The sequence below is a fragment of the Botrimarina colliarenosi genome, from assembly GCF_007859955.1.
Lineage (GTDB): Bacteria > Planctomycetota > Planctomycetia > Pirellulales > Lacipirellulaceae > Botrimarina > Botrimarina colliarenosi.
Genome location: NZ_SJPR01000001.1, coordinates 57672 through 115342 on the forward strand (window position 1 = coordinate 57672; position 57671 = coordinate 115342).

General features: G+C 65.9%; 38 protein-coding genes, 1 tRNA gene and 1 pseudogene (2 of these 40 cut by a window edge). 22 read left to right on the plus strand and 18 right to left on the minus strand.

All coding sequences use genetic code 11. The features are described 5' to 3' along the window. Together Pla108_RS00240 and Pla108_RS00245 are read left to right on the plus strand one after the other, a co-directional pair. Nucleotides 1-514: the 3' portion of a hypothetical protein gene (locus Pla108_RS00240; RefSeq protein WP_146441320.1), read on the plus strand. 449 nt of this gene lie to the left of the window's left edge; the window shows 514 of its 963 coding nt (coding positions 450-963); its start codon lies off the left edge, out of view; its stop codon occupies nt 512-514. A 268-nt stretch (nt 515-782) separates the two neighbouring features. After that, nucleotides 783-1372, plus strand: a pseudogene (locus Pla108_RS00245) (AIM24 family protein). A gap of 71 nt (nt 1373-1443) precedes the next feature. On the opposite strand, the gene Pla108_RS00250 reads toward Pla108_RS00245, so the two are convergent. Beyond that, nucleotides 1444-2643: a hypothetical protein gene (locus Pla108_RS00250; protein WP_146441323.1), complete on the minus strand. Its 1200-nt coding sequence runs from the start codon at nt 2641-2643 to the stop codon at nt 1444-1446. 389 nt (nt 2644-3032) lie between these two features. On the opposite strand from Pla108_RS00250, the gene nusA reads away from it, so the two are divergent. From nusA to Pla108_RS00275, 5 genes are all read left to right on the plus strand, one after another. Continuing rightward, entirely contained in the window at nt 3033-4529 is a 1497-nt protein-coding gene (nusA, locus tag Pla108_RS00255; protein ID WP_146441325.1) for a transcription termination factor NusA, read from the plus strand. A 504-nt stretch (nt 4530-5033) separates the two neighbouring features. Further along, on the plus strand, nt 5034-7889 hold the full coding sequence (infB, locus tag Pla108_RS00260) for a translation initiation factor IF-2 (RefSeq protein WP_146441327.1): 2856 nt from the start codon (nt 5034-5036) through the stop codon (nt 7887-7889). A gap of 148 nt (nt 7890-8037) precedes the next feature. Continuing rightward, the gene (gene rbfA, locus Pla108_RS00265; protein ID WP_146441330.1) at nt 8038-8490 is read left to right on the plus strand and encodes a 30S ribosome-binding factor RbfA; all 453 of its coding nucleotides are present in this window, start codon (nt 8038-8040) and stop codon (nt 8488-8490) included. A gap of 93 nt (nt 8491-8583) precedes the next feature. Then, entirely contained in the window at nt 8584-9678 is a 1095-nt protein-coding gene (locus Pla108_RS00270; RefSeq protein WP_146441333.1) for a hypothetical protein, read from the plus strand. Next, nucleotides 9675-11984: a tetratricopeptide repeat protein gene (locus Pla108_RS00275; protein WP_146441336.1), complete on the plus strand. Its 2310-nt coding sequence runs from the start codon at nt 9675-9677 to the stop codon at nt 11982-11984. The genes Pla108_RS00270 and Pla108_RS00275 overlap by 4 nt, the downstream gene beginning before the upstream one ends. A gap of 52 nt (nt 11985-12036) precedes the next feature. Here the strand turns inward: Pla108_RS00275 and Pla108_RS00280 are convergent, their stop codons facing one another. Then, a complete protein-coding gene (locus tag Pla108_RS00280) occupies nt 12037-13422 on the minus strand; it encodes a serine hydrolase domain-containing protein (RefSeq protein ID WP_197526101.1) in 1386 nt (461 codons plus the stop codon). Between the two features lie 229 nt (nt 13423-13651). On the opposite strand from Pla108_RS00280, the gene Pla108_RS00285 reads away from it, so the two are divergent. The 5 genes from Pla108_RS00285 (at nt 13652) to Pla108_RS00305 (ending at nt 20587) form a co-directional block, all read left to right on the plus strand. Beyond that, nucleotides 13652-14788, plus strand: coding sequence for a hypothetical protein (locus Pla108_RS00285; protein WP_146441341.1), 1137 nt, complete (start codon nt 13652-13654; stop codon nt 14786-14788). Nucleotides 14789-15021: 233 nt separating this feature from the next. After that, entirely contained in the window at nt 15022-15774 is a 753-nt protein-coding gene (locus Pla108_RS00290) for a YebC/PmpR family DNA-binding transcriptional regulator (RefSeq protein ID WP_146441343.1), read from the plus strand. Nucleotides 15775-15908: 134 nt separating this feature from the next. Continuing rightward, nucleotides 15909-16391 (plus strand): hypothetical protein, encoded by a 483-nt coding sequence (locus Pla108_RS00295; protein ID WP_146441346.1) that lies wholly within the window; start codon nt 15909-15911, stop codon nt 16389-16391. Nucleotides 16392-16521: 130 nt separating this feature from the next. Next, nucleotides 16522-18336, plus strand: a complete 1815-nt coding sequence (locus tag Pla108_RS00300) for a hypothetical protein (RefSeq protein WP_146441348.1) — start codon at nt 16522-16524, stop codon at nt 18334-18336. Between the two features lie 268 nt (nt 18337-18604). Continuing rightward, complete coding sequence (locus Pla108_RS00305) at nt 18605-20587, plus strand: hypothetical protein (RefSeq protein ID WP_146441351.1); 1983 nt, start codon at nt 18605-18607, stop codon at nt 20585-20587. 189 nt (nt 20588-20776) lie between these two features. Here the strand turns inward: Pla108_RS00305 and Pla108_RS00310 are convergent, their stop codons facing one another. Then, a complete protein-coding gene (locus tag Pla108_RS00310; RefSeq protein ID WP_146441354.1) occupies nt 20777-23158 on the minus strand; it encodes a peptidase in 2382 nt (793 codons plus the stop codon). A gap of 338 nt (nt 23159-23496) precedes the next feature. Here Pla108_RS00310 and Pla108_RS00315 point away from each other — a divergent pair, with 338 nt between their 5' ends. The 3 genes from Pla108_RS00315 to purB all read left to right on the plus strand — a co-directional run bounded on the left by Pla108_RS00315 (nt 23497) and on the right by purB (nt 27400). Next, nucleotides 23497-24015, plus strand: a complete 519-nt coding sequence (locus tag Pla108_RS00315) for a hypothetical protein (protein ID WP_146441356.1) — start codon at nt 23497-23499, stop codon at nt 24013-24015. A gap of 282 nt (nt 24016-24297) precedes the next feature. Next, nucleotides 24298-25707, plus strand: coding sequence for an HD domain-containing protein (locus Pla108_RS00320; RefSeq protein ID WP_146441358.1), 1410 nt, complete (start codon nt 24298-24300; stop codon nt 25705-25707). A 265-nt stretch (nt 25708-25972) separates the two neighbouring features. Then, on the plus strand, nt 25973-27400 hold the full coding sequence (gene purB / locus Pla108_RS00325) for an adenylosuccinate lyase (RefSeq protein ID WP_146441361.1): 1428 nt from the start codon (nt 25973-25975) through the stop codon (nt 27398-27400). A 29-nt stretch (nt 27401-27429) separates the two neighbouring features. Here purB and Pla108_RS00330 read toward each other — a convergent pair whose 3' ends face one another. The 4 genes from Pla108_RS00330 to Pla108_RS00345 all read right to left on the minus strand — a co-directional run bounded on the left by Pla108_RS00330 (nt 27430) and on the right by Pla108_RS00345 (nt 30464). After that, entirely contained in the window at nt 27430-27885 is a 456-nt protein-coding gene (locus tag Pla108_RS00330; protein ID WP_146441363.1) for a TadE/TadG family type IV pilus assembly protein, read from the minus strand. A gap of 48 nt (nt 27886-27933) precedes the next feature. Beyond that, on the minus strand, nt 27934-29097 hold the full coding sequence (locus tag Pla108_RS00335; protein ID WP_146441365.1) for a pilus assembly protein TadG-related protein: 1164 nt from the start codon (nt 29095-29097) through the stop codon (nt 27934-27936). Nucleotides 29098-29182: 85 nt separating this feature from the next. Next, nucleotides 29183-29827, minus strand: a complete 645-nt coding sequence (locus Pla108_RS00340) for a hypothetical protein (RefSeq protein WP_146441367.1) — start codon at nt 29825-29827, stop codon at nt 29183-29185. Between the two features lie 175 nt (nt 29828-30002). Beyond that, nucleotides 30003-30464: a methyl-accepting chemotaxis protein gene (locus Pla108_RS00345; protein WP_146441369.1), complete on the minus strand. Its 462-nt coding sequence runs from the start codon at nt 30462-30464 to the stop codon at nt 30003-30005. Between the two features lie 435 nt (nt 30465-30899). On the opposite strand from Pla108_RS00345, the gene Pla108_RS20690 reads away from it, so the two are divergent. The 3 genes from Pla108_RS20690 (at nt 30900) to Pla108_RS00355 (ending at nt 32145) form a co-directional block, all read left to right on the plus strand. Then, the gene (locus tag Pla108_RS20690; protein WP_197526381.1) at nt 30900-31073 is read left to right on the plus strand and encodes a hypothetical protein; all 174 of its coding nucleotides are present in this window, start codon (nt 30900-30902) and stop codon (nt 31071-31073) included. Further along, nucleotides 31070-31828 carry a phosphatase PAP2 family protein gene (locus Pla108_RS00350; RefSeq protein WP_146441372.1) on the plus strand — a complete coding sequence of 253 codons (759 nt, stop codon included), beginning with the start codon at nt 31070-31072 and terminating at the stop codon, nt 31826-31828. Before Pla108_RS20690 ends, Pla108_RS00350 begins: the two co-directional genes overlap by 4 nt. Nucleotides 31829-32071: 243 nt before the next feature. Further along, nucleotides 32072-32145, plus strand: a tRNA-Arg gene (locus Pla108_RS00355). Nucleotides 32146-32286: 141 nt separating this feature from the next. Here the strand turns inward: Pla108_RS00355 and Pla108_RS00360 are convergent. From Pla108_RS00360 to Pla108_RS00370, 3 genes are all read right to left on the minus strand, one after another. Beyond that, nucleotides 32287-32919, minus strand: coding sequence for a response regulator transcription factor (locus tag Pla108_RS00360; RefSeq protein WP_197526102.1), 633 nt, complete (start codon nt 32917-32919; stop codon nt 32287-32289). A 431-nt stretch (nt 32920-33350) separates the two neighbouring features. Next, nucleotides 33351-33929 carry an ANTAR domain-containing response regulator gene (locus tag Pla108_RS00365; protein ID WP_197526103.1) on the minus strand — a complete coding sequence of 193 codons (579 nt, stop codon included), beginning with the start codon at nt 33927-33929 and terminating at the stop codon, nt 33351-33353. A gap of 469 nt (nt 33930-34398) precedes the next feature. Continuing rightward, nucleotides 34399-38532 (minus strand): PAS domain S-box protein, encoded by a 4134-nt coding sequence (locus tag Pla108_RS00370; protein WP_146441377.1) that lies wholly within the window; start codon nt 38530-38532, stop codon nt 34399-34401. Between the two features lie 745 nt (nt 38533-39277). Here Pla108_RS00370 and Pla108_RS00375 point away from each other — a divergent pair. Continuing rightward, nucleotides 39278-39928, plus strand: a complete 651-nt coding sequence (locus Pla108_RS00375; protein ID WP_197526104.1) for a response regulator transcription factor — start codon at nt 39278-39280, stop codon at nt 39926-39928. Between the two features lie 66 nt (nt 39929-39994). On the opposite strand, the gene Pla108_RS21540 is transcribed toward Pla108_RS00375, so the two are convergent. Further along, nucleotides 39995-40249 (minus strand): carbon storage regulator, encoded by a 255-nt coding sequence (locus Pla108_RS21540; RefSeq protein WP_449240198.1) that lies wholly within the window; start codon nt 40247-40249, stop codon nt 39995-39997. Nucleotides 40250-40745: 496 nt separating this feature from the next. Between Pla108_RS21540 and Pla108_RS00385 the strand changes: the two genes are divergently transcribed. Further along, a complete protein-coding gene (locus Pla108_RS00385; protein ID WP_231934216.1) occupies nt 40746-42728 on the plus strand; it encodes an amylosucrase in 1983 nt (660 codons plus the stop codon). A 25-nt stretch (nt 42729-42753) separates the two neighbouring features. On the opposite strand, the gene Pla108_RS00390 is transcribed toward Pla108_RS00385, so the two are convergent. After that, nucleotides 42754-44865: an HAD-IIB family hydrolase gene (locus Pla108_RS00390; RefSeq protein WP_231934218.1), complete on the minus strand. Its 2112-nt coding sequence runs from the start codon at nt 44863-44865 to the stop codon at nt 42754-42756. Between the two features lie 201 nt (nt 44866-45066). Between Pla108_RS00390 and Pla108_RS00395 the strand changes: the two genes are divergently transcribed. Beyond that, nucleotides 45067-46017: a PfkB family carbohydrate kinase gene (locus Pla108_RS00395; protein ID WP_197526106.1), complete on the plus strand. Its 951-nt coding sequence runs from the start codon at nt 45067-45069 to the stop codon at nt 46015-46017. 126 nt (nt 46018-46143) lie between these two features. Here Pla108_RS00395 and Pla108_RS00400 read toward each other — a convergent pair whose 3' ends face one another. Further along, nucleotides 46144-49857, minus strand: coding sequence for a bifunctional proline dehydrogenase/L-glutamate gamma-semialdehyde dehydrogenase (locus Pla108_RS00400; protein ID WP_231934220.1), 3714 nt, complete (start codon nt 49855-49857; stop codon nt 46144-46146). A gap of 391 nt (nt 49858-50248) precedes the next feature. Here Pla108_RS00400 and Pla108_RS00405 point away from each other — a divergent pair, with 391 nt between their 5' ends. Next, nucleotides 50249-51712, plus strand: coding sequence for a hypothetical protein (locus Pla108_RS00405; RefSeq protein ID WP_146441385.1), 1464 nt, complete (start codon nt 50249-50251; stop codon nt 51710-51712). A gap of 100 nt (nt 51713-51812) precedes the next feature. On the opposite strand, the gene Pla108_RS00410 is transcribed toward Pla108_RS00405, so the two are convergent. The 5 genes from Pla108_RS00410 to Pla108_RS00430 form a co-directional block, all read right to left on the minus strand. Next, nucleotides 51813-53135, minus strand: a complete 1323-nt coding sequence (locus Pla108_RS00410) for an NAD(P)/FAD-dependent oxidoreductase (RefSeq protein WP_231934222.1) — start codon at nt 53133-53135, stop codon at nt 51813-51815. Nucleotides 53136-53241: 106 nt separating this feature from the next. Further along, the gene (locus Pla108_RS00415; RefSeq protein WP_146441389.1) at nt 53242-54156 is read right to left on the minus strand and encodes a diacylglycerol/lipid kinase family protein; all 915 of its coding nucleotides are present in this window, start codon (nt 54154-54156) and stop codon (nt 53242-53244) included. Nucleotides 54157-54311: 155 nt separating this feature from the next. Further along, a complete protein-coding gene (locus Pla108_RS00420; protein ID WP_146441391.1) occupies nt 54312-55679 on the minus strand; it encodes a hypothetical protein in 1368 nt (455 codons plus the stop codon). Nucleotides 55680-55969: 290 nt separating this feature from the next. Beyond that, a complete protein-coding gene (locus Pla108_RS00425) occupies nt 55970-57100 on the minus strand; it encodes a PEP-CTERM sorting domain-containing protein (protein ID WP_146441393.1) in 1131 nt (376 codons plus the stop codon). Between the two features lie 57 nt (nt 57101-57157). Next, nucleotides 57158-57671, minus strand: the end of a protein-coding gene (locus tag Pla108_RS00430; protein ID WP_146441395.1) for a hypothetical protein. Its footprint extends 1361 nt past the window's final position; only the last 514 of its 1875 coding nucleotides appear in the window; the start codon falls outside the window, past its right edge — the gene reads right to left on this strand; its stop codon occupies nt 57158-57160.

Sequence of the window (57671 nt, forward strand, 5' to 3'; positions counted from 1 at the left end):
TAACTTCAACAACCTGTCGGCGAGCGTCGGTGTCGGCAGTAGCACGCCGCAACTGCCGACGATTCAGTTCGTCGACAACGGCGACGGCACCGTGACGCTGCAGATCGTCGCCTACGAGAGCGGTTCGACCGGCTCGGAGTTGGCGTTCTCCGTCGATGTCGGTGATGGGCTCCTCATCACCAGCGCGGTCATTGCCGACTCGGCGACCTTCGACATGGCGAACCCGGGTGACAATCCGTTCACCGGCACGGTGACGAACGGTCTCTACACCGACTTTGTGGCCAATCAGGTTTTCGCGTCCTACGGAAGCGGAATTCTCTCCCCCGGAACTTACGACTTCTTGACGCTCGGCGTTTCGGGCAACGGGACCCTGAACGCGACGGGAGTCGTCTCGCAACAAGGCATGCTCAACAGCGGGCTTTCGGCCAGCATCGATCTGGTCCCCGAGCCGACCTCGGCGTTGCTGCTGACCGTGGGCGTCGTCGCCTGCGGTTGCCGGTATCGGGCCGCCTGAGCGGATTGTATTTTTTTACGGCAGATTGCGCCCTGGTCGCTCTATGCGGCCGGGGCGTTTTTTTTCTCTTGGCGCCAAGCTTGGCCGCCTCGTGGCCAATACTTCCCTGTCTAGATCTATCGGGTTTCCTTTCGTCTGGAACTGAGCCGTCATGTCCCGCTATACGCTTGATGAGTTTCTTGAAGCCACTCGCCAAACCGATCGAAAAGAAGGGTTCTTTGAGCTCGAGAATCCCCGGATGCTCGAGTTGAACCTCGGCTCCGAAGGCATGCCCTCCGAAGCGTGGATCAAGACGGGTTCGATGGTTGGCTACGTCGGCCAAGTCCGCTTCACTCGTGAAGGGTTGTTGCAGCAAGGGGTCGGCAACCTACTCAAGAAGGCGGTTAGCGGCGAAGGCGCCCGTCTCACCAAGGCCGAGGGGATTGGTCGGGTCTATCTCGCCGACACGGCGAAGAAAGTGACGGTCCTGCAACTCCAGGGGAGGCGGTCTACGTCAACGGCAACGACGTGCTCGCCTTCGAGACCCCGATCCGTAACGAAATCAAAATGATGAAGCGGATCTCGGGCTTGCTGGCGGGCGGGCTGTTCAACGTTCGTCTGCAAGGGAGCGGACTGCTAGCGATCACCACTCACTACGACCCCGTGACGCTACGCGTATCGCCGGGGCATCCGGTCTGCACCGACCCGAACGCCACCGTCGCATGGTCGGGATCGCTCGAGCCGACACTGCGGACTGACGTGTCACTCAAAACCTTCTTCGGCCGCGGCAGTGGCGAATCGATCCAGATGCAGTTCGATGGCGACGGGTTCGTCGTCATCCAGCCGATGGAAGAGGTGTACGTTCAGGCGGGCGCCTAAAATCGATCTCGAAATGCAAAAAGCGGGGGCCGCACCGTAGCGCAGCCCCCGCTCGACTAAAAGGGGGCGGCTCAGAGGAGTGGCGCTGGATCGTACGTCCCCGTCCATTTCAGTAGGACGGCGTCGATCGCCATCGGAGTGAGCGCCATTTTGCCGACGACAGGACTGGCGTCGTCGCCCGGGTTGGTCACCAAGCCGCCGTTGTTGCGTCCCAGATCGCTTGTCGCAACGGTCGGACCGTCGGTCTCGTCCGAGTCGTTGCCCGGATCACCGACCAATCCGCCGCGGCCGAGGCCGCTCGGAATTGCAACTCCGCCGCCGCTCGATCCCCAGCGGTTGGTTCCGCCCGGTTCGCCGCCATCTCCTCCGTCGCTGTCGGGCTTGGGCATGCCAGCTTCGCCGGTTCCGCCGTTGCTAGAACCTTCGTCGGTTGAACCGCCGTCTTCCTCCTCTTCGCCCTCATCGTCGCCTGCGGCCTCGCTCCCGGTGTCGGTTCCGGCGTCACCTTCGGTCCCTTCTTCCGCGTCGCCACTGCTCGCACTGCCGTGCGCGCTGTTGGCGGCGTTCGCAGCGTGGGCCCCTTGCTGCTCGGCATCCTGATTGGCGTCTCCGGCAATTTCGGCGTCGATTTCGTTGCTACTGGCGCCCCTCACCGCGTTTTCGGAGTCGATTTCGGCTTGAGTATCGTCGTCGTTCGTTGAGATCTGCCCATCGATGTCTCCTTCGAACGAATCCTTAGCGACGGCGTCCCCGGTCTGCTCGTCGATCATCCTGGCCCCTGGCAGCTGGACGTCGTACGCTCCGTTGGGGTGGAAGACCGCGTAACCGCTGCTTTCGGTGTCGAAGAACTCGACGCCGCCGCTCTCCGAATCGTTAACGAGGATGTGGTCCCCGCCGGGGATGCTCACCCATTTCCCGCCGCCGACGCGGATCATGCGGTCGCCGTCGGCGTCTTGGCCGACGTTATTCTCGCGGAGCTTGTCGAAGTCCGTATCAATACCGACTGCGGGGCCTTTTCCGGTGACCGGCGGATCGACTTTGCCGGCGTCTAAAAAGCCCTTGAGGTCGATGAAGTCACTCGAGTCGAGTTGCTTCGCCAAACCTTCTTCCAGCGACTGTGCCTGGGCGACATACGCCGGCTTCTCGTTGGCTGCCACCTTCGCGGAATCGAGGTCAACAGCGAAGTCGATGGCAAGGTCGGCGGCCATTAGTCGCCGCCCTTCGAGGGCTTCGTTCTGCAGAGAAGGGGTCGATCGGTTGTTGTGACGCATTTGCAGGCCTCGTGGTGAAGAGAGGGTTTGGGGGCGAGACGACACCCCCGCCAAAGAGCTCAGCGAGAGGCCCTCGGAGTTGTTACAGGGCCAGCCCATTTTTTTCTCAGGGCCGCTCTGTGGTCCGCCTAGACGGATTGGCGTGGTTGTCACGGCTCGTTAAGCGGTCCTGGTTGACACCATGGCGGCGTGGACCTAGGTTGCGAGATTGGGTGCGAGCTCGACGCTCGCCGAGGGTGAAGCCGGCCACGGGGCCGGCTTTTTCTGTCGGTGATCGCGGCGCCGGCTGGGAGGAGAGTCCTCCGGCTGTCGATCGGCGGCTTGCATAGCGAAAAATACCGACAATTTGACAACCCGAAGGCCGCTCGGCACCGCCGAGGAAATTTGCCATGAACGCCGCCGAAATCCTCCGGATCGTTGACGCGATCCACCGCGACAAGAACATCAACCCCGAGATCGTCTTCGAGGGGATCGAGGCGGCGCTCACGTCGGCCCTCGCCAAGTACTACGGCGAAGAGGCGGAGATCTCCTGCGTCATCGACCGTAAGACGGGCGAAGTCGACGCCGTCTGCGATGGCGAGAAGCTCGACAGCGAAGAGGTCGTCGGCCGCATCGGCGCCCAGACCGCCAAGCAGGTGATGATCCAGAAGATCCGCGAGGCGGAGCGGGACGCCCTGTACGACGAGTACAACGACCTGGTTGGCCAGATGGTCAGCGGCGTGGTCCATCGCAACGAGGGCGCCGCCGCGACGGTCGCCCTACACAACGTCGAGGCGTTGCTCCCCCGCAGCGAGCAGATCCCAGGCGAGTCGCACCACGTCAACGAGCGCGTCCGCTGCACCGTTTACGAGGCCCGTAAGGCCGGCAGCCGCGTCAAGGTGATCCTCAGCCGCAAGATGCCCGCCCTCGTCCAGCGGCTCTTCGAGCAGGAAATCCCCGAGATCGCCGACGGAATCATCGAAATCCGCGCCATGGCCCGCGAGCCGGGTTACCGCTCGAAGGTGGCCGTCATCAGCAGCGACGCCCGCGTCGATTGCGTCGGCGCCTGCGTCGGAGTCCGCGGCAACCGCATCAAGAACATCGTCGACGAGCTCTCTGGCGAGCGGATCGATATCGTCCGCTGGGACGACGACCTGGAGGTCTTGATCCCCAACGCTCTGCAACCGGCGGAGGTCGATCAGGTGATCCTCTGCAAGATGCTCGGCCGGGCGATCGCCCTGGTGCAGGAGGACAACCTGTCGCTGGCGATCGGACGCCGCGGCCAGAACGTCCGGCTGGCGAGCAAGCTCTCTGGCTGGGACATCGAGATCATGACCCAGGAAGAGCTGGCCGAGAATATCGACCGGGCGATCGAGGGCTTCAGCACGATCGAGGGCCTCGAGATGGAGGTCGCCGAGAAGCTGGTCGAAGAGGGATTCCTCAGCTACGACGACCTTTCGATCATCGAGCCGACCGACCTGATGGCGATGGGCGGCCTCACCGAGGAGCAGGTCGACGCGATCGTCGAGCAATCGGAGACCCGCGCCGAGGAGGCCGAGATCGCCGCCGCCGAAGCCCGCCGGGCCAAACGCGAGCAGGACAAACTGGCGGACCAGCATCCGGAGCCCGCCGCCGAAGCTGCTGCCGATGAGCCCGCTGCCGATGAGCCCGCTGCCGATGGGTCCGGCGAGTCCGATGCGGACGGGACCGAGGAGCCCGCTGAGGCAGACGAGTCGACCGCCGAAATCGCGGCTGAGGAAGCCGGGGTGGCGACGGTCGGCGACGCCGAACCGATGGCCGCCGAGCCCGTAGCAGAGGGAGCAGAGACCGACGCGGACGAAAAAGCCGTCGAGGGAGCTCCCGAGGGCGACGAATCGACGGAAGACGAGCCCAGGGATCCGGCCTAATCGCCGCGGGCGAGAAGGGCGGTGAGGGTCAACTTTGCGCTGTCGGGCCGCACGGCCGGGCGGGTTTCTGAGGGAAGTGGGGGGCCGTTTAGCCGGAATTCACCGGTTTTCTCGCCTCCCCCCTCCCCACGCGGCTCGACAGGATGGCATACTGTTGGGTCTGCGAAACAACTTTGGGCCGGCACAGGGCGACCTGTGCAGGTGGAACCTTCGACCGGAGGCGTGCGGAATGGTCTCGTGATCCTCGTTCGGAAAACGCTCCTCATAGCGTCCCTCGTAGCAAAGGGCGTCCCTCGTAAAGAAGGGCGTCCTTAGTAGAAGAGAGGGTGGCTGTGACCGAGCGGCGCGAACCGTCCCGCTAGCGCCCCGCCTTGTCGAAGGCCCGCTGGCCCGAATTCTGCCGACTATCGGGCCCGCAAGGCGACCCCTGGCCTCACGCCAGGACGCCATCGGGCACGCTATAGAGACGGTTTTGAACGACGGATTTAACGAGGTAAAGAGACTTTGGCGGTCCGCATTTACGCACTCGCGAAGGAACTGGACGTCGACAGCAAAGAGCTGGTCGATGTCTGCACGCGCGCCGGCGTCACCGGTAAGGGCTCGGCCCTGGCCAGCTTGAGCGACGACGAGGTCGCTAGAGTCAAGGAGTACCTCACCGGCGGCTCGGGTGGCGGCGCCACGACGGCGACCGCTCCGGCGGCTCCGGCGGCCCCGGTCATGAAGCGACCGACAGGCGACGGCCGTGACGGGAAGATCCGCAACATCCAGGCCCCCAAGGCGGGGCGTTCGGCCTTGCGGCGCGACGGAAGCGAAGCCGCCGAGTCGCGGCCGCTCGATGTCGTGACGCCCGCGGACGACGCCCCCGAAGCGGAGGACGATGCCTCGCAGGTCGAGGCTCCCGCGGAGACCCCGATCGCCGCGACCTCCGACGCCCCGGTCGCCGACGACAGCGCCGCCGCTGAAGCGGCCGAAGCGGCCGAAGCAACCGCTGACACGGCGAAAGCGGAAGCCAAGGCCGAGGCGCAGGCCGAAGCCGAAGAGCGGAAAGCCGAGTTGGCGCAGCCCGGTCCGCTCGCACGGATGATGGGCGGCGGCCGCGGCGGCAGCGGCAAGATGCCGGTGATTGGCGCCGGGCAAGACAGCGGGCAGGGCGCCGCGAAGAAGCGCCCGGGTGACGGCTCCAGGCCGCGGCCGGTGGTCAAGCTCGCGGCGATCCCCGCCCAGACCCAGCGGCGCGAGGCGCCCAAGGCGAAGGCCAAGGACGAGACGCCCACGCAGAAGCCGGACATGAAGCTGCCTTCCGACGTGCTCGGCGGCGGCTCGAAGCCCCTGGCTCACCAGCTCAAACGGGCCGAACGGACCCTCGAGGCCGCCAAGCTCAAAGAGAAGGAAGAGGCCGAGAGCAAGACGCGTGGCCGACGCGGCGGCGCCGCCGCCGATTCCAGCGTCCCGATGCTGGGCGGCCGCGAGCAGCGTCAGCTGACGCGGAACCGTGGCGGCGGCCGTGCGAACTTCCGCCCCCGGCGGATGCTCGGCCGACGACGCAAGTCCGGCGTCAACACCGCCGCGCCGCGTAAGGATCGGATCTCGATTCAGCTCCCCTGCACGGTCAAGGACCTCTCGGAAGCCGCCGGCGTGCCCGCGGTCGCGATCCTCCGCATCCTCATGGAGGAGGGGGTCATGACCAACATCAACGCGGTCATGGACCCCGAGCTGACGGAGCTGGTCGCCGGCGACCTGGGCGTCGATATCGACTTCGTCCAGGCCGAGACGCTCGAGGACAAACTCCTCACGGCGATGGACGAGTTGGAGGACGACGAGGCCTCGCTGAAGCCCCGCGCCCCGGTCGTCACGTTCCTCGGCCACGTCGACCACGGTAAGACGTCGCTCATCGACAAGCTGATCGGCATCGACGTCGCCAGCGGCGAGGACGGCGGCATCACGCAGCACATCCGCGCCTACCAGATCGAGAACGACGGCCGGCCGATCTCGTTCGTCGATACACCGGGCCACGAAGCGTTCACCGAGATGCGGGCCCGCGGCGCCGGCGTGACAGACATCGTCGTGCTGGTCGTCGCGGCCGACGACGGCGTCATGCCGCAGACCGAGGAAGCGATCAGCCACGCGAAGGCGGCCGACGTGCCGATCATCGTCGCGCTCAACAAGATCGACCTCCCCGGCGTCGATCCGACCCGCGCCCTGCAGGACTTGGCCGCCAACGACTTGCTTCCCAGCGAGTGGGGCGGTGAGGTCGAGGTCGTGAAGACGAGCGCCACGACGGGCGAAGGCCTTGAAGAACTGCTCGAAACGATCCTCACCGTCGCCGAGCTGAACGAGTTCAAGGCGAACCCCGATCGGCCGGCGATCGGCTCGTGTCTCGAGAGCCAGCAAGACGCCGACAAGGGTGTCGTCACCAAGGTCCTCGTGCAGAAGGGGACCCTGCGAGTCGGCGACACCGTGGTTTGTGGCGAGGCGTACGGCAAGGTCAAGGCGATGACCGACCCGCTCCGCCCGAGCCGCCGTTTGCTCGAAGCGGGCCCCAGCGTGCCGGTCAACCTGACCGGTCTGAACCGCGCCCCGTCGGCCGGCGAGCCGCTGTACGTCATCGACGACATCGCCGCGGCCCGCGAGATCGCGGACACCCGCGCCCATGCCGAGCGGGCCGAGTTCCTCGGTTCGACCGGCTTCCAGGCCGCGACGCTCGAGAATCTGTTCGACCGTCTCGACGGCGTGGGCGATATCCAGACGCTCAACTTGATCCTGCGGGCGGACGTCCGTGGCTCGATCGAGGCGCTCGAGAAAGAGCTCACCAAGCTCGAGCACCCCGAGGTCCGGCTCCGCATCTTGCAGAAGAGCGTCGGCGGCGTGACCGAAGGCGACGTCTTGTTGGCCGACGCCTCGGAGGCGGTGATCATCGCGTTCAATGTCGTCCCCGACGACAAGGCCCGCGCGAAGGCCGACCAGCTCGGCGTCGAGATCCGTCGCTACGGCATCATCTACAAGGTGGCGGATGACCTGAAGCTCGCCTTGGAAGGCATGCTTCGGCCCGAGCAGCGTGAGGTCGATCTCGGCCGCGTCCTGGTGCAGATGGTCTTCAAGATCAGCCGTATCGGCGCGATCGCCGGTTGCCGCGTGCTGCAGGGGGTCGTCGAGCGAAACGCCCGCGCCCGTGTCATCCGCGAAAACACCGTCATCGGCGACTACGCCATCGACACACTCCGCCGCGAGAAGGACGACGTGAAGGAGGTCCGGGAGGGCTACGAGTGCGGTGTCAAGCTGGCCGGCTTCAACGACATCAAGGAAGCCGACCTGCTCGAAGTCTACAAGGTGATCGAGGTCACCCGCAGCTTCGAAGATTGAGCCCCAGCTTCGAAGATTGAGCCCACAGCTTCGAAGAATGAGAGAGTTAAGGCGTAGGCGTGCGACCCGAGAGACGACGCCGCGTACAGTTCTCAATGGTCGCCCGCACCTCCCAACCTGACACTCCAAGCCTCTCCACCCCCGTTCCATGTCTTCCCGACGCGTCCTCAAAGCCGCCGAAGCGATCCGCGAAGTGGTTGGGATGTCAATCCTGACCGACCTCCGCGACCCCCGCATCGAGAATGTCACCGTCACCCGCGTCGAGGTGTCGCCCGACATGCGGAACGCCCGGGTGCACGTCTCGATCATGGGCAACGAGGTAAAGCAGAATCTGGCGCTCAAGGGGCTCGAGAGCTCCGCCGGGTTCCTGCAGAGTAAGATCGCCGACCGCATCGACTCTCGCTACACGCCGAAGCTGGTGTTCAAGCTGGACGACGGCGTGAAGAAGTCGATCGCCGTCGCCAAGATGCTGGCCGACGTGCTTCCCCCCAGCGAACCCGAACTTGCCAGCGACCCCGAACAAGCCAGCGACCCCGAACGAACCAGCCCGGACGGGCGTGACGGGGAAGCCGATGCTTCCCCCGACGCCGACCGTGATTAGGCTGTGACCCAGCCGCCCGCCAGCGCCGCCGCGGCGCCGACCGACAACGCGGCCCCCTGAACTGCCCCGCTGAACGCCTACTTACGACTGCAAATGGCCGCTTCGAACCGCGCCTCCCGATTGACGAAGCTCGTCTCGGACCTAAAGAAACGTTACAAGCCAGCCCCGCCCGTCCAGCGTCCGCTGTTTGAGACGATCCTGTTCGCTACGCTGCTGGAGAACTCGCCGCCCGATATCGCGAACAAGGCGTTCGACGAGCTCGAAAGCGCCTACTTCGATTGGAACGAGGTCCGGGTCAGCTCGCGGACCGAACTCGCCGAACGGATGAAGACGCTTCCCGACGCGTCCCCCGCGGCCGACCGCCTGAAGCGGACGCTTCAGAGCATCTTCGAGACGGTCTACAAGTTCGACCTGGAAGAGTTCAAGAAGCAGAACCTTGGTCAGGCGGTGAAGACGATCACCGAGTTCGACGGGGTGACGCCGTTCGTGGTGAACTACGCCACACAGCACGGCTTGGCGGGCCACGCGATCGCGGTCAATTCGGGCGCGCTGATCGCCCTGCAGGTGATGGACATCATCACCGAAGCCGAGGCCAAAAAGTCCCTGGTGCCCGGGCTCGAGCGGGCGATCCCCAAGAGCAAAGGCGTCGAGGCGCAGCAGCTGCTGCACGAGATGGGGCTTGAAGTCGGCCGCAACCCCTACGGAGCGACGGCGAAGAAGGTGCTGACCGAGCTCGACCCTTCGTGCAAGGACCGCCTGCCGAAACGACCCAAGGTCGAAGAGGCCCCGGCTCCGAAGAAGGCGCCGGCGGAAAAGACCGAATCGCCCAAGGCGCCGCCCGCTGAGAAGAAGGGGGCGACGACGGCGAAGGCCGAGCCAACCAAGAACTCCGCCCCAAAGAAGAGCGAGCCCAAGGGCAAGCCAGCCGCCGAATCGGCCGCCAAGAAACCCGCTCCGGCGAAGACCGACGCAGCGACCAAGAAGAAGGCCGATCCCCCCAAGAAACCTGCGACAAAGAAGGCGGCAACGAAGAAGGCGCCGACCAAGAAGCCCGCGACCTCAACGGGCAAGAAAAAGACGGCGACCAAGAAGGTGGCGGCAACGAAGAAGACCGCCAAGACCGCCAAGTCCAAGACCAGCGCGAAGAAGGTCGCCGGCAAGAAGGCCGCCAAGCGCAAGCCGAAGTGACCGGTTGGCGCCGTTGGTCGGCCCTCGGCCTCGCCGGGAGTCTGATCCTCTGCGCGGCGGGGCTCTGCGCTGGAGAGCTCAACGCGGGAGAGCTCAACGCGGATGAGGGACGCCGCGCCGAGCCGGTCCCGCAAGCCGACGCCGAGGTCGCCGCCGAACTTTCACGGTCCGCCCAGCAGGCCCTCACTGCGGGGGACGAGGCCGAGGCGGCCCATCGGCTGCTGAGCGCCCTCCGGTGGGACCCGGGCCGGTTGGCCGATTATCGGCAGGCGGTCGCCTTACTCGCCGACCTCGACATCGACGCGGCCGTTCGCCATGCCGCGGTCTTGCTCCGTGAGGACCCCGATTTCGGCGCCGATGACGTCGCGTTGTTGTCACGCCTGGCGGCTGCGGCGGACAAGCAAGACACCGTCGAGTCGGCGGCGTACGGGGCTCAGTTTTTTCAGCGACTCGCCGAGACAGCCGGCAAGAGCCGCCAAGTCGCCCCCTGGCTCCTGGCGGGCTACTGGCGGGATGCGGGCGAGTTGTACGCGTCGGCCGATGAGGTCGAGGCGGCGTCGGCCGCGTTTGAGAAGATGCAGAAATTGGTCCTCGCGACGCCGGCGTCGGTCGACTCACGAGGCATGCGGTGGGAAGTCGTCGCCGGATGGCACCTCAAAGCGGAAGAGCCGGACCGCGCCGCTGTCGCGATCGAGGCGCTCGCCCGCCGTGGCGGCGAGACGCCCGAGTTGTTGACGCTCCGGGCGCGGCTGGCGAGGCAACTCGGCGAGGCGCTTGCCGCCGCCGACCACGCTTGGCGGGCGATCGAAGCACGGGACCGTGGCGCCGAGGGCGACCTGAGCCCGTACGGCATTTACCTCGACGCCATGCGCGACGTGAACCAGGCCGACCACGCCCGCCAGCGGCTAGAAGAACGCGCAAAGAGTCGGCCCGACGATTGGCGGCTCGCCATCGCGGTGGTTGACGCCTGTCGCGCAGCGGACCAATCCGAGCAGGCGTGGCGGTTCTCGGGCCGAGTGACGCAGCGACTGCTGGAGAGGCTCCCGGCACGCGACGCCTTGCTGGGCGTCGAGAGCGACGACGACCAGGGGGCAGGTTACGAGGCGCTCGCCGACCTCACCGAACGCCGCCTCGACCTCGCGCTACAACTCGATCGGCCGGGGGATTGGCTGGCCGAGGCGCCGGCGGTCGCGGATCGCCTCGACGGCCTGTTCGGCGTTTACGACTCGATTCTCAAGGCCGCGCAGGACCCGCTTTTCCGCCGGGCGGCGAGCGAATGGATCGCGCAGTCGAAATCCGCCGTAGAGTCCACCGTCGAGACCGACGCCAATCTGAAATTGGCCGCTGGACTCGACCGGGCGGCGTCGCTGATCGCGGTGGACGTCGGCCTCCCGGGCGACGCGGTCTTCTTCATCCGCTCGACCCTCCAGAGGGCTCTCGACGCGGGCGCCGATCCGCTCGAAATCGTCGAGGAGTTCAACTACTGGTTGTTTGACCTCAAGGACCGCGACGCCGATCACGCCGCGAACGAACTCGCTCAATGGGGGACCGAGAACCTCCTGCCACGGATCGATAAGGGGGGCGCCGCGCCGATAGCCGCCGCCCGGCTGCGAGCCGAGCTGGCGTGGGAGACGAGCCGACAGGATTTCAAAGACGAAGCCCTTCAAGAAGCCGCCTACGACCGGGCCGAGCGTTGGTTCGACGAGGCGGTCGCCCTCGCACCGGACGATGGGGGCGTCGCCACAGGATCGCTGTTCCAGGCCCTCTACGCCGGTCGGTTCGACAAAGCCGTGACCGAGGGGGAGCGGACGCTGCAGAAGTGGACCAAGCCCGACCCCGAGGCCGGCATCGATGACGAGCGGTTCGAGCTGGCGTCGGTCTGGACCGCCGCTGCGTTGCTTGCCCGCGACGGGGCAGGGGATAGCGGGGCAGGGGATCACGACCGGGCGGTTGAACTGCTCGAGCGGGTCCTCGACCGATCGCCCGAAGACCCCTCGGCGTTGGTGACACTCGGCGAGTCCGACCTCACCAACCCCGACCACCACGCCCGAGCGGCCCGTTTGGCGCGACAGGTCGCTCGACTCCGGCCCGAGTGGGCCGACCCGCCCGCCTTGCTCGGCGCGCTCGCCGACGCCGAGGGCCGCCATGCCGAGGCCGCCGAGCACTTCGCCGACGCGATCCGGGCGATCGACGCCGGCGCCCCGCTCTGCCCCTGGCAGGTCGAGGCGATCCGCGCCGCCCATACCGCGGCCCTCCAGGCCGCCGGCCGCGCCGAAGAGGCGGCGGCCGGGGCGCCGGCGCCATAGTCGCCATGCTTCATTCGCCATGCTTCATTCGCCATGCTTCATTCGCCATGCTTCAGTCGTCTAGCTTCTCAGCCAGGTCGGCTTCGGCCGGATCGGCGAGACCGAGCACCTCGCGCATCACGCGCTCGCCCAGCTCCTCGATCAGGGCGTCGTCCCAGGTCAAGGGCCCTTCGGGACCGGGCGGGACGCTGTTCATCAGCACAACGACGGCGCGCCGGCTCTCGGGCATCCACTGGATCGTCTGCCGAAAGCCTTTCGTGGCGCCGCGGTGCGAGTAGCGGGGCTCACCGAGTCGTTCGTCAACCATCCAGCCACAGGTGAACTGCCGCCCGCGTTGGCTGTCGCCAAACCCGTCATTGTTGGGCGCCGGCGCCCCGCACGGCTTGAGCCAATCGTCGTACGCCTCGTCGGAGAGCGGCAACCGTCGGTCATCAATCGCCGCGAACAACGCCTGCAAATCGTTGAGCGACGTGTAGAGGGCGCCGTCGCCGCCGAGCCGGGTGTACGCGCCTTGGTCCTCCTCGTGCCACGCGAGAGGCCCATCGACGGTCCCAACTTGCGCCTGCAGCAAGACGATCTGTCGCTCCAACGCCTCGTTCGGTTGCTGCTGTTGCAGGGCGAGTCGGTCGCGCAAGTCGATCAACTGCTGGAGACGCATCCGCGACTGGGCGACGTTGGCCGTCGCTCCCGGTTGATGGCCGAAGGCGCGGTGGGGGATTTGGTTCAGCCCTTCGACGAACAGGACGCTCTCGGTCATCCCGGCGGGCACGAGCACCTCGTCCTGTAAGTAATCGGCGAAGGGGCGGCCGCTCGCCTGTTGCACGACCAGGCCGAGCAGCACGTAGGCGGTGTTGGAGTAGATCGTCTGCCCCTGACTCGGTAGCGGGGATCGCCGCGAGCGGGCGACGGCCCGCAGCACGTTGAGGTCGGACGCGTCAGGGTTCTGGTTTTGGTTGATGAGAGAGTGGTAGGCCGGGAGGCCCGACGTGTGGTCGAGCATCGAGCGCACCGTGACCGGCCGGTAGGCTTCGGGAAGGCCCGGGAGCCATTCGAGGACCGAGTCGGTCAGGTTGAGGGCGCCCTGGTCGGCGAGCTTCAACACTGCCGCAGCGGTGACCACCTTGGTGAAACTCGAGACGCGGAAGTTGGTGGCCGGCGTCATAGGGAGGGGGTCCGATTCGCCACGCTCCGCCAGCTGGCGGACTCCGAAGCCTTGCTTGAACGCGACTTCTTTACCGTCCGCGTCACGGCCGAGGACCATCACCGCGCAGCCTACGTGCGGCGGCAGCAATTGCTTGACCCGCTGGTAGGCCGTTCCACCGGGCGGCTCGGGGGGAATCGTGACCGTGATGTCATCCGACTCGGCGCGAGCGACTGACACGATCAGCAGGTTGGCTGCAGTCAGCAGCCACGCGGCAATACAGCAGCGCGTTGGCATGGCGACTCCGTGAGGCTCTGGATGCAGGGGTGAGGCTCTGGATGCGGGACGGCTTCCCGACATGCTACCAGACCCGGGGCATGGCGCACGGTTTGCTTCTGTGGGGGGGCTCACGGCGCCGACGACGCAGGACCACGTCGGCCCGCCCGAATACCAACCAGGCTGCCAGCCGTCCGAACGGATTGGAACCGTTCCGGCCAGCCGTCCCCGACCGAAGGAGACTTCAGAGATGAGAATGACCATTGGCCTCAGTATGGCGTTGGCGATGATGCTCGCCTCACCGACGCTCGCCCAGCTAACCTCTAGCCCGAAACCAGCCGGTGAGATTAACCAGGCGAACGACGCTCTCAACCGTTCAACCGACGCCGCGCAGCAGTCGGCGGACAACGCCAGCAACGCCGCTAGTGACGCTGCTGATAGGGCGACGGAAGCGTCTTCGGACCTAAAGTCGAACGCCGAGGAGCAGTCGGCAGACGTGGCGGAGGCCGCGGATAGGAACGTCCAAGAGGCGTCCGACAACGCTCAAAACGAGGCGCAGGGCGCCTCGGATTCCGTCGAGTCGCAGGCTCAAGAGGCGTCGACGAAGAGCAACTCCGATAACGAAGACGCATCGAACAACACGGACCGTGACGAGGATTCTCGCAACGCAGAGGACAATCGCGTCACCAGCGACGCGGGCGACCAATCGTTCGGGAACGTGTCGCAAGATCAACTGAACGCCTCGTGGCGCTTCGTCGAGCGGGATGGCGCTTGGTGGTACCGGACGCCGACCAATGCTTGGATGGTTCGTCAAAACGGCGAGTGGCGTCCCTACCGCTACACCACCGGATACCGCGGCGCGACGCCGGCGGTTTACGACGGCGGGTACGACACATCGGGTTCGCAGTCGGGCGCCAACCAGTCCTACAACGGACAGCAGCAAGCGGCGTGGCAGGAACAGGGCACGGCGAACAGCCAATACGGCGCTCAGCCCGTGCAATACCAGCAGCCCCGCTACGGCCAAACGAGCCAGCAGGGCGCGGTTGGCACGAAGGAGTGGATGTGCATCGACGGCCGGATGCGTCTGGTGACGGTTGTCGCCGTGAGTTCGTCGAACTCGTCGGATTCGCAGCCGAGTTACGAGCCGGCGCCCGCGGCGCCCGAGTCGGCGGCTTCGCGCGAGGGGAGCGACCAGTCGGCTAATGAGCAGGACCGGGTCGCGAACCGGTCGCAGCAGTTGACCCCGCCGCCGATCCCCCAGCCGAGCGATTCGCAGGATCAGCGGGCGAGTGACCGCCCCGAGGCCCCCTCGAAAGAGCAGATGCGCCAGGGCGCCTACGGCGACAATTCTGGCGAAGCGAGCAGCAAGTCGAACGACGAGGAGTGAGTCCCCAGCCGTGATGCTTCGCAACTAGATTGACGACACTTCGATAGCCGACGACGAGCCGCTGGCCCCGGCATGCCCCCTCCCGGGCGTGCCGGGGCCTCTTTCGTTGGCGCCGTGATGCCTTGCGGGGGGCGGTCTGGCCAGAGAAACTAACCGATTCGCCGGAGCACAGGGCGCCAACGCCCGCCGGCTTGCCCCCGACTCGCTAGCAACCTAACCCCCTACCCCTCGTCATGGCCGGACACTCCCACTGGGCTAACATCGCGCACAAGAAAGCCGCCATCGACGCCAAACGCGGGAAGGTGTGGAGCAAGCTGAGCCGGGCGATCATCGTGGCCGCCAAGATGGGGGGCTCCGACCCCGACACCAACATCAAGCTCCGCTACGCGATCAACGACGCCAAAGCGATCTCGATGCCCAAGGACAACATCGAGCGCGCCATCGCCAAGGGGGCCGGCGAGGCGGGAGGCGACAACTACGAAGAGATCGTCTACGAAGGGCAAGGCCCCTCGGGCGTTATGGTGATGGTTGAGATCCTCACCGATAACCGCAACCGCACCGCCCCCGAGATCCGCAAGATCTTCGAGAAGGGGGGCGGCAAGCTCGGCGCCACCGGCTGCGCAGCGTGGATGTTCTCCCGCAAGGGGATCCTCACGATTCCCGCCGACCAGACCGACGAGGAGTCGCTCATGGAAATCGTCCTCGAGGCGGGCGCCGACGACGTGTCGCTGCAGGGCGACGTGTTCCAGGTCACCTGCCCGGTCGAGGCGTTCAACGACCTGTGCGCGACGGTTGAAGCGGCCGAGGGCCTGACCGCCGAAAGCCAGTCGCTGGGGTACCTCCCGAACGACACCGTGACGCTCTCGGGCGACGACGCCCAAAAGGCGATCCGCCTGATGGAAGCCCTCGACGACCACGACGACGTCCAGAAGGCGGCCGCCAATTTTGAGGTCGACGAGGCGACGCTGGCGGCGATGGGCGGGTGAGTGATCCATCATAGAATTCCTCCGGTGCGCGTTGATTTCTCCGAGCCAATAGGTCAAAACACCTAGGCACAGGCGGCCACGTTTCCCTCCCACCTCCGCCACCCCGACCTTCCCCAGGTCGGGACCCCGCCGATATGCCCGCCTCTCCCGTTTGGACCGCCACAATGGCGGTTGTCTGCTCGTTGATTGTCGCTACGCCGACGCTAGCAAAGTCCCCGCGCCAGCTTCTGCCTGCGGGGGAAGCTCGTCCGCTGAACGGCCCGCTGACTAGGGTGTCGCTCGCGGACTTCGTCATCGCCGAGCCCGTATCGGGCGCGGCGTTACGCAGGGCGCCCTGGTGGAGCGAGGTGATCGGCAAGCCGCGGGTCAGCTCCCCGAGTCCCCTCGGCGCCTGGCTCGCCTTCCGGCTCGAGGAGGAAGAATCCCTGGCCAGCCCCGGCGACGCCGCTCTGCCGTCCGGCGGCTTCTCGTTGCGGGTCGGAAGGTCCGACGACCCGCTGCTGATCGACTTGATGGTCGAGCAAGACCCCCCTTCGACGCGGCTTTCGTCGCGGATCACGCTGACCCAATTCGGGCCGACTCCCCGCTTGCTGACGAGCCTCGGCGACAGCTGGTAACCGCCTCGAGACGTTATGGCAGGGGGCGACTCCCCGCGGACAATCCCCGCGGGGGATGGCTTTCGCGCGGGCAGCGCCTACTGTTCAGGTAGTAGAAGTCGGCTCCCTGCCTGTCACTTCCCGGAACGGTATGGCCAATCGCGACACGCTCGGCGGCGTCATCCATACGTACCAAAAGTACGACCCGGTGAAGTTCCCCTCGGCGCGGGACGCCGGCGAGGGGCCCGACATGGTGTCGGCCGCGTTTGAGCACGCCCTGATGTTCGGCGAGCGGCGCGAGCTCACCGAGGAAGAACTGGCGCGGGCGATCCGGCTCGACCCGTCGCAGATCGCCGGGCTGGGGCCCTCGATCGACGCGTTGCGGGCGATGCTCGAGGAACGCAAGCGCAAGATCCTCGAACGATACGAGACCCGCAAAGCCCGCAAGCGCGCCCACAAGGCGCTGCACGGCGCCGCGAGCGAGGTGAAGCCGCCCAAGCAGTTCGCCGACCGCTTCCGCCAAGCGATCAAGACCGAGCAGCTCCGCGACCTCGAGCGGCTGTGGTACGCCACGGGGGACGACAGCTCGCCCTTCGCGCGGCAGCTGGTGCAGCTGCTCGATCGGATGAGCGACAAGTACGAGGTCGAGGAGCTGATCGCCAAGTACGCGTTCACCGGCGCCGAAGCGATGACCGTGCCGCAGGCGCTGGAGGTTAAGGAGGAGCTCGAGAAAATCGACGAGTTGCTCAAGCAGCTCGAGGAAGCGGCGAAGACGGCCCAGATTGGCCTCATCGACATGGAGATGCTGAGCGAGTTCGCCGAGCCGGGCGACGTCGACCAGCTGTCGGCAATGCAGCAGCAGGTACAGGACTACCTGCGCGAGGTCGCCGAGCGGCAAGGCCTCGAACAGTCGAAGCAGGGGGGCGCTTTCAAGTTGACGCCCAAGGCGCACCGCGTCTTCCAAGGGAAACTTCTGCAGCGCCTGTTCAGCGATCTCGAGGCGAGCCGCACCGGCCGTCACCAGGCGGACCTGACCGGGGAAGGCGCCGTCGAGACGCAGCGCACCCGGCCGTACGAGTTCGGCGACTCGGTCGCCAACATGGACGTCGTGAGCACGTTCACCAACGCGCTGCTGCGCGAAGCGGCCGAGTCACAGCGCAGCAACGCCCACGCAGGCGCCGGTGAGCCCCCGGCGTCAGTCGGGGGAGGGAACGACCACGCCGTTCCGACGACTCGCGTCGCCGGCTCGCCGAGAGGCTTCCGCCTCCGCAGCGACGACATCGTCATCCACGAGACCCGCAACACGCCGAAGGCGGCCACGTCGGTGGTCATGGATATGTCGGGCTCGATGCGCTACGACGGGCAGTACATCAATGTCAAACGGATGGCGTTGACGCTGCAGGGGCTGTTGCGGAGCGAGTATCCAGGGGACTTCTTGTCGTTTGTCGAGTGCTACTCGTTCGGCAAACCGGTCGAGGCGGGCAAGCTGCTGAACCTGATGCCCAAGCCGGTGACGATCACCAATCCGGTGGTGCAGTTGCGGGCCGACATGAGCCGCGACGACATCTCCGAGTCGATGGTGCCGCCCCACTTCACGAACCTGCAGCACGGGCTCTCGATCGCCCGGCGGCAGTTGTCGGTCCAGGACACGCCCAACCGGCAGATCGTGCTAATCACGGACGGCCTGCCGACCGCCCACTTCGAGGGGGAGGTCCTCTATCTCTTGTACCCGCCCGACCCGCGGACCGAGGCGGCGACCCTCCGCGAGGGGATGCTCTGCGCCCGCGAAGGGATCACCATCAACCTCTTTCTGCTGCCCAGTTGGTCACAGACCGAGGAGGATGTCCGCTTCGCCTACCGGCTGGCGGAATCGACACGGGGGCGGGTCTTTTTCACCGCCGGGCGTGATTTAGACCGGTATGTCGTGTGGGACTATGTCTCCCGCCGCCGCGAAGTGCTTGGCTAAGTGGGGCGACGCGGTCGGCTTGCCCCTTCGCCAGGGGGCCGGCGGGGCGGTAAACTTTGCCTAGCCGTCGGGGGCGACGCGGTCGTATCCCACGGCAAAGCCGGCCGAAGCGGTCGCCGAAATGCCGACAGGCGGCGAAGACCGCGCTTTGCCACCGCACGACGCTAGCGGACCTGTCCGATACAGAGGGAGCCCCTTGGCTTTCATTCAGCGATTAGACACGTCCTTCCTAGGCCCCGACGCCTCTCCCCCCGGAGTTGCCGCTCACATGCCAGTTGTTTTGCTCCGCCGAGTTACTTCTGTTGTCTTCGCCGGCCTGCTCCTGGCGTTTGCGCCGGCTGCCGACGCCGCCCCCAATGCGTCCCAGGCGTTCCCGGCGGAGACCGTTGGCTTCGTCGCCGCCGACAACGCCGTTGACCTCGCCGACCGCTGGTCGCGGACCCAGGTCGGTCGGCTCGCCGACGACCCGACGATGCGGCCGTTCGTCGATCAGGTCCAGCGACGCCTGAACAACCAGTTCGGCGCGCTGGAACAGCGGCTCGGCGTGACCATCGAAGACTTCCGCGCCGCCGCCACCGGCGAAGCGGCGATCGGCGTCGTGAAATCGACGAGCAAGAAGCAGCCCGGCCGGGTGGTCGCGCTCATCGACGTCACCGGGCGTGAAGCCGAGGCCAAGGCGTTGCTCTCCAAGATCGACAAGCGGCTCGTCGAGCGGGGCGCCGCCAAGAGTCAGTCGGGCGACGTGACGATCTATCAGCTACCCGAGGACAAGAAGGCGAAACTGCCGACCCGGACCGCCGCGGTCTTCCATCAAGCGGGCCGCCTCGGCGCCGCCGAGGGCGAGCAACTCGCCGTCGACCTGCTCGCGCGGGTCCGCGGCGAAAAGGTCGGTCGAGTGCTCGCCGACGTTGACTCGTTCCAGCAGACCCAGGCCCGGGCGCGCAAGGCGGCCGGCCGCACGACGACCAGCATCGCTTGGTACGTCTCGCCCTTCGAGTACGAAGCGGCGACGCGCGAGCCCCCCGCGCCGGGTGACCTCCCCGACAAGAAGGGGACGCTGACGATCCTGGCCGAGCAAGGCTTCGACGCCATTACCGGCGTAGGCGGCTTGGTGAGTGTCGCGACGACGCCCGAGCGGGACTTCGTCCACCACACGTTCATCTACGCCCCGCCCAAGCACGGCTCCGCTAACAAGCCGGCGGCCCAGAAGTACGACCTCGGCATGCGGATGCTCGAGCTCCCTAACGGCGTCGAGCGGTTGTCGGCTGAGAACCCGCCGGTCGAGATGTGGGCGCCGCGCCAGGTCGCGACTTACAAGACGGTCCACATCGACGTGGCGAACGTCTTCGAGCACCTCCCCACGACCTTCGACGCCCTCAACGGCTACGAGGGGGCGTTCCACAACATCCTGGCCGGCCTCGAGAAGGACCCGTACGGGCCGAAGATTGACGTCAAGAAGGACGTCATCCCGCACCTCGGCACGCGCGCCGTGGTGATGACCGACTACACGCTGCCGATCACGCCGGAGTGCGAGCGTTACTTGTTCGTGATCGACGTCGACAACGAGGCCGCCCTCCGCGAGCCGATCGACCGCTGGCTGAAGAGCGATGGCGCGGAGCGGAAAGAACTCGACGGCGTTCCCTACTGGGAGATGGTCCCCGAGGACGAGGCGCTCGCGCACGACGACCTCGACCCGCTCGTGCCGCTTGGCGAGCCGGTCGGGACGGCCCGTGGCGAACGCGAAGAGCGGGTCCTGCGCCGCGCTGCGGTCTGCCTGCACAAGGGCCGGCTAGCGATCGGGTCGGACGCCGACTTCCTCCGCCAGGCGCTGTTTGGCGTCTCGACGGGCGAAACGCTCTCGGCGAGCCCCGACATGCGGGCCACGATCGGCGCCCTGGCCGACATCGCCCCCGGCGAGCGCTGCGTCTGGACGTTCACCCGCAACGACGAGGCCTTCCGTCCGACCTACGAGTTGGTCCGTGAAGGGAAGATGCCGAGCGCCCAGACTTTCTTCGGCCGGCTGCTGAACCGAATGATGACGACCGAAGAGGAGCGGGAAGTGGGCGAACTGCGTGAGCAGAAGATCAACGGCCAGCGGCTCCCGTCGTTCGAGTTGGCCCGGCGCTACTTCGGCCCCTCGGCACGCAGCGTCCGCAGCGAAGGCGACGGCTGGGTCGTGAGCGGCGTCCTGCTGAGCAAGGCGCCCGGCACCGATAGCGCCGCGGTCTCGGTGGCGCGGAACTCGCGCTGACGCCGAGCCCTCCATCTTATCCCCTTCCCTTCTAGGGAGGGGCTAGGGGAGGGTCAGCGACGTCGATCGGAGTTGTGTTCGGCGAAGTCGATTCGTCCCGATGCCAGGCACCGCTCTAGAAAGTTCTGTCGTAACGGAGAACGCTCACCCTCCCCCGGCCCCTCCCTGAAAGGGAGGGGGGTAGAGCGCTTACGGCGTCGCGACTTTGGCCCAGTAGGGCCGCTTGCGGTCGGCGCGGGTACGGGCGTCTTCGAGCAACGTCCGCACGTCGGGATCGATCCGGTCGCCACGGGGGACGAGGCGTTTGCCGTTGTGTTCGATCTCGATCGGTTCGTCGAAGTTGACGAGCTCCGGCGAGAGCCAGACCGTGATCCGTTCGGCGGCGGCGAAGACGCCGAGTTTGTTGCCGCTGAACTTACGGCCGCGGATCGAGGTGGCGCGGACGCCCCGCTCGGGGGGCCATTGTGCGGGGGCGACCATCGACTTCTCGGGGAGGCCTTCCGCCTCGACCCACCAGAAGTAGTTGTCCCACGGCCGCATCGTGGAGCATTCGAACTCTTCGGGCGCCGCGCCGCGGCGTTTACGGCCCATCCAGTCGAAGGCCATCTGGATGTCGTCCGACAGCGGGTCGTAGCCGCGGCCGCGGTACTCGACAACGGTTGTGTCGAAGCGCGGGCGGAGGTAACGGTCGAGCTCGCGCTCGCTGCGGGCGATCTTATTGTTGTCGAGTTCGCCCATCACGATCCGCCACGGAACGAACTGGGCGTTCTTCCAGTACCAGCCAAAGTAGCTGTCGACATCCGCGACGCCGAGGAACGGCAGGACGCCCGCCCAGACGTCGGGGTGCGCCAGCGCCAGGTCCCATGCCAAGTCGGCGCCGGCGCCGTGGCCGGTGACATAGACCCGGTCGGAGTCGATCGCGACGCGCCGCATCGCGTCGCGGAGGGCGACCAACACCGCGGCGTGTTCTTCGGCCGTGTAGCCATAACGGAGTTGGTCGCGCTGGAACCAATCGACGGCCACCACGACGTAGCCGTGGCGCGTCGCTTGGCCGACACGGCCGACGCCCGGGCGGACGCCGCCGGCCCAGAAGTCGACCTGGGCTTCGGCCGCGACACCGAGGTCAGCGAGGGTCAGGATCGTGGGATAGCTCCGCAGCGGGTCGTACTCGGGCGGCAGCTGCACAACCCAACGCACGCTCCGTTCGCCGACCTGGACATTCCGCTCGAAGAAGCCGGGCGTCGTACCGGGTTCGCCGTCGGCAGGGGGCGCGGGGGCCTCGTTCTGTAGGCTCGTCTCGGCGACCGGTGGCGGCGGATCGACGAGCGGCAGTGGCGGCTCCATGCGGGCGATGAGCTCGGCGAGCTTGGGGACCTCGGCGCCATCGGCGTCGCGGATCGCCAGATAGGCCGACTCACGCTGTTTGGGATCGCTCTCAGCAAGATAGCGCCGGACGTTATCGCGGATCCGCACCAGCGACAGCGCCGTCGGCAGCGAATCGACCGAATTATTCGAGCCGAGCAGCCAGCCGCTGATCGCGACGGCGGCCAATTCTTCGGCGCCCAGCGCGTCGCCCGTCGCGAGCTGACGGAACGCGGTGAGGCGGTCGTCGGTGGCGGGGCTGAGCCGCGCCCGGATCTCGGTTGCGATCCGCTCGGCGACCTTTTGGGCGGCCGGCTCGGCGAGACGGCCGGCGGTGGCGTCGAGTCGGTCGAGCAGGTCGGCCCGTTGGTCGGTCGCGAGCTGGTCCTCGTCGAGCAACTCACGGACGCGCTGCAGCGTGTCGCCGGCGACGCCGTCGGCCGGGAATCGTTCGAGCAGGGTCCGCGCCAGGTGATGCTGTCCGGACGTCTGGCGGAGCTCGATCTCGTCCAGCAACGTACGCGACGCGAGCTCACGGAGGCGGCGGAGGTTGTCGTCGATGTCGGCGTCGACAACGCCGGCCCGGCCTTTGAAGTCGTTGCGGATCGCTTCGAGCTCGTGGGCCGCGTCGCGGTAGCGCTCCGCCTGCAGGTAGAGCCGCACCACCTGCATCCGTTTGTCGAAATCCTCGCGGGGGATGGCGTGGGCGAGGATGTGGTCGAGGGTTTCGCGCGGCAGGCTGCTGGTCGCCAGCCGCATGTCCCAAAGAAAGCTCCGCGGGTCGGCGCGGAGGCCTTGGACGCGGGTATAGACGGGGGTCACCTCGGTGACGCCCTGGATGACGGTGATCGCGCCCTTGTCGCTGGGCAGCTCGATGATGCGGCGGCCGTAATCGTCGAAGGGGGTGATCCGCGACGCCGCGCCGATGACCCCGAGCGACGCTCCCCGTTTGGCGTCGTTCTGCCAAACGCGGATCCGGACGCCGTCGGTGTCGCCCTCGTCGAGCACCTCGCGGACAGCGGTCTTGTGCACATAGGTGCGACGGAGGCCGTCCTCGATAACGAGGAGGGGCGTCGTGCGGATCTGCCCGGCCGACGAACCGGGGACGAGCGGGTCCTCGGCGACGCCGGCGGTCTCGCCGAGCTTGCCGGTGAGGATCCGGCCATCGTTCAGCTGCAGGGTGGCGGCGGAAGCGAGGGACGCCGTCATCGCTACGACGACTCCCAGCAGGGGCGCCTCCAGCAGGGGGACGCTGCACCGATTCAGCCGCCTTACGATTTTTTGAGAGTCGATCGGCCTCGGGCCCGAACGCGCAGTACGTTTTAGATAGGCCATAGCTTTGAGGGTTAAGGGGCCGTGGGGCCCTGCGATCCCGGCGCGAAGGCCTTTAACGGGAGGAGCAACAAGACATTCTCGGCCGCTGGGGGCGGGGGTCAAACCTCGTCGCGCCGCCGGCCCGCATTCCGTTGGCGATTGTGTCGACGCGGCCGCTGTGATCGACGTAACCGTCACGACTATCCGCTCTCTGTGCTACCGAGGACTCGATGATGTCCAAACCGTCGCCGCTCGCCGCCTCCCGAAAAACCACCCACCAAAAGCACTCGCGAAAGACGCACCGATCCAAGTCGTCGTTGGCCGCCCCCCCGCTCGTGCGGGCGACGGCGGCGCTCGCTTGGTTCGTCGCGGCGCTCTGCTGTCTGCACGCCACGACGTTGTGGCACAGCAAGACCGGCGAGTTTAGCGACGTGGTGTACTTCCTCGGCCTGGGCGGCGGCGCCGCCTATCTCGGTATGACGCTGCCGCGACGGGTCGTGTCGGCCTGGCGCAGCTGTCGGCAGCTCGCCGCCGCGACCGGAACCATCAACATGGTGATCCTGCCGAGCCTCGTCGTGGCGGGGATGATCGGGATCGGCTACCGCCTCTGGTTGGGGGTCGATCCGGCGGTGGCAGACTGGGTGACGAAGCTCAGCGCCGCCGCCGCCGCGACCGCCATTCCGTGGGCTTTCTACCACGTGCTGGGCGACGTCCGCGTCCGCACCTGGTTCTGCGCGGTCGACTGCCGCTAGGGAGACCTCGTCCGTTGTTGTTTTACCGCGGAGTTCGCCGAGGACGCGGAGGGATTCACTTCGTCGGCGTCTTAACGCCACTACCAAGGGGACACCGCCTTTATTAAGAGCTCCGCTGATCCTAGGGCGGTTTTCTCAGCGTCCTCCGCGAACTCCGCGGTGTATCGCTTTCCCCGCGGCTTCGCTCTCAGCTGCCAGCGGCGTGGTTCCCTGCTGCCGGCGGCTTGGCTCACTGCTGCCGGCGGCTTGGCCTCCCGCTGAAAGTCGGTGAAAATCGCGGGGATGAAGGACTTCACCCGCGAGAGCCTCGTCCACGACCCGGTGCACGGCTACGTGCCGTTCGTCTCGGTCGTCCCGGACGGGGAGACGAGCGAACGGACGCTGCTCGACCACCCCTGGCTGCAGCGCCTTCGGCAGATCCACCAGCTTCAGACCGCTTGGTGGGTCTATCCGTCGGCCGAACACACCCGGTTCCAGCACGTGGTGGGCGCCATGCACATGGCGAGCCGCGTCACCGACGTGCTCTACGAGAGCCTGCACGAGGTTTGCGGGGGCGACGTCCCCAGCCGCCACGCGGTCGATTGCCTCTGCCGGATGGCGGCCCTGCTGCACGACGTGGGGCACGGCCCCTTCGGACACTTCTTTGACGCCCACTTTCTCAAGCCGCACTACGGCCTGACGCACGAGACGCTCGGCGCCCACATCGTGCGCGAGGAACTGGCCGACCTGCTGCGGGGCGTCCGCGAGTGCCCCGCCGGGCGGATGGCCGACGGCGAGGCGATCGACCCCGAGCACGTCGCGATGCTCATCCAGCGGCCGACCGCCAACGACGCGAACAACTGGCCGCGATGGCTCGTTCTGCTGCGGAGCCTCTTCTGCGGGCTCTACACGGTCGACAACCTCGATTTCGTGCTGCGTGACGCCTACATGACCGGCTACAGCACGCACGCGTACGACTTGGAGCGACTGCTCCGGTACAGCTTTTTCAGCGAACGCGGCCTGACGATCCATCAGAAGGGGGTCGCCGCCCTGGTGAAGTTTATCCAGACCAAGAGTGAGCTCTTCCGGGCCGTCTACTTCCACCGCACCGTGCGAGCGATCGACAAGACGCTCGAGGGCCTGTTCCGCGACAGCCGCGAGTTGCTCTTCCCCGGCGACCCGCGCGACAATCTCGCCGCCTACCGGCAGTTCACCGAGTGGTCGCTGTTGATCGACGTGTCGCGGTGGAGTTCGGCCGACGACCAACGCCAGCGCGAGCTCGGCATGCGGTGGGATCGTTTGCTCGAGCGACAGGTCGACTGGATCGCGGTCGAAGACCGCAACGTCACCTACAAGCCGGGCGAGTCGGAACAGTCGAGCCTGTTCAGCGACGCCTCGCTGCTGGAGCACGCCATCCGCAACCGGCTGCCCGGCGGGATGGAGGACCTGCCGATGCAGATCGACTTGCCGCGACACATCTACCGGCCCGACGCCCTCGCGGCGACGGCGGGTCAGAACTTCCAGTTCAAGCCCTCGACCGGCAAGATCTATCCGCTGACCGACGACCAGCTGTTCCAACAGCTGCCGGTCGCCCATCGGGCGTGCCGCGTCTACCTGCAGAAGAACCACCCGAAAGAGCACGCCGCGGCGGTTGGCGAGGCGCTCGACGCGTTGGTCGGCAGTCGCAGCGAGGACGACCTCACGAACATGTAGGAGATGAGTGGATGTCGAGCCAATGACGCAAGCCGTCGGGGTGCTTCGATCGGCGAGAGGTTTGTAAATCGCATTGAAGGAGATGGGGGGATGGCGTCTTGTCGTTGAATACCACGCGGCAACGCGCCCGCTACCCAACTTTGAACGTTACGAACTCGCATTTACACCCGACGCGAAAGTAACAACCCGCTTGGGCCCGGCGCAACCAACCGCCATCCCCTGATCCCCCTTCATCCCCAACATCCCCCTTCCACAACTCACCTGCATGCCCAACGACGTCTACGAAAACCCGCTAATCAGCCGCTACGCCTCGCGTACGATGGCGACGCTCTGGGGCGCCCAGAAAAAGTTCTCCACCTGGCGACGGCTCTGGGTGGCGCTCGCCGAGGCGGAGGCCGAGCTCGGCCTGCCGATCACCGACGCCCAAATCAAAGAACTCCGCGCGAAGGTCGACGACATCGACCACGACGCGGCAGCGGCGTACGAAAAGAAGCTCCGCCACGACGTGATGGCCCACGTCCACACGTACGGCGACGCCTGCCCCGGCGCGAAGGGGATCATCCACCTCGGCGCCACCAGCAACTTCGTAGTCGATAACGCCGACCTGATCATCGTCCGCGAGTCGCTCGAGCTCATCGCCAGCCGCTTGGCGACCGTGATCGACGCCCTCGGTGACTTCGCCGAGAAATACCGCGACCTGCCGACGCTCGGCTTCACCCACCTCCAGCCGGCCCAGCCGACCACCGTCGGCAAGCGCGCGACACTCTGGTGCTACGACCTGGCGCTCGATCTGGCGGAAGTTGAGCACCGCATCGCGTCGCTCAAGGCGCGTAGCACGAAGGGGACGACCGGCACGCAGGCGAGCTTCCTCGAACTGTTCGAGGGCGACCAAGCCAAGTGCCGCGAGCTCGAGAAACGCGTCGCGGCCAAGATGGGCTTCGACGCCTCGTACGCCGTCACCGGCCAGACCTACCCCCGGAAGATCGACGCCCAAGTGCTCGACTGCCTGTCGGGCGTCGCGGCAAGCGCGCACAAGGCGACCACCGACCTGCGGATCCTCGCGATGCGGAAAGAGATTGAGGAGCCGTTCGAGCAGCACCAGATCGGCTCGTCGGCGATGCCCTACAAGCGGAACCCGATGCGCAGCGAGCGGATCGGCGGCATCGCCCGCTTCGTCATGAGCCTCGCCCAGAACGGCGCCGCGACCCACGCCACCCAGTGGATGGAACGGACGCTCGACGACTCGGCCAACCGCCGGCTATCGCTCCCGCAGGCGTTTTTGGGCGTCGACGCGATCCTCGTCATCTACGAGAACGTCGCCCGGGGGCTGGTCGTCTACCCCGAGGTGGTCGGCAAGAACCTGCGCGAGGAACTGCCGTTCATGATCACCGAGAACGTGCTGATGGAGGCGGTCAAAGCGGGCGGCGACCGCCAGGACCTCCACGAGAAGATCCGGCAGCACAGCCAGGAGGCCGGCGCCGTGGTGAAAGGGCAGGGGGGCGCCAACGACTTGCTGGAGCGCCTACGGGGCGACGCCGACTTCGCCGCGGTCGACCTCAACGAGATCGCCGACCCGTCGCAGCTAGTCGGCCGGGCGCCGCAACAAGTCGACGAGTTCCTCGCCGAGGTTGTCACGCCGATCCGCCAGCGCTACGCCGATAGGCAGCCACCGGCCGAAGAGCTGCGCGTTTAGCTAATTCGGACAGGGTGGTCCAAGCGACGTTAATCGAACCCTTCCTTTCGCATCACCGAGGTCGCGGTCAGCGTTTGCCCGCCTAAGAACCACGGAGTCGGGCTCCAGCTGACGGACAAGAAGTCGACAGAGAGCGTCATGGTGATGAGTTCACCGGCTTTTGCGGACCCAGGATCGGGGGAGACCGTCGCGGTGACGCCCGGCACCGACGCGCCCGAAGCATAGCTAACTGCCGCGGAAGTCGCGTCGCTGCTTGTGCCATTGAGCGTCGTCGCCTCGCGCGCCCCGACACGGGAGGCGCTGATCAAAACCTGTTGGACCATCAAAGCTCGGCCGATCTCGATGCAGCCAAGCACCATCAGAAAGAATAGGGGCGCAACAATCGCAAACTCAACCGCCGCGACGCCGCGTCGCTCGTCGCGCCGTCGCTCGTCGCACTGTCGCTCGTCGCACTGTCGCTTTCTGCGGGTCGGGTAAAGTGCCATCGGTTGGCGTCCAAAGGGCGGGGGGGCTCGGGTCGTTCTCGCAGGTGTTTACTGCAGCAGCACTGCCGGCGAGTAGACTTGGTAGCTTGTCCCCGTGACGGTGGTCGGCACGACGCCGCTTGTGAGGACGGGAGCCATCTGGATGGTGAGGTGCTTCTTGTTCATCGGGCCAGTGAGCTTGACGTCCATGATGCGGATTCCCTGCCACGCGACGATCGTGTAGATCGCGTTGTTGCCCGGTCCATTCACTTCGCGGAAGATCGGGATCGTCCGCGGTTCACCCTTAATCGCAGCGAGCTCATCCTTTACGCCGGCGCTAATGCCGGTGTCGCCGTTGAGCGTCAGCTTGCCACAAGCGTCAAACACAAGCGGCTTGCCGAGCGCGACGAAGTCGGCTGGGCTAATCCCGTAAAGGATTTGGCGGGCGATGTCGTTCGTGCTGTTGTTCGAGCCGCCGATGTCCACCGTGCCGCGATTGCCGGGTGACCCGGTCCCCTGCGGATAGAGATTCACCTCGACCTTGCCGTCCGAGCCGGGCGAAACGGCGCCGGCTTCTTCGTTCCATTGGAAGGCGTCGTCGCCGCAGCCCGCGAGCCAGTTTTGGTGCGTAACTTCGTCGAGGGCGAAGGGCAAGAGGTCAATGTTCCCGCCGCCCGACGGCGACTGGAAACCGCCCACGTTCCGCACGAGGCCGGCAGTCGCCTCGGCTTCGAGTGACTGGGTCTTCAAGCCGAAGATGCTGGCGAAGAACAGCGGCGCCGCGCCATTGAGCGTCGCGTCGCGTCGCACCTTGACTCGGGCCGCGTTAAAGAGCGACGGGTTGGAGGTGTCCAGCGTGCCGGGGCTTCCGAGGCTCGCTAGGTACCCGAACACCAAGTCGCCGCTCGGTTCGTTCGCGTAATTAGCGGCGATCTGTGGGGAGACGCGGCCGACCACGTTGTTACTGGCGACAGTCGCGGCGCCCGCCCGTCCAGCGAGCTCGCAATCCGCCGCTGTCGCCTCATCCGCGAGCCCCGACGCGTAATTCCAAGCCGCCGCCATCGCCGCGGCGTCGGCTGTCCGTTGCAACTCCTCCTTGACCGAGAGCACATAACCGACGTCGACGCTGAACGCCACCATACCGAGCATCACGATCGAGAAGATCGCTGCTAGGACGGTGATCGCACCGCGGCGATCTCCCTGGCGAAGGTTTCGGTTTCTTAGGGCGTACATCGGATCACTCCTCACAGCAGAGATTGGCGGACGATATTGAATCGACTTGCATCGCGCCCAAAGGCTCCGGCCGAGCTGGCCACGCTTAAGGATCCAGGTCGGCGTCGATGTCGATGGGCGCGATCATCTCTTGCCAATCATCCTCGCCGTCGAAACGCCAGCGAAGTTTCTGCAGCACCAAGGAAGAAACGCGGTTGCCGGCGTAGCCGATCCCTGATTCGGTCAGTGACGTCGCCGGCTTGTAGTCATTGAGGCGTGACAGTTCCGTGGGGCTGCTGACGCGAAGAGATCCGTCTCCACCGAACGCGCCCCAGGAGGCCGATTCGCCGTTGACAACCTCAAACACTAGCTGCCCGTCGCTGAGGGAGAGACGTTGGGTCCAACCGACCGTCTCCTCGTCGGTGTCGAGCGCTTGATGGCTGGGCGAGTTCGCTACCGAACGGCAAGTATCGCCGTGCCAGTGCTGCGTCTGGACACCCCCTGCGGCAAAGTCGGGGTAGCTCCAGTGATTGAGCGACACGAGGAAGAAGTGATCGTCGGTCCCACCCGCGGGAGACATCACCATGCTCACTTGCGGGGCGCTCCGCAACGCGTCGGGGCCGCCGACGCTGAGCGTCCAATGCTCCTCGATCTCGACAACGTCCTGCGCGAACGCCGGCGTCGCAAAGAGCACGATGGCTTGGGATACTTGCCAAACGCGCAGCACGCCACGCAGTACGGGACTAGCCATCAGAGTCGGCTCCAGGCGGGGGTGGATCCGCTTCCACCGTGCATCGAAGAATCGTTTGAAGAGATTCGAGTCGTCACCGACTCGGGGGGCGTGCGGAGTGTCCTTCACCCAATCTTAAACGTAGGCCATTTTTCGCGGTGGATTCCGAACTGCAGTTCGGATTGCGGTAGCCCGTCTACGCCGATGGGGCGCCCCCCTCTCTGCGACCAACCGCAGGGGGCCTCTCGATTCGGGCCTGCATTGCGTTGAAGGCGTCGGCAAACTCCTGCCAGTAATCGCCGTCGCGAAAGCGGATGGGATCGACATGTTCGCCCGCCGCGGCTGCACGCATCGCTTCTCGCAATCGAACCATCGGGCCGACGAAGCGGTTTGTAAACCGCATCAGGTCGAGCAGAACGACGGGCATGATAAGCGTCGCAACCACCGACGCGACCGCCATGCAGGCCAGCAGCGCCCGCAGCCTGTCGGGAGACTCCACGAGCGCCGCGACGCCGGGGGTGACGAAGACCCATCCGATCACCGTCAGCATCCCAAACACGGCCACACTGAACGCCCAGTAACGGGCGGCCCGCAGGGCGATCCCGCCCTGCACGTGACGATCGACGAAGTAGTGTTTGCGCAGGTGCTTCTTTGACATGCGTGCCCCTGAGAGGATGTGGCCAACTCACCCCGCACGCAGCGGCGTCAAGCGTCGTGCGGGCGGTGAGCGGCCAACAAAAAGCCTAGCTCACAATCCGCCCGCAGGCCGGTCGCGGTTGTCCGCCATTCGAAGAACACCAGGACGGCTGAACGTCGTACCGAAAGATCACCGACCGAAGCCACATCCGTGTTGCAGCGGAGAGTTGGGGGTGCGACTGGCACGTCGAATGCAACGATACGAGCAACAAGCGGCCGTCGTCTTTCGATGGACGCCTGGAATCCAGTCTGTCCGTTCAACAACCACCCCAAGGATTCTTGGCGGTCAGGCGCCCACCCGGCCCGTTTGCATGGACGCAACGCAAGGGGTCATGACGACCCAGGGCGGGGCGCCTCGCCGCGAACAGCCCCTCTACCCTCTCTCCAAGGAACTATGATGTCGCGCGCTTTCAAGTCCTGCTTCGCTCTCAGCCTGCTCGGTTTCGTCGGTCTCTTCGCGGGCTGTTCGAACAAGGAGAAAGTTGTTGATGTCGAGACTCCCAACCGCGACGTCGAGGTGACGCGTGACACCGAGACCGGTGAGGTCGATATCGACGTGGAACGAGAGTGATCCCGACTCCGCCATCGACATCTAGCAAGCCGCTGTCCGAATCGTGGCGGTGGAAGCTCGCGGCGCTTGCCGCGGCTGCCGCCGTCGCCATCTTCGGATTTGTGCGCTTGGCCGAGGTCGTCGCACGCGGCGAACTGCGCGACTTCGACCAGGCGTTGCTCCTTTCCCTCCGTGAACCAGCGGACCCCTCGGACCCTATCGGCCCGCGGTGGGTCGAGGAGTCGATGCGCGACATGACGGCGTTGGGTGGCCTCGCGGTCTCGTCGCTCGTCACCGCTGGCTCAGTCGCGTGGCTAGTGATCTCTCAAAGGCGAGTCTTGGCGTTGTACGTCGCCTGCGCCGTGGTGAGCGGGATCGCGGTCTGTCTTGTTCTCAAGTCGACCTACGACCGACCCCGTCCCCAGCTCGCGCCGCACGGTTCGCACGTCTATACCAAGAGTTTTCCGAGCGGTCACACGATGACCGCGGCGACGGTGTATCTCACCCTCGCCGCCTTACTCGCGCGGAGCGAGCCGAGGCGGGTCGCCCGTGTCTTTCTGTGGACCGTCGCGATCGGCGTCACCGCGATGGTGGGGATCAGCCGGGTCTACTTAGCGGTCCACTGGCCAACCGATGTGGCGGCTGGGGCGGCGTTGGGCGTCGGTTGGGCGATTCTCAGCGGGTGTGTCGCGCTGCTCCTGGCCCGCCTCCTCCGGCGGACGCCTTCCACCAAAGCGATCGCTGAGGGCCTTGAGGACGCCAACTCGCCTTCATGATCCCCGGCCGACGGCGGCGTCAACCGCTCTTTCGGCCAGACGCGGCGTCCGAATAGTTGGAAGGATCTCGGGCGCCCTCCCCGGGCCCGACGCCAACAAATCGGTTTAAATCGATCGCTGAACGCGCAAGGGGCCAATAAATCGCCACCCCGGTTAGAACGAGCCCGATTGAGCGAACCCCGGGCGTGCGTCAGAATGGCCCCGTCGCCGAGCGGACCGACGTCCCCCCCGGCCCAACCCTTCGCGCCCGTAGCTCAGCTGGATAGAGCAGCGGACTTCTAATCCGCAGGTCGCTGGTTCGAGTCCAGCCGGGCGTGCTTTGCTTTGCGGCGGCTTTGGGGGCGATTGGGGCCGCCCTGAGTGGCGGCTGTCGGCGCGTCAGGACTGTTATGTCGCGAACCGCTCTCGTATGTCGCGAACCGTTTTCGAGGGCGGTCGGAGGAGAGGGTGGGGGCTTCTCATGACATCGAAGGCCGCTCTCGCACCGAATTCGCTTGCCGCAGCAGTTTCAGCTCGGTCGCCTTGACGGCTAGTTCCGCCGGCGTCGCGACGCCGTACTTGTGGTAAATCCGCGCGCGGAAGTTCTCGACGCTCCGGATCGAGACATCGAGCGACTTGGCGATCGCCTTGTTGGGGAGCCCGTTCAGGAGCTGACCGAGGATCTTCGTCTCCCGTTCCGTCAGCGCGTCGTGAGCCACTTGCAACTGGCGGATCCGTAGGGCCCGTTCGTGCTTGACATCGTCGGCGGCGACCGCGTTGGCGACCTCCAAGAGCAAGTGCTCACAAGAAGTCGGCTTCTTGATGACCGAGAACGCGCCCGCCTTCATCGCGGTTACCGCGGTGGCGACGTCTACCGAGTCACTGCAGAAGAGGAGCGTGTAGGGATCGTCGCTGGCCGCTAATTGGCATAGCAGTTCCAAGCCGCTAGGTCCTTCGTCAAACGACAACTCGCTGAGCACACAGCAGGGGCGTTGAACGACAGCGCGATTCTGTAGAAACTCTTTAGCGGTCGTGAAGCCTTGTGTCGCGTAGCCTTCTCGACGAAGAACGGTGACCAAGGCGTCGCGACTCTCTGCGACCGAGTCGAGCACGTAGACGTGTCGAAGACGAGAGCGGCCAGGCTGAGCTGAAACCTCGCTTCTGCTGTGATGACGCATTCGGCATTCCTTAGGCGCGACGCCTGCCTGCTGCCATCGCCTGGGGGCTCGGCGGCAAATTGCAGCGGCACGCAGCGACCACGGGTCGCCGCTAGCACTATTGCGCAGGGCAGATGTCAAAGGTTGTTGAAAAGCGCGAGTGAGAGTCACTCACGCGCTTGCGGGCGTCATCACCCGCAATTCATGGCGCCCGCCGTAGGCGCCGAGACCGCTCACCGTTCATCGGGAGCGTTACGGTAGACTACTATCTATTCGAGGGTAGTCAACTGCTTTAGTCATCGTCTTGTTTCTCTGAAAACGACAGACGATCTGTCATTGTGCCTCTCAACGGAGTGCTATCGTGGCGCCTGGGGGGGGTGGGCGGATTACGGCTGATCGAATGCGTCGCCGACTTCAATAATCGACTGTGCGATTGCAACGATTTTCCTGTTCTTAATGCTCGCCAGATCCTGCAGACGTCGGTGGGCTTCGTGCTCGGTCAAACCGGTCCGTTGCATCAGCACGCCCTTCGCCCGTTCGATCAACTTTCTTTCGGCGAGGCTCCGTTGCAGCTCGTCCGTCTGAAGCAGCAGCGCATTGAGCTCACGAAAACGTTGCGAGGAGATCTCGATATTGGCCCTGAGGTTGGTCGCGTTGATCGGCTTGACGAGGTACGACATGACGTTGCCGTCCTTCGCGCGTTCAATGAACGTCGGATCGTGGTGACCGGAGACCACAATGATGGGCGTGAGGCTCACCGCCTGGATTCGTTTCGCCGCCTCAAGACCGTCCATGTCGGGCATGGAGATGTCGGTGATCACCAGGTCGGGAAGATGCTCCGCGCAGAGAGAGATGAGCTCTTGACCCGTTTGCGCCGTCGCCACGACCCGATGCCCCATCTCCGTCAGGTAGACGACGATCTCTTCGACCAGCAGCGGCTCGTCATCGGCGACGACAATTCGCAACGAATTCGGCATCGGGACCGATGGGAGGTGGAACGAACGATGTTAGGAAAAGCAACCGGAGAACGTCGTCGGACCAACGCGGATTATACCCCGACTCACCATCGCAACCCCAGGTTAGAAAGACGCCGGTTGGGAATGCTGACTCGAACAACCTGACGAGCAATGCCGTCGTGGGCGACTAGCCACCCAAACCGATATCGCCGGTCTGTTCTTGCCAGCCCCGCCAGGGTCCTTGTGTACGAGAAGGTCGGATTCACGGTGAGGGGACCTCGTCGGCTCATCGAGTGGCCGACGTACGCCGCCTCAAGACTGCCTTATCGGCTTCCGGGACGGGCTGATCAACTGGGATATTCCTAGGGGGACGCGGATGATCGATCCGCTCAGTGATGTGGCGGGCCTATATTGTTAAGTTCCTTGTCAGAGTCTCGGTGTTCGGGTCGCCTCCATCGGTCTGTCGGCCTGCGATTCTCTAATTCGAGGTGTCGGGATTCGGTCTTGGCAACTTGAAACGGCCATGCAAGAAGTCGATTAGCTCTTCTTGAAGCCGGTGGGTTTCTTTGCGGAGTTTTTCGACCTCAAGGCCAATGTTCAAGTCGCCATCCCGGATCGTGTTCTCGATGTGGAACGCAACATGGTCGGCCACCGCAGCGTCAAACAGACGGTAGTGGTTCTTCAGTCCCTGCGCGCATTTCAGCAGCGAGTCGGCATGGCCGCGCTCCATCGCTTCGAGCAGGCTTTCGAGAAGGTCGTCGGTTTCGTGGACGCTGATTTCAGCCAACTTCTTGAGGAGCGCGACATCGCCATTGGCGGACTCAAGGGCGACGGACCAATCGACGATGACCGATCGCCGGGATGGCTGCGCCGAAGCGTTGGGCGGACCTTCGGGGGGGGGCGGACCGGATAGTGTCGCGACGACGCCACCGATTCCTCGCAGGGCGTTGATCAAATCGTGCTGTTGAAATGGCTTGGAGAGGTAGCCGTCCATTCCGGCTTGCAGGCAGCGATCGCGGTCGCCTTTCATCGCGTGGGCCGTGATGGCGATGATCGGCGTGTGTTCGCCGTACTCCTGCTCGAGCCGTCGGATGTGTCGAGTCGCTTCGATGCCATCTACTTCAGGCATTTGCACATCCATGAGGACGAGGTCGGGACGTTCGTTGCTCCAGAATTGAACGGCCTCTCGCCCGTTGCTCGCTACATCGACTCGGTAACCCTGTTGCGTGAGCATGTCAGCAATCAGGGTTCGATTGGCGCGGCTGTCTTCGGCAAGAAGGATGCGGAGCGCCGAGGGGGCGTCGACGGAGGGCGCAGACGACTCGGATTCTAAGGACGGCCTTTCGACGCAGTAGCACAATTCAGCGGCGAGGGCGATCATGACCGACTCATACAACGCCCGCTCGTCAATCGGCTTCACGAGGAACCCGGCGAGGCGTCCATCGAAGGCGTGCGAGGCCTCGTCGTCACGTTCGGATGAGCCCAGCACGATCACCGGGGTAGTGAGGTGGCCGACTTCAGCGGCGAGAGGTTGCGTGTCCTTGCTGTCACCAACGGTTGGCGTGTGCTCATTAACCACGAGCAACTGGTAGGGGGCGCCGTTCGACTCGGCGACGCTCATTCTTGTGACCGCTTCGTCGGCGTTCGTTGCGGAATCGGGCTCCATGCCCCAGGATCGCAGCGCTTCGGAGACCTGGTCGCGGCATCCCTCGTCACCTTCGATGACGAGGACGCGCCGCCCGTTGAGCGACAGCTGCGGCCGGCGATCGGTCTTCTCGAGTTGATCCGTCGCCGTCCTCAGCCGCGCCGTGAAATGGAAGGTGGAGCCGCGACCCTCCTCGCTCTCGAACCAGAGGCGTCCCCCCATCATGGCGACCAACCTCGACGAGATCGCCAGACCCAACCCGGTCCCGCCGAACTTCCGCGAGGTCGAGGCGTCGGCTTGCTCGAACGCCTCAAAGATCGCCTCCGACTTATCGGGGGGGATTCCGATGCCCGTGTCGTGCACCGCGAAATGCAAGAGGATCTCGCCCTCCACTCGGTCAGCAGTGGGCTCTGCTTCTCGTTGCACCGTCAGCCAGACGTCCCCCTTCTCGGTGAACTTGAGGGCGTTCCCTAGCAGGTTCACGATCACCTGCCGGAGACGGCTGGGGTCGCCCTTCAGCGCGGTCGGCACGTCGGGGTCAATTTCGTACGACAGATCTAAGCCCTTAGCGTCCGCCTTGAGACCGAGCGCCTTCACGACGCCGCCGACAAGTTCATGGTGGTCGAAGTCGGCGTGCTCGAGCCGCAACTGGCCCGCCTCGATCCGGGAGAAATCGAGGATGTCGTTGATCACGTTGAGAAGCGAATCGGACGACTCGAGGATAATCTCGGTGTACTCTTGCTGCTTCTTACCGAGTTCGGTTCGCAGCAGCAGCTCGGAGGCCCCCATGACGGCGGCCATCGGGGTTCGGATCTCGTGGCTCATATTGGCGAGGAACGAGCTCTTCGCGCGGTTGGCGCTCTCCGCGGCTTCCTTCGCGGTCGTCAACTCGCCGAGCGCTGAACTAAGTTCCGTCGTCCGCTCGGCGACCCGTTGCTCCAGCGATTCGTTAACGCGCTTCAGCTGCTCTTCGGCCTCTTTGCGGAGCGTGATGTCCGCGATCGTGCTGAGAACGAAAACGCCGTCGCTCATCCGGACAGGACTCAACCCGATTTCCACAGCGACTTCGGAGCCATCCTTGCGAAGCCCATAAAGGTCTCTCCCAGCGCCCATTTGGCGGGGCTTGGCGTTGGCGAGATAGCCCGCCCTGAGCGTGGCGTGGTCGGTCCGGAGGCGTTCGGGCAGGAGCCTCTCGATGGAGGCGCCGATCATCTCCTCGCGGTGGTATCCGAACAGGCTCTCTGCGGCGGCGTTCCACAGCACGACCAACCCGTTCGAGTCGGTCATGACAATGGCGGTGGGGGCCGCTTCGACCGTGGTGCGGAACCGTTCCTCATAGCGATCACGTTCCTTCTCGGCGGCAAGGCGCCTCGTGATGTCGCGGGCGATCTTCGAGACGCCCTTTAGATGTCCCTCTTCATCCTGGATGGGTGAGACAGAAATCGAGACGTCGATGAGAGCGCCCGATTTGTGCAACCGCTGGGACTCGTGGTAATCGACCCCTTCGCCGCTCTGTACGGAATCAAGCAGCATGCTGACGTCACCCCAGAACGCGGGAGGCGACAGCATCGACACGTGGCGGCCAACGACCTCGTCGCTCGCGTACCCGAAGAGCCGCTCGGCGCCGTCGTTCCAACTGACAATGACGCCATCGAGGTCGGTGCTGTAAATGGCGTCGCCCGACGAGGTGATGATCGCGGCTAAGCCTTGCATCTCGTTCTCGGCGCGCCGTCGCTCTTCAATCTCGCGCTTCAACGATACCGTTGTGTCGTTGACTTTCTGCCGCATTCGCTCGAAGGCGCGGGCCAGGACGCCAATCTCGCCCGACGCGGAGGTGGGGGCTTCCCTCGGCGAGTCGGCAGTGAACTCGTCGACGGCGAGCGTCATCTGCTCAAGCGGCTTGGTCAATGTCCGCGAGGCAATGACCGCTAAGGCCGCCGCACAGAGCGCCGCGCACATCCCTGCGACGAGGCTTGACCAGCCGGCCGCTTTCGAGACCTCGTTAATCGCCCCGCGTGAGACCGTCTCGATAATGTAGACCGTATTGCGATCACTTAGTGCGATCGAGCGGACGGCCGCGTAGTGGCTCTCTTGGTTGCGGTCGGTCGTCCAGGCATCGGGGACGCTTGCGCCAGTCGGCGTCGAAGAGATGATCGCCGCCGCAAGCTCAGGGAAATCTTCCTGCAAGCGGTGAGACGTCCGCAGATCGGCGCCAAACTCCTTCGCTTCGTCGGGGTTCGCTAAGTAATTGCCGACTTCATCGACCGCATAGACGGCTCGATGCTCGTTGTTCGCTTCCCGTAATCGTTGGAGCGCTGGCGCCGCATTGATGTTTAGGACGATCGCCCCGAAAAACTCGCCGCCCCTCGTGCGCACGGGGGTGGCGGCGCGTAGCACCGGCTGGTGTGGCGACTCGATCTGGCCATGCTCTCGGTTGAGATTGATCGAACTCAGCAAGACTTCGCCTACGGGCGCCATCGTCGCCCTAACGAAGTAGTCACGACTCCCTTTTTGCTGGAGCTCATCAACCGCAACGTTCTCGACAGCCCCCCCCTCGCTCGACCGATTGACCCGGACCAACTCTCGGCCGCCGTCCGCTACGCCAATGAGACGGAGCTGTGAGTAGAACGGTTTAGCGTTCACGACGGAGTGAAAGAGGCCTTGTACTTCGGACCGCAGCGTCTCGACCGACTCCGCGGACTGCTCAGGCCCCCGATCGGTGTCGCCGCGGGCGCTGACGAACTGGGCGATCGCGGGCGCGCCACGCACCGCCGCGATGTCTTCGGTGGCGCTGCGAATCGTCGCCTCCAGGTCGGCGGCGAGCAGCGACGCATGAGCGCTGATCTGGGCGACTTCGCCAGGGACCACAACCGACTCGAGGCTCCGCCGAACTAGCAGCGCTTGGACCGCGGCGGTCGCCAGCGCGACGAGCATCATGGCGAAGACAAGTCGAGTCGAAAGCTTCATGCCGGAATGTTTTGGCCTAGCAAGGGCGACACAAGTCGGGGCAGCGGAGTTGGACGAAGAGATATTGTTGGGAGTCACGCGAAGATTATGGCATCCAGGCGACGCCTCCCGAAGCGCTGAATCGCGGATTCCCACGGGGCGGACTATTAGGCGGATTCACAGTGGCGGACCAGAGCGTCGAGATGTTGTGCCTGCCCCAAGAATCGGCCTTTTCATCCAGAACCGGTTTGACGGAGAAGGTGGGTGAGCCTCGATAGCGGAAATCACGCTCTGCTCTTTTGGGGTGCGTCACGAGCGGTAGCCATCGTCAGGAACCTTTTGCCCGGGAGCAACAAGGTGACAATGTCGAGCGCGCGATTCTTGCTAGCGTAGAAGTGGCTCGGTCGGCCATTCGAGCGTGATGACATGTTTGCAACTCTTGAAGCGACGGAGTCAATTCAAAGCCTTGCCAATTGACGCCGACGGTTTGATACCAAATCTCCGAAAATGGAGCCGGACGACGCTGCGGAAACTACGTTCCAGAGGCCTCCCATGCAAGCAACCGGATGCCGCGAGTCGTCAAGCTTCGCGCCGTCCCGTGGACGAGGCCGCCGGACAACACGCATCAGATCCTCTCTGTCTAGCCGGCGCAACTTGCTATGCTGAGACATGGCTATCGACGCTGCGGAGTAGGCGCCAATCGCACGACAATTGGTCTCAGCCGCAGTACTCAACAGCGGTTCTCAACCGCCAACGTTTGATCCTCATGGTAGACGGGCAACAGAGCGATTCCGATTTGCAGGTTTGCCCCGTGGTGTATGTCGTCGAGGACGACGAGCCGTACGCTGCGTGGCTCGATGAGGTTCTACAGTCGGCGAACCTGACAGTGCGGCTCTACACGCATCCGTCGAAGTTCTTGGCGGAGTTTTCGGTGGGCTCGGTTGAGTGCATCATTTTGGATGTTCGACTTCCTGAGATGAGCGGGTTCGAGCTGCACCGGAAGCTCGTCGAGCGCGGCGTGCCCACCCCGGTCATGATGATTACCTCCTTCGGCGAGGTTCCCGACGCGGTCGAGGCAATCCGAGCGGGCGCCGTCGATTACATCCAAAAGCCCGTGAGCGCGGCGGCGTTGCTGGACCGAGTTCAGAGGGCTTTGCAGGTTTCGATCGATCAGCAGGAGTCCAACAAGGACCTGCTGGCGATTCGCGACAGCTTCCGGACGCTCTCCCCGCGCGAAGTGCAAGTCCTCGACTTGTTGCTCGAAGGGAAGACCACCAAGCAAGTCGCGATGTCGCTCGGAATCGGCTTGACGACGGTTGATTTCCACCGCCACAACGTCCTGCAAAAAATGCGGGTTGAGAACGTGGTGGAGCTCGCGCACGTGATGGATCGGTACAACCAGTTGAAGCCTTCCTAGGCGGCGTCGACGGAAGCAATCGGCGTGCCGAAAAGAGGCACCCCGATCATGTTGTGAGACCTCGCCCTAGCGCGATCGCCCCACGCTCCTTTTCTTTGCAGCGTCTCTTTCTTCCATTGCGCGTTGGTCGCCGGTTCTCAGCTCTTGACGGACAACCGGAACTTTTCGGGGCGCCTCGATACCGAGACGTGTGGTTTGCTTGGTGGCGCCAAGCACCGTGATGCTGATGTCGCCACCGATGACGATCGTTTCGCCCGCCCTCCGGCTGAGAACTAACATGGTTCTGCCCCAGTTAGGATTGAGAGTCGCCCCGCAAGACATGACTGCCGTGCCATGAGGGGACAAATCGAGGTCGGCGAGTGTGCCTTCGTGTTTGTACACTGACTATTGTGATATTCCCAGCACCGACGCGGAATGATTCGCCAGAGCCGATTGCCGGCAGGCCGTCGCTGCCGTTTCCGTTCGACGGAAGGCGTCGTGCTCGAGCGCGTGACAACGCGCGTTCGCCGATCCAATCGACGCGTTCGCCCGCGTTGTCTCTGTGGCGCCGATGCCATGTAGCAGACGTGCGGTACGCGCCCCTTCGCAAGGGTCGGGGGGGTCGCGGTGATCAATGCATCGCGACGGATGAGTTTTCGACGCCGCGCATCGACGCGTCACCAGAATCTGGGATCGGCTCCCGCATCTGAAGCCCGCGCAGGCTCTTTTTTGGGGGTGAGGGAGCCTCCCGCCAAGAACAGCGGGGCCGGTCGTGCCAGGCCCCGTGCCCAAGCTAAACTAGAGCGGTCTTTGAATCCGCTCCCCAACGTCCTGCGCCGTGCCATCCCTACGACTTGACCTATCCGTACGATCGAACACGACACTGCAGCGCCTGCGCCCGCGGTTAGAAGAGCGGTACGCGCACCGGGTCGACCCGGGGATGTGGGAGTCCTTCAAACGGCGTCTCGAAAGCCAATTCGAGGCGTTATTCGCCCCGGTTTTCGCCCTTTATGGCGATCATTACGACTTTTTCTTCCACCTCGAGACCATCGTCCAGACGATCACCGAGGCGTGGATCGAGCGTGAGGGAGGCCTGTGCGGGCTCGACGCTCTGCGGGAAGAGGACCGCAGCTGGTTCCAATCGCACCGGATGGTGGGCGCCACCTGCTATGTCGACCTCTTCGCGGGGGGGTTCAAGGCGTTGGGCGATCATCTCCCTTACCTGAAAGAGCTGGGGATCACCTACCTGCACCTCATGCCGATCTTCCGGAGCCCCGAAGGAGAGGACGACGGGGGCTACGCGGTCAGCGACTACCGCAATGTCGATCCGAAGCTCGGCACGGTCGAAGAGCTGCGAGAGGTCGCCACGCTGTTCCGGCAGCATGGGATCTCTCTGGCCCTGGACTTTGTCCTCAATCACACCGCCGACGAGCACGAGTGGGCGAAGCGGGCCCTCGATGGGGACCCCAATTTCCAGGCCTACTATCGGATGTTCCCCGACCGGGAGCTGCCGGACGCCTACGAGCGGAATCTGCACGACGTCTTCCCCGACGATCACGACGGCGCGTTCAGCTATCGCCCCCGCATCAAGCAGTGGGTGTGGACGACGTTCCACACGTACCAGTGGGACCTGAACTATGCGAACCCGGCGCTGCTGCGGCAGATGACCGAGGAGATGCTCTTCCTCGCCAATCTTGGCGTTGAGGTGATCCGCATGGACGCGGTGGCGTTTCTCTGGAAAGAGCTCGGCACCGATTGCCAGAACCTGCCCCACGCCCACGACGTGTTGCGGGTCTTCAGTGCGGCCGCGCGGATCGCGGCGCCGGCGACGACGCTCAAGAGTGAAGCCATCGTCCACCCGGACGAGGTCCGCAAGTACATCCACATGGATGAGTGCCAGCTCTCCTACAATCCGCAGTTGATGGCGCTGCTGTGGGACGCCTTGGCGACGAGAAAGACCACCGGCCTGCGTGTCGCGATGGAGCGGCGCTTTCAGATCGACCCGGGCTGCGCCTGGGTCAACTACGTGCGCTGCCACGACGACATCGGCTGGGCGTTCTCCGACGAAGAAGTCGAGGCCGCCGGCTTCGACCCGCGTAGCCACCGCCGCTTCTTGACGAAGTTCTACACGGGGCAGCACGAGGGGAGCTTTAGCCGCGGGCTCGTCTTCCAAGAAAACCCCGAGACAGGCGACGCGCGGGTGTCGGGCATGACCGCTTCGCTGGCGGGACTCGAGCACGCGATCGAGATCGACGACCCCGCCGAGATCGAGCTCGCGATCCGCCGCATCGTCTTGCTGCACGGCGTCATCATGACGATCGGCGGGATGCCGTTGATTTATCTGGGCGACGAAATCGCCATGCTGAACGACTACGGGTTCGAGGACGACCGAGAGAAGTACGCCGATTCACGGTGGGTCCATCGGCCCCCCTTCGACTGGGAACGCAGCGAACGCCGCCACGACAACAGCACGCCCGAGGGGCGCGTCTATCAAAGCCTGCAGCGGCTGATCCAGTTGAGGACGCAGAGCCTCGCGTTCGACCGGGCCGAGACCGAGTTTGTCGATGTCGGCAACGAGCACGTGTTCGCCTTCTTCCGCAACCGCGACGAGCACTCGGCGCTGATCATCGCCAACTTCTCGGAGAATCCGCAGTCGATCTCCGCTAAGCGACTGCGGAACCTGGGGCTGAGGAAGACCGTCGTCGACACCTTCAAGGGCGAGGTGATCACCGCCGGTCACGAGCTCGACGTCGAGCCGTATCAGCTGATGGTCTTGGCGACCGGCTCGTCGCACGCGGCGGCGCGGGCCGCCCTCGACTAGCGTCCGAAAACCGCTCGTGGGGGGCCTACAGGAAGTCGAAGTGGCGGAGCCCCTCGATGACGCCGGCCGCGTAGTGCGACTCGGCGAAGTAGACGCGGGTCGCCTTGGCTTGTCGCAACGAGGCGAGCTCGGCGTCGTGGTTGCCGACGACGATGCCGGCCGTCTGGCCTTGCAGCATGTCGCGGTCGTTGCCCGAGTCGCCCGCCGTGGCGATGTGTTCGATCGGCAGACGCCACTTGTCGGCCAGGTAGCGGACCGCCTTGCCCTTCGACGCCCGGTGCGGCAGTAAATCCAGGAACGTTCCGTGTGAGAGGACCAGCGAGTAGGCGCTCTTGGTGGTGGCGAGCACGTCACGGACCTTCCGCAGGGCGACTTCGCTATCGACCTGCGCGTCGACGTCGTAGCTGATCTTGAATTCGCGTTGGGCGTAGTCGCGCTCTTGGAGTTGGAGGAAGCTCAGCGAAGAGAGCGCGTTGCGGATCCGCTCGGGGTGCCATCGGGTGCGGAGCTTGCTGGCCCAGCCGCGATCGGGGAGGAAGTCGCTCCCGTAATAGATCTCGGCCCCGACGGAGCAGATCGCGAGGTCGATCTTATCGATCCCGGCGTACGCGAGCGCTTCTCTCGTGAGTTCGATCGAGCGGCCCGAGGCGATGCCGAAGCCGATCCGCCCGCGGTGCTCGGCGAGCAGGTCGCAGAGTTGACGCATCGCGTCGTCGTCGCCCAGCAGGGTGTTATCGATGTCGGTGATAAGCATCCGCTCGACCGCCGCGAGGCGTTTGCCGACCGCGGGGGACTCGAACTCGTCGGGTGAGTGGTGGGCAGCTTTCACGAGGGGTTTAATCTCCTTGACGAAACGCTCGGCGTGGGTCGCCCAGCTGTAGTGTTCCCGGACGCGGTTGATCCCGTTGCTCGACTTGGTCTCCCAGTCGGCCGAGTCGGTGAGCACGTTGAGCAAGGCGCCCGACACCGCGTCGAGGTCGGTGACGTCAACCAGCACGCCGCTCTCGCAGTTCGCCGCGATGTCTTGCGGCCCGCCGTTGTCGGTGACGACGAACGGGAGCCCCACGGCCGACGACTCGATCGCCGTCAGCCCAAAGAGTTCCGTGAAGGCCGTGTTCACAAAGACGCCGCGCGACGCGGCGGCGAGGCGGTAGAGCTCGGGGACCTCGAACTGCGAGTCGTGGTTCTTCGGGATCGCCATCTTCCCGTAGAGATTGTACCGGTCCATCGCCAGCAGCATGTCGGTGAGGACCCGCTGCTCGTTCTCCGGCATCTCTTCGATGTTGTTGCGGATCCCGGCGAGGATCACGAGGTTCGCGATCGCCTGTAGCTGATTGCTCTGGCCGTAGGCCTCGATCAACGCGCCGATGTTCTTGCGGCGGTCGGGGCGACACAGCGCGAGGATCAGCGGCTTGTTCTGATCGAAGTGGAACCGTGAGAGCTCGTTTGTGATCCGGATGCGGGCTTGCTTGAAGCGCTCGTCGATCTCGGCGGAGGGGAGGTCGTAGTCGTAGTAGGGGAAGAAGCGTTCGAGGTCGGTCCCGGGAGGGATCACCTGGAAGTTCGCTTCCGGGCGGCTTGGGTAGAGTCCCCATTGCGAGGCTTGCTCGTGGCGGGTGCTCGTCACGATGAGGTCGGCGACGCCGAGGCAGTCTTGCTCGACCGCGATGCGTTGATCCATCGACAGCGTCTTGTTCGCTTGATCGACGGTCCAGCCTTCTTCGAGCAGGTACTCGAGCTTACTCTTCCCCAACGAGTGCCCGGTAAAGACGAACGGCGAGCCGAAGGCGGCCGCCACCTCCATGGCGATATAGCCGGCGTCGGCGTAGTGGCCGTGGACGATGTCGGGGATGCGTCCCTCGCCGCGCGTGAAGGCGATCATCGCGTCGACGTACTCGTCCAGATGGGGCCAGAGCCGCTCTTTCGCCATGTAGCGTCCACCGCCGCACGGCAAACGGACCAACCGACATTTCGGGGCGATCATCGAGATCGGCTCGTCGTACTCGGGATCCACGCGCTTGTCGCGCACCCGACGGGTGAAGAGGTCGACCGCTTCGACTTCGGGGCGTTCGCTGAGGCTCTTGGCGAGCTCGAGCACGTAGCGGATTTGCCCGCCCGTGTCGGCGTCTCGGCCCATCTCTACATTCGTCGGGCGGATTAACCCGTGGATGCTGACGAGCTGTAGGTACATAGTCTTAGTAAGGACACACTAGGAGGGGCAGCGGCAAACCAAGAGAGCTTGCGGGGTGGGTAGCGACTCGATCATTCCGTATCCTAACGGATGGGGGCCCCTAGCCGAACCACCCCCGACGCCCGACTCCGACGCCCGCCGAGCCTCATGCCTGCCGCAAAAGACAGCCGATCGGCCCCGCTCATCGTCGGGCTGGGAGAAGCACTCTTCGACTGCTTCGAGGACAAGCAAGTTCTCGGCGGCGCGCCGCTGAACGTGGCGATCCATGCCGACGCCTTGCTCCGCCCCCACGGCGGCTCGGCCGTTACGGCGACGCGGGTCGGCAGCGACCCGCTCGGCGACGAGGTGGTGCGTACGCTCCAGCAGCGGAAGGTGGCGACCGATTGGGTGCAGCGCGACGCGAACTCTCCGACCGGACGGGTGCAGGTCACGTTGGACGAGCAGGGCGTTGCTAGCTACGTCTTCGAGAAGAATTCCGCGTGGGACGCGATCGAATTCACGCCCGCCTTCGATGAACTGGCCGGCCGGTGTGATGCGGTTGCGTTCGGCACGCTCTGCCAGCGGAGCGAGACGAGCCGCCAGACGATTCAGAAGTTCTTAGCAGCCGCCTCCGGCGCGGTTCGCTTGTTCGACGTCAATCTCCGGCAGGACTACTACTCGACCGACCTGCTGCGGGACTCTCTCCGACTCGCCAACGCCGCGAAGGTGAACGAAGAGGAATTGGCCATTCTCGATGAACGGCTACTTGGCGGCGCCGGCGGCGAGCGACCGATGCCGGGGGTGGCCGCCGATCTGCGTGAGAAGTTCGCCCTCGAGTGGGTCGCCGTGACGCGGGGTCCCCAAGGGGCCGCGCTGATGAACGCCGACGGCTGGATCGAAGGCGAGCAGCCCGCCGCTCTGGAAGAGGCCGACGCCAACCGCGACACCGTTGGGGCGGGCGACGCCTGTTGCGCCGGGCTGCTGACGGGGACGCTGCTCGGTTGGCCCGCCGCCAGGACCCTCTCGCTGGCCAATGCGATGGGATCGTTTGTGGCGTCCCGCTCGGGCGCTACGCCCGAACTGCCGCAGCGGATCATCGACATTGTTCAGGCCGTTTAAACGCGGTTCAGGCCGATTGAACGCGGTCGCCGACGCCCCGGCCCGCCAAGCAGATCGAACGCCTCCGCCGCAGAGGCGACGTGCCCGCGGGGGTGGTGTCCTGACCGGCCATGGCGAATCGACCCCTCAGGACGTTGCCGCGGGCGTTTTCTGCGCCTCGCGCGGCTCTTCGGAGCGCCGGCCCAAGTTGCCGTAGCGGTGGTAGTCGTGCGAGACGCTCTGCTCTTGGACGCACCACAGCAGTTCGAGCCGGCCGCTGGGGCTGACGGGGGCGTCGGCGACATACGCGAGCGACTCGGCTGCCGGCTCGCGGACGATCGCCGGGACCCGGTCGGCGGCCGCGTACCGGAGGCGGAGGCCACGGTCGGGAGCCTTGGCGGCGATCGCCTCGTCCGACTCGGTGAGCGTCTCGAGTCCAGCGCCCCATGCAACCGACGCGTCGTCGAGCGCGGCGATCAACGCGACGAGCTCCGTCGGCAGGTCGGGCGGCGAGCTCACCACGACGCGGCACCCAAGCGACCGCGCCGCCATCACCCGTCCGATCACCTCGCGCGGCGTATCCTTGCTGTGCAGCCGAACGATGATTTGATTGAACGGTAGGTAGCGACGAACGTTGTCCTGGCCAAGCAGCTCGAAGTGGTCGTGACGGGCGAGGAACTCCTGCTCGGCCGCCTCGGCGTAGTCGACCGCGGCGCGACGCAACCAGGCCGCGTCGGCTTCGTGGAGAGCGCCGCTGGTCTGTAGCTCTTCTACGAGCGACGTCAGGGGCGTCCTTTCGTCTTCAGAGGCCTGGTCGGCAGATGTTGTTGCATCGACTGACGGCTGAGCCGATTCCTCAAGACGCATCAAGGTGGCGACATAATTGGGGCCGCCGGCCTTTACCCCCGGCCCGACCGCCGAGAGACCGCGCCCGCCAAACGGCTGGCGGAGCACGATCGCGCCGGTTGTCGACCGGTTGATGTAGAGGTTGCCCGCTTGGATGCCGGCGAGCCACGTGGTGTGCTCCCGGTCGTCGAGGCTCTCGAGGCCCGAAGTCAGGCCGTAGCCGGTCGCGTTGACGAGGTTGATCGCTTCTTGAAGGTGTCGCGCGCGCATCACGCCGAGGACCGGCCCGAAGAACTCGGTTGTGTGCGTGTAGCTCCCGGGACGGACGCCCCACTTCACGCCGGGCGAAACCTGGGCGGGATTGCCATCGATCGACAGGCGGGGCGTAACGGCCCAGCTCTCCCCCTCTTCGAGCTCGGTGAGGCCCCGCAACAAGTCGCCCGACGGGGCGTCGATCAGCGGCGCCATCCGCGACTTGAGGTCCCACGCGCTGCCGACCCGCAGGCTCGAGACGGCGTCGATGAGCATCTCGCGGAACGGACGGTCGTGATAGACCTCGTCCTCGAGAACCAACAGCGACGTCGCGGAGCACTTCTGCCCCCCGTGCCCGAAGGCGGAGTGGACGACGTGCGCGATCGCCAACTCGCGGTCGGCCATCGCGGTGACGATCGTGGCGTTCTTGCCGCCGGTCTCCGCCAACAGACGCATGTCGGGTCGGGCGGCGAGCATCCGCCGGGCGGTCTCGGTTCCGCCGGTGAGCAGCACGTGGTCGACCGCCGGATGCGTGACGAGTCGCTCTCCCGGTCCGGCGCCCGAGCACGGGACGAACTGCAACGCCTCGCGGGGGACGCCCGCGTCCCAGAACGCTCGGCAGAGCCTCCAAGCGGTCAGCACCGTGTGGCTGGCCGGCTTGAGGATCACCGTGTTGCCCGCCGCCAGCGCCGCCGCGACGCCGCCGCAAGGGATCGCCAGCGGGAAGTTCCAGGGCGAGACAACCGCGACGACGCCGCCCGCCTGCGCCTCGAGCCGGGGCGTGTTGGACCAGTCGACGGCCGAAGCCCCGTAGAAGCGGCAGAAGTCGATCGCCTCGGAGACCTCCGGGTCCCCCTCGGTCAACAGTTTGGCGCCTTCAGCCAGCATCACGCCAAGCAGCTCGCCACGGCGCTCGGCGAGCAGGTCGGCGACTTTCGCGAGGGTGTCGCGTCGTTCTTCGGGTGAGCGTCGGCGCCAACCGCTCGGGTCGCTCGCGGCGCAGGCGACGGCCCGGTCGACGTCGTCGTCGTTGGCCAACCGGTAGTTGGCGACGACCACCCCGGGACGTGACGGGTCGGAGGAAGGCCGCCCTTCGCGGTCGAGGATTTCCTCGCCGGCGATGGCCAGGGGGGCGGTCTCGGCCCGGCTGTCGCACCGGTCGGCCCATTCGGAGACGATCGATTCGGCCCACTCGCTGTGGTGGGGCGCCGCCCACTCGGTGTCGGGCTCGTTCACAAAGTCCGCCACGGTGGCGGGCGCCGCAATCGGCGTGAACGGCGCGCTGCGGCGGTCCTGGCGACGGTGCGGCTTCTCTTCGAGCTCGTCGATCAGCTGCAGGGAATCGATGAATTGCGATTCAAGCCGGCGCCAGTCTTCGGCGCCGGGTTGGATGTTGAAGGCGTGCCGCAAGAAATTGTCGGGCCCGGTGTTCTCGTCCAGCCGGCGGACGAGATACCCGATCGCGTGCAAAAACTCCTCCCGTCGACAGGCGGGGGCGTAGAGCAGCATGTCGGGCGCCAACTCGGTCACGGCCCGGCGCTGGTGGTTCGCCATGCCCTCAAGCATCTCGAACTGGACACGGTCGAAGGCGTCCGCTTCGGCGACCATCGCCAACGCGTAGCCGACCGTGAACAGGTTGTGCGAAGCGACGCCCAGCCGTACCGCCTCGAGATTCTCCGGCCGGAGGCCTTCGCGCAGCATCCGCAGGTAGTTGGCGTCGGTCTGGGCCTTCGTCGAGAACGGGGCGAGACGCCAGCCGTTGAGGCTCGCCTCGACGCGCTCCATCTCCATGTTCGCGCCCTTAACGATCCGCAGCGTCACCGCCGCGCCCCCTTCCGCGACCCGGCGCCGCGCCCAGTCGCAAAGCTCTTTTTGCACAGCGAACGCGTCCGGCAGGTAGGCCTGGAGCACGATCCCCGCCGACACGTTTTCCAGCCCGGGACGGTTGAGCGCCTGGCGGAACGCCTCGAACGTGAGCCGCATGTCGCGGTACTCTTCCATGTCGAGGTAGACGAACTTGGGCACGACGGTCCCGTCGGGACGGGTGAACTTCCCCTTGGCCGCGGCTTGAAAGAGCGTCTCGAGGCGGTCGGCCAGCACGCCGACGGTGTGCCGGCGGGCGATCGGCGTGATCTGCGAGAAGAGCGTCGAGGCCTTCACGCTCATCACCTCGATCTCGTCGCGGCCAAGCATCGAAAGATAATTTTGGAGTCGACACTTCGCCTCGGCTTCGCCCAGCAACGCCTCGCCGAGGTGGTTGACATTCATCCGCAGCCCCTCGCGGCGGCGGGCCTGCAGGTGGCGTCGCAGGTGCTCTGGTTCGGCCGGCAAGACGACGTTGGCTGTCTCGCGCTGCATCTGGTCCTTCACCAGCGGCATCGCGACGCCGGGCATGTAGCCGCCGAAACTCTGGAAGCCGGCCAACAGGCCCCGTTCGATGGGGCTGAAGAAGCGAGGTACTCCCTGTACGTCGAGGATATGGATCAGCTGGTCGGCCGAGCGACGCGAGCCGTGCGCTCGGAAGGCCTGATCGGTCATCTCGACGAGCGTCGCCTTGTCGCCCGGGCTCTGCAGCATGCGGTCAAGCTCGGCTTGCTGACGCTTTTCCTGCGGCGTTTGCAACTTGCCGGCGCGCTCCTGGAGCTTGCTGGCCAGCAGCAACGCACGCTGCGCCACGGGCTCGAGCGGAGAGTCCGGGTCGATCGGCAGCTGATCCAGTAAGCTTTCGGTTTTCGTGGCGGAGGGCGTCGACGCCATAGTCATCTTTTTATTTCGGTTTCGTTACGATTCGATTGCTATCCGCGTCGCCGCCGTGCGGGCCGGCTTCGGAAAGGCCAGCTCGGGGGGGAACTCACGAGTTCCGCCATTCGTCGCGCGAGCCGGGGCGTTCCAAGGGCGAAGTTCTCCGCCTGCCCACTCTACACATCGTCGGTGACGGAGGCGGGCGCCAGCCGATCCGGGCGCCGAGCAAAATGCTAGCAGGGGTCCGGTCCGCGTGACCGCCGTAACTCGCCTAGGTCGCCGCCGCCGGGGGGGATAGAATCACCGCCGGCGCCAGCGTCTCGCTCCGCCAGGTTCTCGCTCCGACTGTCGGGGCGGCGTACGATGCGATATTGCAGGCCCGATGCGGCGACGACTCTCCGGGAAAGCCCCTATGACGATCCTTTCGACCTCACTGGCCATCTCGACGGCGCTCGCCTTCACGAAGGGCCTGGCGGCGTCGCTCGTCGCCGTCACCTTCGGCTGGGTCCCGTCCGAACAGGCCGCCGAGGGCGCTGCGGCCGACGGCTACGATTACCTGGTTAAGCTCTCGTCCGAGGACCTCGAGGCGCTCCGCGACGGCCGCGCGCCGAGCCTTGTCAGCGAGTTACCGACCGACATCGGCCCGATCCAGCGGGTGCGTTTCTACGTCGGAGAAGGCGACGCCCCGCGGCGGCTCAACGAGCGCGACCTGGCGTCGCCGCAGCGGATCGCGGCCGCGTCAGCCCTCAGCAAAACCCAAACCGTCGCCAAGCCGGTCATACCCGAGTGGAAAGACACCGCTGAACTGACCGCCGACCGCGGCCGGTCGAGCAGTGATGGCCCCAACACCACCGCCGAGCGGCGCACGGCGTTCCAGAACCCCACCTCCCTGCAGCAAGGCTTCGAAGAAGCGACGCGGCCGCTCACCGACTCGGCGCAATGGGTCGAGAGCAAGACGCGCAGCCTGCTCGAGCAGAGCGGCGACAGCCTCCGCCGTGGGACCGAAAACCTGCTCCGCGGCACGGGCGACACGCTCGAGAAGATCGCCGACCCTTACGCGGGCCGGCCGGCGCAGTACGACAACAATGGCTATCCGTTGCAGCCACGCGTCGATCCGCCCGCGGCGTCGACCGCCCCGCAGCAGGCCCAGTACCAGCAGGGAAACCCCTCGCAAATCACACCACCGCCCTACGACTACCGCAGCGCCCCCCCGACGCCCAACTACGATGCGCCGCGCAGCGGAGGGTTGCCGTCGGCCGGGCTTGTCGAGCCTTACGCCAGCGAGACCGACCCTTACGCCGCGACGACGCGCGGGCAGGCGACACAATTAGAGCCGCTCCCCCGCAGCAGCGGCGCTACGGCTCCCGACTATCGAACCAATCCCAACTCGGCCGACAACCGCGCCACCGCGGCGACGCAGTCCGACCCGTGGGCCACGCCTTACGATCGGGCCGATCCGTACGCCGCGCGACGCGAGCCAGTATCCGATCCGCTCTCGCCGCCGGCTTTTCCCGAGCTGCCCGCGTCGCAGAACTCGGGGTCGGCCTGGAACAGCGGCGCCGCACCGTCAAACCCACCGCCCGTCGGCGGCGGCTTCGCCTCGGATCGGGCGCCAACGAGCTCAACCGCCGGGGCGACCCCCGGGACCGGTTGGGGCGGCGGAGCAGCCGGCGCGCCCGCCGCGGGAGGCGCCGGCGCCGCGGCGTCGAATGCGGCGGCCGTTGAGACCGCTGAGACCCGCTACTTCGAGAAGCTGCTCACCGTGATCCTCGGTGGCGTGACGGTCTTTACTTGGATCGCCTATCTGGATGTGCGAAACAAGTACCGCTCGGTGCTCCGCAATGTGCCGGGTGGCGCGTACTCTTCGGCTGCTTGAGGCGTGACGGGTGGAACCGGTCCCGCTACGGCTCCCCGACGGCGCCTCGCCACTCTGCTTGCCTCGACACTCTGCTTGCCTCGCCACTCTGCTTGAGCCGCTATTCGGCTGGCGTCTCGGCGTGGCGATTGCCGGTGATGAGCCGGGCCGAGCGGCCGTGCGTGACGTAGTTCCACGCCCACTGGAAGAGCACCAGCAAGCGGTTCTGGAAGCTCACCAGCTGCATCAGGTGAACGAACAGCCAGATCAGCCAGGCGACGTAGCCGGCGAAGTGGTAGCCGCCGATGCTGGCGACCGCCGCCGAGCGTCCCACCGTTGCCATCGACCCGTAGTCGCGGTAGCGGAACGGCTTGGCGATGCTGCCGGCAGCGGCGGCGGCGAGGCGGCGGCGGATCGTCTTCGCTGCGTACTGGCCTTGTTGAATAGCGACTGGCGCCACGCCCGGCAGCGGTCTGCCCGCTTCGCCCGCACAGCTCGCCATATCGCCGATGACAAAAATATCCTCGTGTCCTGGCAGATGGAGCGTCGGCGTCACGGCGAGCCGCCCCGCGCGATCGACGGTGAGGCCGGTCGCGTCGGCGAGCCGATTAGCGAGCGGCGACGCTAGGACGCCCGCCGCCCACAGGACTGTCTCGGTGGCGAGGGTCTCGGTCTGTTCGCCATGACGGATCGTGACCTCGGTCGGCGTGATTTCGGTGACGAGCCAGCCGGTGCGGACCGACACGTCGAGCCGGTCAAGAAACCCCGCCGCTTTTGCGGAGAGCTCTTCGGCGAATCCGGAGAGGACGCGGTCGCCCGCGTCGATCAGCACGATCCGAGCCGATTCCGACTCGATGCGGCGGAAGTCATTCTTCAGGGCGTGCCGCGACAGCTCCGAGAGCGCGCCGGCGAGCTCGACCCCCGTCGGCCCGCCGCCGACGACGACAAAAGTCAGCAGCCTCGCCCGCGCGACGGGGTCGTCGGTCCGCTCGGCGCGCTCGAAGGCCGAGAGGACGTCGGCGCGGATCTGGGTGGCGTCTTCGATCGTCTTCAAGCCGGGCGCCAAGCCCTCCCACTCGTTGTGGCCGAAGTAGCTGTGGGTCGCTCCGGCGGCGACGATCAGCACGTCGTACGGTAACGAGTCCCCCTCCCGTAGCAACACGCGCTTCGCATCGAGGTCGAAGTCGGTGACTTCGGCTTGCAAGACGGTGACGTTTTTCTGCCGGCGGAGCACCGACCGCAGCGGCGCCGCGATGTTGGCGGGTGACAGCGATCCGGTCGCGACTTGGTAGAGCAGCGGTTGGAAGAGGTGGTAGTTGGCCCGATCAATAAGAGTGACTTGCACCGGGGCGTTGCGGAGTGACTGGGCGGCGTGCAGGCCGCCAAAGCCTCCGCCGAGGATAACGACACGGGTCGGCTCGGCTTGGTTGGCGACTCTCGTCACGGGGGGCTTCAGAGGGGGGAGGGTGCGGAGAGACGGGTGGGACAGGACTGCAGATTTTACATCCGGTCGACCACGGCGGCGCGTGGCCCGGCAGGCGTGTCGGCGTTCAAACGGGGGGCAGCAGAACCGAAAGCGCCTGCGGAGCGGCCTCGAAGCGGAAGCGCCGGCCCGAAATCGCTTCGCCATCGGTCAAGAAACGGAGTTCGTCGGGCGATACGATGTCGATCTGGCTAGCCTGGCGGAAGGTTACCCGTTCGTGCTCGAGGTAATCGTTCAGTAAGAAGTCGGTCGCGAGCGACGCCAGGTCGAGGCCTTCTCCCTCCGCGATCAGGACCGCGTCGAGGAGCCCGTCGTCGAGCCGCGCGCGGGGGGCCACATCTAGACCGCCGCCGGCGTAGCGGCCGTTGGCGATGATCAGATTCCAGAGCGCCATGGAAGTGGCGGGGCCGCCGTCGAAGGCGATCTCGACGGGGTACGACGCCAGGTCGGTCATCACCGGCAGCGCGGCCCGCAGGTAGCACCAGGCGCCCCACGTCTGCTTGTCGTCGTCGCCGAGGCCCTCGATGACCCGGTCGGCGTTGCCGGCGGTGGCGATCGTTGCGCCGTAGCGCTGCTCGCCATCGGCCGTTAAGCGAACCAGGTCGACAGGCGTGGCGACGGCGCCGCGGAACACGGCGAGGGCTTCGTCGACATCGAGTGGCAGGCCCAGGTCGCGGCAAAAATTGTTGGACGTCCCTAGCGGGAGAATCCCCAGCGGCGTCGGCGACGGCGTTGCGAGCAGGGCGTTCACGACGGCGTGGACGGTGCCGTCGCCGCCCGCGGCGACGACGGCGTAGCCTTCTTCGCAGGCGCGTTCGATCGCCCGCCGAGTCTCCTCCGGTGAGGTGGTCTCGATCACGTCGGCTTGGCCGCCAAGCAACCGGCCGGCGCTATCCCGGAGTCGGTCGGCGGCGCCGTCCCGCGCGTTCGGGTTAGCAAAGATCCGGAGGGGGAGGGCGGCGGCGCGGGGATTGGCGTTCATGCCCCGCTACTTTAGCGAAGGGCGTGCCAGTTTAGCGAAGGGCGTGCCAGAGCGAAGGGCGTGCCGGGCGACTCACGAAGTTCCGCCTTACAGAAATGTAAGCGGGGACAGCCCAGCCGGCGGCGTCGCCTGCAAGCCCCGCTGCCGGCCGTGGCTCAGTACCGGCCGTGAAAGGTCGGCGTCGGCCGCACCGCGGTCGAGAAGCGGGCGTCGCCGCCGCCGGCGTTGGGGGCGGCGGTGGGGATGGCCGAGTTGCGCGCCTCGACGAAGAGCAGGGCGTCGGCGCGGGGCGGGCCCTTTATCATGTCGGGGATCATCTCGCTGAAGGCGTTCCCCGACTCGGGGCCGGGCGTCGCGACCATGCCCATCGAGAGGACCAGCACCTGGTCGGCCGGCCAGCGGAACCGCTCGTGCAGGTTGGCGCTGGTGATCTGGGGGACCTCGATCTGCAGCCGCTGCCCCGCATTGGCGCCCGCCGCGGCGCCGGGCGTCGGCAGGTCGAGCGACACGCGGCGCATCTTCTCGACTTGGTTGAGGCGGAACTTGACGACCGCCTCGGCCGTGTCGAGGCCGAGCGACAGCAGCGGGTTGAACTCGAGCGAAGCCCCTTCCTCGATCGTGCCGGTCTCGGGCTGGTAGCCGGGCCAGGCGTTCTGCGTCGGGACGATCCCCTTGATGTAGCCACGCGGGCGCATGGTGCTGAACACGATCGCTTGGCCGTTGGGGACGAGTTGGCCTGCGGCGTTGTAGTCGCGGACGTCGCCGCGACGGGCGAGCTCGGACGAGAGCAACGCGTAGTTTTCCTTCGGCATGATCCAGCCCTGCAGACCGGGGGACTGTACGCTGATCGGCGTCATCAGGCTCAAGGCCCGGACGCGCCAGTCGGGGTTGCGGACCGTGACGATCCGCATCGAGAACGCCAAGTCGGCGGCCCGGCCGTTGACGAAGCGATCGACGATGTCGGCGACAATCGCCTGCATCGCCGGCGTGTGGTAGACGGTGAGCGTCTCGCGGTCGGCGTTGAGGATGCCCACGGTCTCGCCGTGCCACGCCTCGTAGCCGGTCTCGCGGAGGATCCAGTCGACGACGCGTTGCTGCGGCTTCGGTTCGTTCGAGAGCCGCTGCGAGTAAGGTTGGATGTCGTATTCACGCCAGACTTGGCCGGCGTCGTTGGGAAGCCTTCCTGAGCCCTTCGAGACGCGGGCGCGGTTGACGCTCGGGGCGCCGACCGGGGCGAGCTCGCCCCCAGCGGCAGGCGGTTGTTGGCTTTGACCTATCGGCGTCACGGGACGCGCCCCGGCTTGCGGCTGCGACGATGGGGCCGGCGACCCGTTGTAAGAGGTCGCCCCGTCGGGTTCGCCATAGCGGACCGGCGTCACGGCGCCCGCCGACGCTTCGCCGCCGATCCATTGCGCCTCGCCGCCGGCTGGCAGCGGGGCAGGGGGGGCGACCGTCTGCGCCGACACGATCGTGACGGCTGACAAGACGTTGAGGCAAAGGACGAGTCCGGTTCGTCGGGTCATCCGCGGGTCTCCCGAGACGCAGCGGGCAACGCAGGGATGGCATCGTGCCTTCCCGCCTTAACGCCCGCGGTGAGGGGCGGATCGTAGAAGGCGCGGGGCGACCGGGGCAAGACGGATCGGCGAAGCGGTGGCGAGGCGTTTCGGCGCGCTACTCCGGGGGCTGACGCCCTCCGGCTCGCGCTTTCCCTCGATCGACGGACGCCCACCGTAACTTCACAGCGAGAACTTCACAGCGAGCCGGGAAGCGTCAGCTCCCGGAGGAACCCGCCATTACGCCCACTATCCACCGGCTAGCAGCGCCGGCGCCATCCGGAGCCTGCCAAAAGCAGCAGTACTAGCGAACCTGGCTCAGGGACCGCGAGGCTGCTGGCGGGCGCCGACGCCCCGTAGTTGTCCCGCCACTCGGCGTACGTCCCAATTACGTTGCCCGTGCCGAGGCTGTCACGCCAGATGGTGTAGTCGGCGGCGTTAACGAGGTTGTCGCTGTTGTAATCCCCAAGAAGGCCGGGCGTGACGACGTCCCAGCCGATGTCGGCGAGGGCTGCGGCGTCCAGCGCGGTCCAGAGCTTGCGGGTGCCAGTCGTGATCGAGGGGTCCATCGCCGCCTCTTGCGACGCCGAGCCGCCGAAGACGGTGCTGATGGTCCCGTTCGTCCAGTGGCCCTTGTCGACGGTGATGCCGGGGTTGCTGCCCCCGTTGGCGGCGGTCGCTTCCAGTCCGGTGAAGAAGTTCCCGACGCCGAGCCCCTGGAACTCGGCCGAGGCGCCGAATCCGAGGGTATGCCCAATCTCGTGCAACGCGACCGAGAGCAGGTCGTTCTGGCCCGAGGTCGGCGCGACGGTGTGGTCGTAATTCCAAGTCGTTCCGACCGTGTCGAACGTCAGCGAGCCCCCCCAGCGGCCGAACTCGCCGACCGGCTCGCCCCGTCGATCCACGGCGGCGAAAAAATCTTCGGTGATCGCTTCGATTTCAGCCAACTGAGACGGGAAGTAATAGCTAATCGACGATCGACGGCTACCGCCGCCGGGTCCGCCGAAGCCGAGCGTCGAAGTAGGGAGATTCCTCGCGCCCACGTAAATGCGGTACTCGTCGGCCGGGATCACCGGATTGTCGATGAGGACCGTGCCCCCCGTGCTCGGGTTCTCAAACTCGATGCTCCAATTCCAAGTCGAGATGGCGTTGGGCGAGTTCGGCGCGGTGCTGACGTAGTCGTTCGGCTTCTGGACGCGGGCGAAGGAGTCGTCGAGGATCGACGAGAAGTAATCCGCCGCCGCCTTGACGGTCGCCCGCGCCTTCTGGCCGTTGGCGGTCCCGGTGCTAAAGAACGAGCCGCTGTCGTAGGTGTAGTCCAGGACGACGTTGATCGCCGGCGCCGTCGCCGCCGACAGCAGCGCAGCGAGGGTGAGGGCCGCGAGACGCATGATGCCTTTGCTCCTGCCAGAAGAGGGCCCCGCCGCCTGACGACGCCGCCCTCTAGGCTAAAGGCGTTCGGCGGACCGAGCAAGCTTTGGCCGGCGGATTCGCGCCCCGAACGCGGCAAGAACCGAGGTCGCTAGCAACCCTGCGGCGTTGGGTTCGGGGACCGATTGGGCGGCGACGCTGCCGTAGGCGGCTCTCCAGGCGTCGTAGTCCGCTTGGTCGACTTGGTTGTCGCCGTTGGCGTCGGCCGCCAGGAGGGCGCCGGTCGAGCCCGCGGCGTCTCGCCAAACGGTGTAGTCGGCGGCGTTGACGGCGCCGTCGTAGTTGAAATCACCGGCGAGGCCCGGCTCAACAACCCAGAGCGTGAGCGACGAGCCGGTCTGCTGGACCCGCCAAGCGAGCCCCTCGCCCAGCGCCGGCGCCGTCAGCGAGGTAAAGCCGCCGGTGATCGATCCGGCCGTGAGCAGCGGGAAGGCGTCCCCCGCAGCGGGGGCGTACCCTTCAGGCGAGACGAACTCGACGACGAGTTGCTCATCGAGTTCCGCCCGACCCGCGACCTCGACTCGGTCGTGC

Bases quoted from the DNA above. Each gene is read 5' to 3' on its own strand.
- Pla108_RS00250 (WP_146441323.1), bottom strand. From the start codon at position 2,643: ATGCGTCACAACAACCGATCGACCCCTTCTCTGCAGAACGAAGCCCTC.
- nusA (WP_146441325.1), top strand. From the start codon at position 3,033: ATGAACGCCGCCGAAATCCTCCGGATCGTTGACGCGATCCACCGCGAC.
- rbfA (WP_146441330.1), top strand. From the start codon at position 8,038: ATGTCTTCCCGACGCGTCCTCAAAGCCGCCGAAGCGATCCGCGAAGTG.
- Pla108_RS00270 (WP_146441333.1), top strand. From the start codon at position 8,584: ATGGCCGCTTCGAACCGCGCCTCCCGATTGACGAAGCTCGTCTCGGAC.
- Pla108_RS00280 (WP_197526101.1), bottom strand. From the start codon at position 13,422: ATGCCAACGCGCTGCTGTATTGCCGCGTGGCTGCTGACTGCAGCCAAC.
- Pla108_RS00285 (WP_146441341.1), top strand. From the start codon at position 13,652: ATGAGAATGACCATTGGCCTCAGTATGGCGTTGGCGATGATGCTCGCC.
- Pla108_RS00290 (WP_146441343.1), top strand. From the start codon at position 15,022: ATGGCCGGACACTCCCACTGGGCTAACATCGCGCACAAGAAAGCCGCC.
- Pla108_RS00295 (WP_146441346.1), top strand. From the start codon at position 15,909: ATGCCCGCCTCTCCCGTTTGGACCGCCACAATGGCGGTTGTCTGCTCG.
- Pla108_RS00300 (WP_146441348.1), top strand. From the start codon at position 16,522: ATGGCCAATCGCGACACGCTCGGCGGCGTCATCCATACGTACCAAAAG.
- Pla108_RS00305 (WP_146441351.1), top strand. From the start codon at position 18,605: ATGCCAGTTGTTTTGCTCCGCCGAGTTACTTCTGTTGTCTTCGCCGGC.
- Pla108_RS00310 (WP_146441354.1), bottom strand. From the start codon at position 23,158: ATGACGGCGTCCCTCGCTTCCGCCGCCACCCTGCAGCTGAACGATGGC.
- Pla108_RS00315 (WP_146441356.1), top strand. From the start codon at position 23,497: ATGTCCAAACCGTCGCCGCTCGCCGCCTCCCGAAAAACCACCCACCAA.
- Pla108_RS00320 (WP_146441358.1), top strand. From the start codon at position 24,298: ATGAAGGACTTCACCCGCGAGAGCCTCGTCCACGACCCGGTGCACGGC.
- purB (WP_146441361.1), top strand. From the start codon at position 25,973: ATGCCCAACGACGTCTACGAAAACCCGCTAATCAGCCGCTACGCCTCG.
- Pla108_RS00330 (WP_146441363.1), bottom strand. From the start codon at position 27,885: ATGGCACTTTACCCGACCCGCAGAAAGCGACAGTGCGACGAGCGACAG.
- Pla108_RS00335 (WP_146441365.1), bottom strand. From the start codon at position 29,097: ATGTACGCCCTAAGAAACCGAAACCTTCGCCAGGGAGATCGCCGCGGT.
- Pla108_RS00340 (WP_146441367.1), bottom strand. From the start codon at position 29,827: ATGGCTAGTCCCGTACTGCGTGGCGTGCTGCGCGTTTGGCAAGTATCC.
- Pla108_RS00345 (WP_146441369.1), bottom strand. From the start codon at position 30,464: ATGTCAAAGAAGCACCTGCGCAAACACTACTTCGTCGATCGTCACGTG.
- Pla108_RS20690 (WP_197526381.1), top strand. From the start codon at position 30,900: ATGTCGCGCGCTTTCAAGTCCTGCTTCGCTCTCAGCCTGCTCGGTTTC.
- Pla108_RS00370 (WP_146441377.1), bottom strand. From the start codon at position 38,532: ATGAAGCTTTCGACTCGACTTGTCTTCGCCATGATGCTCGTCGCGCTG.
- Pla108_RS00375 (WP_197526104.1), top strand. From the start codon at position 39,278: ATGGTAGACGGGCAACAGAGCGATTCCGATTTGCAGGTTTGCCCCGTG.
- Pla108_RS21540 (WP_449240198.1), bottom strand. From the start codon at position 40,249: ATGTCTTGCGGGGCGACTCTCAATCCTAACTGGGGCAGAACCATGTTA.
- Pla108_RS00390 (WP_231934218.1), bottom strand. From the start codon at position 44,865: ATGGGCCGAGACGCCGACACGGGCGGGCAAATCCGCTACGTGCTCGAG.
- Pla108_RS00395 (WP_197526106.1), top strand. From the start codon at position 45,067: ATGCCTGCCGCAAAAGACAGCCGATCGGCCCCGCTCATCGTCGGGCTG.
- Pla108_RS00400 (WP_231934220.1), bottom strand. From the start codon at position 49,857: ATGACTATGGCGTCGACGCCCTCCGCCACGAAAACCGAAAGCTTACTG.
- Pla108_RS00405 (WP_146441385.1), top strand. From the start codon at position 50,249: ATGACGATCCTTTCGACCTCACTGGCCATCTCGACGGCGCTCGCCTTC.
- Pla108_RS00415 (WP_146441389.1), bottom strand. From the start codon at position 54,156: ATGAACGCCAATCCCCGCGCCGCCGCCCTCCCCCTCCGGATCTTTGCT.
- Pla108_RS00420 (WP_146441391.1), bottom strand. From the start codon at position 55,679: ATGACCCGACGAACCGGACTCGTCCTTTGCCTCAACGTCTTGTCAGCC.
- Pla108_RS00425 (WP_146441393.1), bottom strand. From the start codon at position 57,100: ATGCGTCTCGCGGCCCTCACCCTCGCTGCGCTGCTGTCGGCGGCGACG.